Annotated in this window: 47 protein-coding genes and 1 riboswitch (1 of these 48 running past the window's edge); of the genes, 23 read left to right on the top strand and 24 right to left on the bottom strand. The window is 72.5% G+C overall.

The window, feature by feature from the left end; genetic code table 11:
- Positions 1–221 precede the first annotated feature (221 nt).
- The 3 genes from KUA19_RS31245 to KUA19_RS31255 form a co-directional block, all read right to left on the bottom strand.
- Positions 222–1,031: a metal-dependent hydrolase gene (locus tag KUA19_RS31245; RefSeq protein WP_217401783.1), complete on the bottom strand. Its 810-nt coding sequence runs from the start codon at positions 1,029–1,031 to the stop codon at positions 222–224.
- Positions 1,032–1,145: 114 nt separating this feature from the next.
- Positions 1,146–3,269, bottom strand: coding sequence for a M91 family zinc metallopeptidase (locus KUA19_RS31250; protein WP_217401785.1), 2,124 nt, complete (start codon positions 3,267–3,269; stop codon positions 1,146–1,148).
- Positions 3,266–3,610, bottom strand: coding sequence for a hypothetical protein (locus tag KUA19_RS31255; protein ID WP_217401787.1), 345 nt, complete (start codon positions 3,608–3,610; stop codon positions 3,266–3,268). Before KUA19_RS31255 ends, KUA19_RS31250 begins: the two co-directional genes overlap by 4 nt.
- Before the next feature lie 250 nt (positions 3,611–3,860).
- Between KUA19_RS31255 and KUA19_RS31260 the strand changes: the two genes are divergently transcribed.
- Positions 3,861–4,382 (top strand): hypothetical protein, encoded by a 522-nt coding sequence (locus KUA19_RS31260; RefSeq protein ID WP_217401789.1) that lies wholly within the window; start codon positions 3,861–3,863, stop codon positions 4,380–4,382.
- Positions 4,383–4,434: 52 nt separating this feature from the next.
- Here KUA19_RS31260 and KUA19_RS31265 read toward each other — a convergent pair whose 3' ends face one another.
- Positions 4,435–4,950, bottom strand: a complete 516-nt coding sequence (locus KUA19_RS31265) for a hypothetical protein (RefSeq protein ID WP_217401791.1) — start codon at positions 4,948–4,950, stop codon at positions 4,435–4,437.
- 143 nt (positions 4,951–5,093) lie between these two features.
- On the bottom strand, positions 5,094–7,010 hold the full coding sequence (locus KUA19_RS31270; RefSeq protein ID WP_217401793.1) for an anthranilate synthase family protein: 1,917 nt from the start codon (positions 7,008–7,010) through the stop codon (positions 5,094–5,096).
- Positions 7,011–7,335: 325 nt separating this feature from the next.
- On the opposite strand from KUA19_RS31270, the gene KUA19_RS31275 reads away from it, so the two are divergent.
- Both KUA19_RS31275 and KUA19_RS31280 read left to right on the top strand, forming a co-directional pair.
- The gene (locus KUA19_RS31275; protein ID WP_217401795.1) at positions 7,336–9,345 is read left to right on the top strand and encodes a sensor histidine kinase; all 2,010 of its coding nucleotides are present in this window, start codon (positions 7,336–7,338) and stop codon (positions 9,343–9,345) included.
- Complete coding sequence (locus tag KUA19_RS31280) at positions 9,342–9,776, top strand: roadblock/LC7 domain-containing protein (protein ID WP_254550399.1); 435 nt, start codon at positions 9,342–9,344, stop codon at positions 9,774–9,776. The genes KUA19_RS31275 and KUA19_RS31280 overlap by 4 nt, the downstream gene beginning before the upstream one ends.
- Before the next feature lie 16 nt (positions 9,777–9,792).
- Here KUA19_RS31280 and KUA19_RS31285 read toward each other — a convergent pair whose 3' ends face one another.
- The gene (locus KUA19_RS31285) at positions 9,793–11,235 is read right to left on the bottom strand and encodes a serine/threonine-protein kinase (RefSeq protein ID WP_217401797.1); all 1,443 of its coding nucleotides are present in this window, start codon (positions 11,233–11,235) and stop codon (positions 9,793–9,795) included.
- A 116-nt stretch (positions 11,236–11,351) separates the two neighbouring features.
- Between KUA19_RS31285 and KUA19_RS31290 the strand changes: the two genes are divergently transcribed.
- Positions 11,352–12,641 carry a mannosyltransferase family protein gene (locus KUA19_RS31290; RefSeq protein WP_217401799.1) on the top strand — a complete coding sequence of 430 codons (1,290 nt, stop codon included), beginning with the start codon at positions 11,352–11,354 and terminating at the stop codon, positions 12,639–12,641.
- A gap of 334 nt (positions 12,642–12,975) precedes the next feature.
- On the top strand, positions 12,976–15,378 hold the full coding sequence (locus KUA19_RS31295) for a transglycosylase domain-containing protein (protein ID WP_217401801.1): 2,403 nt from the start codon (positions 12,976–12,978) through the stop codon (positions 15,376–15,378).
- 148 nt (positions 15,379–15,526) lie between these two features.
- Here the strand turns inward: KUA19_RS31295 and KUA19_RS31300 are convergent, their stop codons facing one another.
- On the bottom strand, positions 15,527–16,390 hold the full coding sequence (locus tag KUA19_RS31300) for a slipin family protein (protein ID WP_217401803.1): 864 nt from the start codon (positions 16,388–16,390) through the stop codon (positions 15,527–15,529).
- A 138-nt stretch (positions 16,391–16,528) separates the two neighbouring features.
- Here KUA19_RS31300 and KUA19_RS31305 point away from each other — a divergent pair, with 138 nt between their 5' ends.
- A complete protein-coding gene (locus KUA19_RS31305; protein WP_217401805.1) occupies positions 16,529–16,918 on the top strand; it encodes an MmcQ/YjbR family DNA-binding protein in 390 nt (129 codons plus the stop codon).
- 3 nt (positions 16,919–16,921) lie between these two features.
- On the opposite strand, the gene corA is transcribed toward KUA19_RS31305, so the two are convergent.
- The 5 genes from corA to KUA19_RS31330 are packed head-to-tail and all read right to left on the bottom strand — an operon-like array spanning position 16,922 to position 21,455.
- Positions 16,922–18,043 carry a magnesium/cobalt transporter CorA gene (corA, locus tag KUA19_RS31310; protein ID WP_217401807.1) on the bottom strand — a complete coding sequence of 374 codons (1,122 nt, stop codon included), beginning with the start codon at positions 18,041–18,043 and terminating at the stop codon, positions 16,922–16,924.
- A gap of 42 nt (positions 18,044–18,085) precedes the next feature.
- Complete coding sequence (locus KUA19_RS31315; RefSeq protein ID WP_217401809.1) at positions 18,086–18,601, bottom strand: GNAT family N-acetyltransferase; 516 nt, start codon at positions 18,599–18,601, stop codon at positions 18,086–18,088.
- 20 nt (positions 18,602–18,621) lie between these two features.
- On the bottom strand, positions 18,622–19,485 hold the full coding sequence (locus tag KUA19_RS31320; RefSeq protein WP_217401811.1) for an NAD(+)/NADH kinase: 864 nt from the start codon (positions 19,483–19,485) through the stop codon (positions 18,622–18,624).
- Between the two features lie 15 nt (positions 19,486–19,500).
- Positions 19,501–21,111, bottom strand: a complete 1,611-nt coding sequence (locus tag KUA19_RS31325) for a hypothetical protein (protein WP_217401813.1) — start codon at positions 21,109–21,111, stop codon at positions 19,501–19,503.
- The gene (locus tag KUA19_RS31330; protein WP_217401815.1) at positions 21,108–21,455 is read right to left on the bottom strand and encodes a PadR family transcriptional regulator; all 348 of its coding nucleotides are present in this window, start codon (positions 21,453–21,455) and stop codon (positions 21,108–21,110) included. Before KUA19_RS31330 ends, KUA19_RS31325 begins: the two co-directional genes overlap by 4 nt.
- 183 nt (positions 21,456–21,638) lie before the next feature.
- Between KUA19_RS31330 and KUA19_RS44735 the strand changes: the two genes are divergently transcribed.
- On the top strand, positions 21,639–23,471 hold the full coding sequence (locus KUA19_RS44735) for a M1 family metallopeptidase (RefSeq protein WP_254550400.1): 1,833 nt from the start codon (positions 21,639–21,641) through the stop codon (positions 23,469–23,471).
- A 54-nt stretch (positions 23,472–23,525) separates the two neighbouring features.
- Here the strand turns inward: KUA19_RS44735 and KUA19_RS31340 are convergent, their stop codons facing one another.
- The 3 genes from KUA19_RS31340 to KUA19_RS31350 form a co-directional block, all read right to left on the bottom strand.
- The gene (locus tag KUA19_RS31340) at positions 23,526–24,101 is read right to left on the bottom strand and encodes a GNAT family N-acetyltransferase (RefSeq protein ID WP_217401817.1); all 576 of its coding nucleotides are present in this window, start codon (positions 24,099–24,101) and stop codon (positions 23,526–23,528) included.
- Between the two features lie 15 nt (positions 24,102–24,116).
- Entirely contained in the window at positions 24,117–26,756 is a 2,640-nt protein-coding gene (locus tag KUA19_RS31345; protein ID WP_217402039.1) for an ATP-dependent RNA helicase, read from the bottom strand.
- A 212-nt stretch (positions 26,757–26,968) separates the two neighbouring features.
- Positions 26,969–28,366: a glycosyltransferase family protein gene (locus KUA19_RS31350; protein ID WP_217401819.1), complete on the bottom strand. Its 1,398-nt coding sequence runs from the start codon at positions 28,364–28,366 to the stop codon at positions 26,969–26,971.
- A gap of 141 nt (positions 28,367–28,507) precedes the next feature.
- Between KUA19_RS31350 and KUA19_RS31355 the strand changes: the two genes are divergently transcribed.
- On the top strand, positions 28,508–29,146 hold the full coding sequence (locus KUA19_RS31355) for a maleylpyruvate isomerase N-terminal domain-containing protein (RefSeq protein WP_217401821.1): 639 nt from the start codon (positions 28,508–28,510) through the stop codon (positions 29,144–29,146).
- A gap of 15 nt (positions 29,147–29,161) precedes the next feature.
- Here the strand turns inward: KUA19_RS31355 and KUA19_RS31360 are convergent, their stop codons facing one another.
- Positions 29,162–29,845 (bottom strand): hypothetical protein, encoded by a 684-nt coding sequence (locus tag KUA19_RS31360; protein WP_217401823.1) that lies wholly within the window; start codon positions 29,843–29,845, stop codon positions 29,162–29,164.
- A 93-nt stretch (positions 29,846–29,938) separates the two neighbouring features.
- Between KUA19_RS31360 and KUA19_RS31365 the strand changes: the two genes are divergently transcribed.
- Together KUA19_RS31365 and KUA19_RS31370 are read left to right on the top strand one after the other, a co-directional pair.
- On the top strand, positions 29,939–30,754 hold the full coding sequence (locus tag KUA19_RS31365; protein ID WP_217401825.1) for a hypothetical protein: 816 nt from the start codon (positions 29,939–29,941) through the stop codon (positions 30,752–30,754).
- Positions 30,751–31,116 carry a GntR family transcriptional regulator gene (locus KUA19_RS31370; protein WP_217401827.1) on the top strand — a complete coding sequence of 122 codons (366 nt, stop codon included), beginning with the start codon at positions 30,751–30,753 and terminating at the stop codon, positions 31,114–31,116. The genes KUA19_RS31365 and KUA19_RS31370 overlap by 4 nt, the downstream gene beginning before the upstream one ends.
- Before the next feature lie 65 nt (positions 31,117–31,181).
- On the opposite strand, the gene KUA19_RS31375 is transcribed toward KUA19_RS31370, so the two are convergent.
- On the bottom strand, positions 31,182–31,730 hold the full coding sequence (locus KUA19_RS31375) for a DUF6886 family protein (protein WP_217401829.1): 549 nt from the start codon (positions 31,728–31,730) through the stop codon (positions 31,182–31,184).
- 58 nt (positions 31,731–31,788) lie between these two features.
- Here KUA19_RS31375 and KUA19_RS31380 point away from each other — a divergent pair, with 58 nt between their 5' ends.
- The 4 genes from KUA19_RS31380 (at position 31,789) to KUA19_RS31395 (ending at position 36,099) form a co-directional block, all read left to right on the top strand.
- A complete protein-coding gene (locus KUA19_RS31380; RefSeq protein WP_217401831.1) occupies positions 31,789–32,100 on the top strand; it encodes a DUF952 domain-containing protein in 312 nt (103 codons plus the stop codon).
- A gap of 34 nt (positions 32,101–32,134) precedes the next feature.
- On the top strand, positions 32,135–33,952 hold the full coding sequence (locus KUA19_RS31385; RefSeq protein WP_308167754.1) for a glycoside hydrolase family 15 protein: 1,818 nt from the start codon (positions 32,135–32,137) through the stop codon (positions 33,950–33,952).
- A 66-nt stretch (positions 33,953–34,018) separates the two neighbouring features.
- Positions 34,019–34,111: riboswitch (ZMP/ZTP riboswitch) on the top strand.
- 23 nt (positions 34,112–34,134) lie between these two features.
- Positions 34,135–35,577 carry a glycine hydroxymethyltransferase gene (locus KUA19_RS31390; RefSeq protein ID WP_217401833.1) on the top strand — a complete coding sequence of 481 codons (1,443 nt, stop codon included), beginning with the start codon at positions 34,135–34,137 and terminating at the stop codon, positions 35,575–35,577.
- A gap of 102 nt (positions 35,578–35,679) precedes the next feature.
- Complete coding sequence (locus KUA19_RS31395) at positions 35,680–36,099, top strand: hypothetical protein (protein ID WP_217401835.1); 420 nt, start codon at positions 35,680–35,682, stop codon at positions 36,097–36,099.
- A 56-nt stretch (positions 36,100–36,155) separates the two neighbouring features.
- Here KUA19_RS31395 and KUA19_RS31400 read toward each other — a convergent pair whose 3' ends face one another.
- The 3 genes from KUA19_RS31400 to KUA19_RS31410 form a co-directional block, all read right to left on the bottom strand.
- Positions 36,156–38,915, bottom strand: a complete 2,760-nt coding sequence (locus KUA19_RS31400) for a PQQ-dependent sugar dehydrogenase (protein ID WP_217401836.1) — start codon at positions 38,913–38,915, stop codon at positions 36,156–36,158.
- 182 nt (positions 38,916–39,097) lie between these two features.
- On the bottom strand, positions 39,098–39,808 hold the full coding sequence (locus KUA19_RS31405; RefSeq protein ID WP_217401837.1) for a hypothetical protein: 711 nt from the start codon (positions 39,806–39,808) through the stop codon (positions 39,098–39,100).
- A gap of 34 nt (positions 39,809–39,842) precedes the next feature.
- Positions 39,843–40,421 (bottom strand): RNA polymerase sigma factor, encoded by a 579-nt coding sequence (locus tag KUA19_RS31410; protein WP_308167755.1) that lies wholly within the window; start codon positions 40,419–40,421, stop codon positions 39,843–39,845.
- 220 nt (positions 40,422–40,641) lie between these two features.
- Between KUA19_RS31410 and KUA19_RS31415 the strand changes: the two genes are divergently transcribed.
- From KUA19_RS31415 to KUA19_RS31425, 3 genes are all read left to right on the top strand, one after another.
- Positions 40,642–41,028 carry a hypothetical protein gene (locus tag KUA19_RS31415; RefSeq protein ID WP_217401839.1) on the top strand — a complete coding sequence of 129 codons (387 nt, stop codon included), beginning with the start codon at positions 40,642–40,644 and terminating at the stop codon, positions 41,026–41,028.
- Positions 41,029–41,030: 2 nt separating this feature from the next.
- Complete coding sequence (locus KUA19_RS31420; RefSeq protein WP_217401840.1) at positions 41,031–43,160, top strand: bifunctional polysaccharide deacetylase/glycosyltransferase family 2 protein; 2,130 nt, start codon at positions 41,031–41,033, stop codon at positions 43,158–43,160.
- Positions 43,161–43,246: 86 nt separating this feature from the next.
- Positions 43,247–44,353 carry a glycoside hydrolase family 18 protein gene (locus tag KUA19_RS31425; protein ID WP_254550401.1) on the top strand — a complete coding sequence of 369 codons (1,107 nt, stop codon included), beginning with the start codon at positions 43,247–43,249 and terminating at the stop codon, positions 44,351–44,353.
- Between the two features lie 108 nt (positions 44,354–44,461).
- Here KUA19_RS31425 and KUA19_RS31430 read toward each other — a convergent pair whose 3' ends face one another.
- Positions 44,462–45,421: a zinc metalloprotease gene (locus tag KUA19_RS31430; RefSeq protein WP_217401841.1), complete on the bottom strand. Its 960-nt coding sequence runs from the start codon at positions 45,419–45,421 to the stop codon at positions 44,462–44,464.
- A 225-nt stretch (positions 45,422–45,646) separates the two neighbouring features.
- On the opposite strand from KUA19_RS31430, the gene ligD reads away from it, so the two are divergent.
- A complete protein-coding gene (gene ligD, locus KUA19_RS31435) occupies positions 45,647–47,083 on the top strand; it encodes a non-homologous end-joining DNA ligase (RefSeq protein ID WP_217401842.1) in 1,437 nt (478 codons plus the stop codon).
- A 186-nt stretch (positions 47,084–47,269) separates the two neighbouring features.
- Here ligD and KUA19_RS31440 read toward each other — a convergent pair whose 3' ends face one another.
- Positions 47,270–47,803 carry an EF-hand domain-containing protein gene (locus tag KUA19_RS31440; RefSeq protein WP_217401844.1) on the bottom strand — a complete coding sequence of 178 codons (534 nt, stop codon included), beginning with the start codon at positions 47,801–47,803 and terminating at the stop codon, positions 47,270–47,272.
- 125 nt (positions 47,804–47,928) lie between these two features.
- On the opposite strand from KUA19_RS31440, the gene KUA19_RS31445 reads away from it, so the two are divergent.
- Positions 47,929–49,272, top strand: a complete 1,344-nt coding sequence (locus KUA19_RS31445) for an NAD(P)/FAD-dependent oxidoreductase (protein ID WP_217401846.1) — start codon at positions 47,929–47,931, stop codon at positions 49,270–49,272.
- A gap of 52 nt (positions 49,273–49,324) precedes the next feature.
- On the opposite strand, the gene KUA19_RS31450 is transcribed toward KUA19_RS31445, so the two are convergent.
- Positions 49,325–49,978, bottom strand: coding sequence for an adenylate kinase family protein (locus KUA19_RS31450; RefSeq protein ID WP_217401847.1), 654 nt, complete (start codon positions 49,976–49,978; stop codon positions 49,325–49,327).
- Positions 49,979–50,124: 146 nt separating this feature from the next.
- Between KUA19_RS31450 and KUA19_RS31455 the strand changes: the two genes are divergently transcribed.
- Together KUA19_RS31455 and KUA19_RS31460 are read left to right on the top strand one after the other, a co-directional pair.
- Positions 50,125–51,510, top strand: a complete 1,386-nt coding sequence (locus KUA19_RS31455; protein WP_308167756.1) for an FAD-binding oxidoreductase — start codon at positions 50,125–50,127, stop codon at positions 51,508–51,510.
- 1 nt (position 51,511) lies between these two features.
- Positions 51,512–52,747, top strand: a complete 1,236-nt coding sequence (locus tag KUA19_RS31460) for an SAM-dependent methyltransferase (protein ID WP_217401849.1) — start codon at positions 51,512–51,514, stop codon at positions 52,745–52,747.
- Positions 52,748–53,157: 410 nt separating this feature from the next.
- Here the strand turns inward: KUA19_RS31460 and KUA19_RS31465 are convergent, their stop codons facing one another.
- On the bottom strand, positions 53,158–54,489 hold the full coding sequence (locus tag KUA19_RS31465; RefSeq protein ID WP_217401851.1) for a DUF1254 domain-containing protein: 1,332 nt from the start codon (positions 54,487–54,489) through the stop codon (positions 53,158–53,160).
- A gap of 141 nt (positions 54,490–54,630) precedes the next feature.
- Here KUA19_RS31465 and KUA19_RS31470 point away from each other — a divergent pair, with 141 nt between their 5' ends.
- Entirely contained in the window at positions 54,631–56,703 is a 2,073-nt protein-coding gene (locus tag KUA19_RS31470) for a PQQ-dependent sugar dehydrogenase (RefSeq protein WP_217401853.1), read from the top strand.
- Positions 56,704–56,738: 35 nt separating this feature from the next.
- Positions 56,739–57,671: the 5' portion of an alpha/beta hydrolase family protein gene (locus tag KUA19_RS31475; RefSeq protein WP_308167757.1), read on the top strand. It continues 60 nt past the right edge of the window; the window shows 933 of its 993 coding nt (coding positions 1–933); its start codon is at positions 56,739–56,741; its stop codon lies beyond the right edge, outside the window.

Consider the following 57,671-nt stretch of genomic DNA (forward strand, 5'->3'; position numbering starts at 1 on the left):
CGCGCCCGTGCCGGGCCCCGCGCCCCGCCCCGCCCACGCCCCGCGTCCAAGATCCGTGCAGTTTCGGGGAAAGTGCACGAATCTTGGGCGGAATTCCCGCAGTTTCCCCGAAACTGCACGGATCTCATGCCCGACGGGCGCGCCCGACGGCGGATGCGAAAACGGCGGCCGTGCGCTGGAAGCGCCGCGACCGCCGTTCGGGTTCTTCCCGCCGACGCGGGTCAGAGTTCGATGTTGAACTTCTTCAGTAGCGGGCTGGCCAGCACGCCCGCGCCCGCGACCAGGGCGATCGCGGTGAAGATGGTGCGCAGGACGGTGGTCTCCACCTTGCTGCCCGCCTCGATGGCGAACTTGTCGGGCAGGCCGACCATGCGCCACATCTTGCGGCCGGTCGGGATCGGCCAGAAGATCGGCACCCCGGCGCGGGTGATGATGTCACCGAGCAGGTGCACGATGCAGCCCGCGCCCACCGCGAGCCCGATCATCGGGAAGCCGCGACCCTCGGGCAGCTGCAGGTAGGCGCCGTACGCGGCGGCGCCGGAGGTGATCGTGACGATCACCCAGCCCGCGCGGTGGGCCCACTTGTCGAACAGGCCGCGCAGCGCGAAACCGAACATCACGAAGAGGATGCCGAGCACGGCCCACTTGCCGAAGCGGGTGCACAGCCACGTCGCGCCGAAGCCCATCAGCGCCGCGAACGGCAGCGTATGGGTCAGCGTGCGGTGGCCGTTGTGCCGGTCGGGGTCGTGGCTGAGCTTGGTCGCCGTGTACACCCCGACCGAGATCTTCTCGATGACCTCGGCGATGAACAGCGAGAAGACACCGAAGCTGCGCGAGACCGTCGAACCGCCCTCGTTGTGGGTGACCTTCCCGGACATGTCCAGGTCGGGCAGGAGTGCCCCACCGGCGCACACGGCGGTGCCGATGGCGATGGTGGTCATCGACTGCCCGTAGTCGAAGAAAGTCGAGGCCACCCAGGATCCGGTCAGCCAGGCGGCCGCTCCGGACAGTGCGTGCTGCGGACCCATCATGGTGTTTACTGCCTCCCCTAGTCACCGCTGTGACGGCATCTGACGATCAACGCGCGCACACTGTGTCAAACAAGGGCGGCTCTACGCAATCGGCTGGACCTCCATAGCAGACGGTCAGGGCGAGGTCACGGAAGCCGCCGCCGTGTCGCCGTAACTGACCCGAGGACGTTCACCCAGCTCAGCGCGGAGCGCGTTCTCCGTCAGGGCGTACGGATGGCGTGGATCGAGCCGGTCGGCCGTTGTCGGATCCCCGTCATCGTCGACCGGCAGGCCGACCGCGACCCGCTCGGCCGCCGGCACCGGCACCATCTGGGTCCCGTCCCACATCACGTCGTCGGCGTGGTGGCCGTACGGGTATCCGTAGCCGTGCGCGTGGTCCCAGACGTGGGCGAACTCGTGGTACAGCACCGCGACCGGGGTCGCGTCGCCGCCCGCGACGGTTCCGCCGAGGCCGTCGAAGGACGTGTCGTACCCGACGACGTGACGGCCGTCCTCCACCGAGGCGTACGCGTTGTCGGTGCCGGGCGGCAGCTCGTGGATGGTCAGCACGCCCGGCTCGGGCACGGGCGGGGCCAGACCCGGCCACCAGCCGGAGACATGCCGCCCGGTCGCCTGACCCGCCACGGCCCGGTCCAGTTCGGCGAGCATCTCCCGGCCCAGCGGTGAGCCGCGCAGCAGGTCGAGATCGGACTCCACCCGAGCCTGGAAGCGCGGTGACCCCTCGATCCGGATGCGCTCGCCCGGGTCGCCCTCGACGGGCTCGGTCCGGCGGTGGACCTTCTCCACGTCCGACGATCCGTCGAGACTCGGGCCGGATCCCGGCCCGGTCTGGGTACGGGGGCCGCCCGTCGTGTCGGTGCTGTCGAGGTAACCCAGGTCGGTGGCGCTGCCGCCGGAGGCCATGTCGGCGCCCTCGCCGGGGGCGAGCGTGTCGGGGTCGGCCTCGCCGCGCAGGTCGTCGGCGCCCCGGCCGCCGTCGAGGTGGTCGTGGCCGGTGCCGCCGCGCAGCGTGTCGCCGCCGTCGAGGCCGTACACGGTGTCGTCGCCGTCGCCGCCGTCGAGCAGGTCGTCGCCGGAGTCGCCCTGCAGGTAGTCGCGGGCGCCGCCGCCGAGCAGCAGCGAGTCGTGGCGTCCGGCGAGCAGGGTGTCGCGTCCGGCGCCGCCGACCAGGACGTCGCCGCCGTCGACCAGATCGGCACCGGCACCGGCCAGCACGGTGACGGGCAGCGGCACGGCCGGGTCGACGTTGACCCGGTCGTCGCCCGCGCCGGTGCGCAACACGATGCGGCCGTGGTCACGGGCGGGGTCGAGCACGGCGATGGCGCGGTCGTCGGCCCGTACCACCACCTGGCCGTTCTCGACCGTCACCGTGACGGTGTCGTCGGCCGTGCCGGTCCGTACCACCGTGAGTCCGGGCGCGTGCAACGCCCGTGGTTCGACCAGGTCCGCACCGACGACCCCGGTCGACGGCTCGGCCAGCCAGCGCAGGGCGTCGGTGGCCGCGTCCAGCGCCGTCACCGCGGTCCGAGCGGCGGCGTCGAGGTCGGCGCGCAGCGCCTCGGCCTCGGCGACCGCGGCGCGGACCAACCGTTCGGGAGCCCGTCCGGTCACCGCGAACATGATCCGCTCCGGTGCGACGTGATGCGGCACCACGGCCGTGACCCGGGCCAGCGACTCGTCCAGGTGACGCTCGGTGCTCGCGGTGTGCGCCGCGAGGTCTTCCAGCGCCGACGCCGTGCGCCGCACCGTCCGGGCGAACACGGTGAGCCGATCGGCGAGGTGGCGCGACCGCGCGGCGAACGCGGTGGCGTCCTGACCGCGCCACTCCTCGTCCGCCCCGCCCTCGCGCGGGCCGCCCGCCGCGCCAGGCGCTGGGATGCGGATAGCCGCTGGCGCTCCGGCCCGCTCCGGGCCGTCCTCGATCAACTCGTGGTGAACCGCCTCACCTGTGGCGTCTGCGCGCGGACTGCCCGCCGCGCCGCGGTGACCAGGCTCGCCCGTGCCGTCTGCGCGCGCGCCGTCCGCCGCGAGGTGACCTGGGCGGTCGGGGGCGGGTCCGCGCGTGGGGGTGGTCGGGCGGGCCCGGGGCGGGTCGGTGAGGTCGGCGGCGGCGCGGTCGGCGGCGGTGGCGCAGTCGCGCCAGGCCGTCGCGGCCGCCAGCAGCGGCGCGGAGCGTACGGCGAGAGCCCACAGCGGCGGCACCCGGACCAGCACCGGAGGCGCCGTCTCGGCCGTCACCGGGGCACTCCGAGGGCCCAGCCGTCGGAGGCGCCCGACTCCCGTCGGGTCGCGGGGTGGGCTCGGGCGGCCGAGCGGCCGACGGCGGCCGCGTCCGCGTCCGCGCGTGCCCGGGTGGCGGCGGCGAGCAGGCCGAGGTCGGCGTGGTCGAACAGGGCCTCGGCCAGCGTGCGCAGCAGCGCCTGCGCCTGCTCGGCCAGTCGCTCGTGCGTCGCCGCCACACGCGCGTCGGCCTCGCCGAGCCAGGGCGCGGTGACCCTGGTGAGCTGCTCCGCGACGGCTTCGACCCGGCCCGCGTGGGCGGTGATGGCGTCGGCGGCTCCGGTCAGGTCCGCAGTCATGCCGGTGAGCCTGGCAGCGCGCCGGGTACGGCACAACGGGGTGCCGATCGCCTGTGGATAACCTGCTGGGCATCTCGGCGTCATATTCATCACACCGGTGTGCCAGACCCGCGCTCGAATCGGTGACAGTGGATCGACTTGTGGCCGGGATCTGGCTAGCATGGCAACTTCCCGCTGCCTCGGCGGGTGCCGCGCCCCTCGCGGCCCCGACCGCTACGCCGCAGGCGGCCCGCCCCCGAATGAGGTAGTCGTGAACGCCGGCCTCGCCCCCGTCATCGCCGCTACGACGCACTGGCTCACCCGCACCTATCCGGCCGCGGGCGGCCCGGCCGAGGCGGCCCGGGTGCTGGCGCAGGCGCGCCAGGCGGTGACCGTCGCGGCGTGGCTGCGCTACCCGACCGTGATGGACGCGGGGCTGCTGGCGATGGTGGGACCCGGCGGTTCCGGCGGGCTGGACCGGGTGGTGCACCTCGACGAGCCGGACGACGACGCCGACCGGGTGTGGCGCGGCTGGGTGGACGAGGTGGTGGCGAGCTGGGCCGCGTGCCTGCTGGCCGACCCACGCCTGGCCGCCGACGCGGTCACCGCGACCGCCGACTGCGAGCACGCCCAGGTGGTGCCGCGCGACTTCACCCGCCTCACCAAGCCCGCTCCCGAGGACGTGCGCGCCGCCGCGCTGCTGCGCCACCCCGACCTGGTCGGCCCGATCGCCGACCTGCACCGCGACAACCTGATCGAGCGCCTGCGCCTGGACCCCGCCGAACTCGTCTGAGTCGAGACCGGGGCGCCGAGACCGACGCGGCGTGGGCGGCGGTCCGCCGTCGTCAGCTCGCGCTCCCCGGGTCTGGCTGCTCCGCCTCAGGTACGGGGCGCGGGGGTGCGGCGTGCGGCCTGGTCGCCTTGCGCCGGCGGTAGGCCGCCACCTCCTCGACCACGAAGGCGAGGAACCCGGGCGGCCAGCCTTCCCCGGCACGTCTGAACTCGTCGATCGCCCGCTCGGCTTTCGGCTGCGCCGCCCAGAACGCGAACTCGGTGCGCAGCCCGTCCCAGTCCGAGTCGGGGTACAGGCCCAGCCTGGCGGCTTTCCACGCCTGGGCGTAGGTGAGCAGGAAGCCGACGATGACCGCCCGCTCCCGCTCCGGGATGCCGTCCTCCGGCAACTCCAACACCGTGGCCAGGGTCGGCACCTGGTGCCAAACGCGATCGCTCAGGTCCACGTTGATGCTGTACTCGGTCAGTCTGCGGCTCTTGCGGTTCTCGCGATACTGCAGCCACGTCGAGCCGGCCAGGAGGAACAGGCCGATGCCGGCGAAGACCGTCGCCAGTGCCTGGCTGTCCAAGGGGCGCCTCCGATGATCTCGAGCCGCTGCGGCAGTGCGGCCTCCGATCAACGTAGATGGATGGGTCAAGGTCGGTCCGCAGTGTTGGGAAGGGCACCTTCTGCTACGGAAACCGATAAGAAGGCGCCCTTCCTTGCCGGAGTTCAGGGGTGGGGGATGGGGAGCAGGGTGGTGAGGAGTTCGCCGAGCAGGGCGGGGCCCTCCTCGGTGAGCACCGACTCCGGGTGGAACTGCAGGCCCGCGAAGCCGGGTCCACGCAGCGCGTGGACGTGGCCGTCGGCGTCGCGGGCGATCTCGACGGTGCCGTACGGCGTGACCAGTCGATCGGCCTCGGCCACGGCGGTGAACGTGGAGTAGAAGCCCACCCGCCGGGCCGTGCCGAACAGGTCGATGTCGCTGGGTAGGCCCTGGTACGGCATGTCGCGCCGGTGCATCGCCAGCCCCAGTGCCAGGCTGAGTACCTGGTGTCCGAGGCAGACGGCCAGCAGCGGGGCGCGCTGCGCCAGCCGTTCCCGGACCAGTTCGGCCAGGCGCACCATGCGCGGTTCGGTGCCGTCCTCGGGGTCGCCCGGCCCGGGGCCGAGCACCAGCAGGTCGGCGGCGGCGGCCTCGGCGTCGCCGGGGGCGACGTCGTGGCTGGGCCGGATGCGCACCTCCATGCCCAGCGAGCGCAGCACGTGTCCGAGCATGCCGGTGAAGGTGTCCTCAGCGTCGACGATCAGCACCCGGCGGCCCGCCAGCGGTCCGGGCGCCGTCGCGGCGGGCCGTTCGGCCAGCCAGAACGACGACAGCCGGTCGTTGCGGGCCGCCAGCACCGCCGCCACCCGCGGATCGTCGGCGTACGAGGTGACTTCGGCGTGGGCGCCCCCGGCCGGGGCCGGGCGCAGGCCCAGCGCGGTCAGGACCCCGCCGGCCTTGGCGTGGGTCTCGGCGACCTCGCTGTCGGCGGTCGAGTCGCGGACCAGGGTCGCCCCGGCCTTGACCTCGATCCCGCCGGACGGGTCGACGTCGGCGCAGCGGAACAGGATCGGGGCGTCCAGGGTCTGCCCGCCGTCGGCGTCGCGGCCGAGCAGGGCCAGCACGCCGCCGTAGTAGCGGCGCCCGGCGCGCTCGTAGCGGGCGATGACGCGCGCGGCGTTCTCGATCGGGCTGCCGGTGACCGTCGGCGCGAACATCGTCTCGCGCAGCACGTCGCGCACGTCGAGGCCGGTGCGTCCGGCCAGCAGGTATTCGGTGTGGGTGAGGTGGCTCATGTGCTTGAGGTACGGCCCGAGCACCTGCCCGCCGCGCTCGGCGACCACGGCCATCATCTTCAGTTCCTCGTCGAGGACCATCGACAGCTCGTTGATCTCCTTGGGGTCGGCCAGGAAGTCGAGGAACCGCCGGCGGCCCGCCTCGCCCGGCGGGAGGTCGCGGTGGCGCAGGGTGCCGGAGATCGGGTTCATCATGGCCAGTCCGGCGTCGACGCTGACGTGCCGCTCCGGGGACGCGCCGACCAGGGTGCGTCCGTCGGGTCCGGGCAGGTGCACCAGGAAGGTCCAGTACGCGCCGCGTTCGTCGGTGAGCAGGCGGCGCAGCGCGGCGGCGGCCAGTCGGCGCGGGTCGGCGGTGGTACGGGCCCGCGCGGTGCGGTGGATCACGAAGTTGGAGCCCTCGCCGTGCCCGATCTCGTCGCGCAGCACCGCCGCGACCAGCGCGCGGTAGGCGTCGTCGTCGATGTCGAAGCCCAGGTCCTCGGTGTCGGGCACGGTGTCGGGCAGTTGTGCGATGGCCTCGTCGAGGGACAGCCGGGCCGTCTCGGTGATCTCCAGGCAGGTCAGCGGGGTCCCGTCGTCGACGCAGGCGAAACCGCGCTCGGCCAGTTGCCGGTACGGCACCAGCGCCAGCGTGCGTGGTCCGGGCGTTTCGCCGGGGGCCAGTTCGGGCAGCGGCATGTCGGCGAGCCGGTCGACGGTGCGCGACGTGCCGCGCAGGATCTCCAGGCGGTCGGCGCCCTCGTAGCGGAGCAGCGCGAACGGTCCGGGGTCGGGGCTGTTCAGCAGGTCGTGGAGCAGGGTCATCGATAGTTCCGTTTCGATCGATGACCGCCCCGCGACAGGGGCCCTGCGAAAACGCGACGGCCGCCTCGAAGGGCGGCCGTGGACGGTGGGAGCTGTCGCTACCCGTGCGTGTGGAGGGCCGCCGGTTCGGCGCGCCACCACTGCGTACGGAGCAAGGACATGGCGGCAACCGTACCGGGGCGGGGCGGGGACTGTCCAGCAGGCCCACCGGCGGTCACCTCGAGCGATGTGCACCTATCCACTTTTCGGTGGGTGACGGGTAACATACCGCGAGTCACTGCGGTACGGGTGGTCGACCACGTCCGACGACGGAGGGATGCACGGAGTGCTACCGAGGGTGCGCGACTGGCGGGTGCGTACGCGCCTGACCGCCGTCGTCGTCATCCCCGCGCTGGCCTTCCTCGCCGTCGCCGGGCTGCAGGTGGCCCAGGCCGCCCGCGCCGCCGCCGCGGGCGAGGTCTTCGCCGACCAGGTCGCGGTCGCCCGCACCGCCGCCGAGCTGGTGCACCACCTACAGGCCGAACGCGACCTGGGCGCCTCGCCGGTGAACCCGTCCGATCACGACGCGGCGGTGGCCGCGACCGACGCCGCCGTCGACGACTGGCGCGCCACCCTGGCGGGGAGCGGGACGGCGGTCGCGCCGTCGCTGGCCCGACTGCCGAACCGGCTGCCGGCGTTGCGGGCGGCGTACCGCGCGTCCGGCTACGACACCCTCGTCGACGAGCTGATCACCGAGATCGACCTGACCGCGATCGGCGCGGCCGACCAGCGGCTGTCGCAGGCGGCCGCCGTGGCCGGTGCGCTGGCCCGGGTCAAGGAGACCGCCTCGCGGCTGCGGGGGTTCGGCTACTCGGTGCCCCCGCTGGACGGCACCAGCCTGCTCGCCCGGGTCACGCTGCTGCGTCAGGCTCGCACCGACGCGATCGCCCGGCTGGAGGCCACCATCAGCCGCGCCACGGCTTCGGGCCTGCCCCCGGTCGCGGCCCCGGACACCGCCGACGCCGACGCCTTGGCCGCCCGGCTGCCTGCCGGCACGGTCGACCCGACGTCCTGGTGGACCGCGGCCAGCGGCGAGGTGGACGGCTGGCACGCGGCCGAGCGGACCCTCGGCGACTGGCTGGCCGACCGGGCCGAGCACCAGGTCGACGCGGTATGGCGCTCGGTGCTGGTCACCGCGGTCGTGGTGCTGCTGGTGCTGCTGCTGGCGGTCGGGGTGCCGGTGGTGGTGGGCCGGGGCATGCTGGCCTCGCTGCGAGACCTGCGCCGCCGGGCGCTGGCCGTGGCCGAGCAGGAGCTGCCGCAGACGCTGACCCGGCTGCGCACGGCCGGGCCGCACGACTCGATCACCCAGGAGCTGCGCATCCTGCCCCGACCGACGGGCGCCGACGAGATCGGTGAGGTCGCCACCGCGTTCGAGGCGGTGCGGCTGAGCGCCGTCGAACTGGCGGTGCACCAGGCGCGCTCCCGCCGTACCCTCAATGCGATCTTCATCAATCTGGCCCGCCGCAGCCAGATCCTGGTCGAGCGGCAGCTGCGCCTGCTCGACGAGATGGAGCGCGACGAGCGCGACCCCGACCACCTGGCCGCGCTGTTCCGGCTGGACCACCTGGCCGCACGGCTGCGCCGCAACGACGAGAACCTGCTGGTGCTGGCCGGGGCCGAGCCCCGGCGGCGCTGGCGCGAGGGCGTGCCGCTGGCCGCGCTGGTGCTGGCCGCCCTCTCCGAGATCGAGCAGTACGAGCGCGTCCGTGCCGACGTCGACGACTCGCTGCACGTCGTGGGGCACGCCGCCGCCGACATCGGCCACCTGCTCGCCGAGCTGCTCGACAACGCCACCGCCTTCTCCGCCCCGCACACCGCCGTGCTCGTCAGCGTCCGCGCGGGCGCGGCGGACGCCGCCGCGGGTGCCGTGGTCGAGATCATCGACGAGGGGATCGGCATCGGCGCCGAGACGCTGGCCGAACTGAACGGGCTGTTGGCGCGGCCCGCCGAGGTAGACGTGGCGGCCAGCGAACGAATGGGCCTGGTCGTGGTGAGCCATCTCGCGGCCCGGCACGGCGTGCGGGTGCGGCTGGCCGCGACCGACTCCGGCGTGCGGGCCGTGGTGCGCCTGCCCGCCGCGTTGCTGGCCGAGATCGAACCGCCGGGGGACAGCGCTACATCGAACACTATGGAATCATCGATACCGAAGCCGCGAACGTCCCGGGGGCGCGAACCCGATCCGGAGACCACCGCGGCCACCCTGACCCGCCTGTACGAGGGAGTACGGCGCGGCCAGGCGCGAGACGACGCGGCGGCGCCGCCGGCGCCGAACGCCATCGAGGGGGAGTCATGACCACCGCCACCGCCACGCTGAGTAAACCCGCACAGGACCTGAACTGGCTGATCGCCGGTTTCGCCGACCGGGTGCCGGGAGCTCGGCACGCCGTCGTCGCGTCCTCGGACGGGCTGACCGTGGCCGTCTCGGCCCACCTGGACCGGCAGACCGCCGACCAGCTCGCCGCCGTCACCTCTGGCCTGATCGGCATGGCCGGGTGCGTGGCCCAGCTGATCGACGGCGACGAGGTGCGCCAGACGGTGGTGGAGATGGGTCGCGGCTACTTCCTCACCATGTCCGTCCGGGACGGCTCGGTGCTGGCGGTCGTCGCCGACCCCGACGCCGACCTGGGCGTGGTCGGCTTCGAGATGGCCCGGCTGGCCAAGCAGACCGGCGAGATCCTCACCCCGGCCCTGCGCGCCGAGCTGCAGCAGGCCCTGCCTCGCTGAGCCGCGCCCGGCGCGCTCAGCCCTTGAGCTCGTCGGCGAGATCGATCAGCTCGTCGAGCTTGCCGTCGAGCTCCTCGCCGGCGTCCTTGCTGACGTCGCCGTCATCGACCCAGCCGTCGAGCTGCTTCTGGAACTCCTTGGTGCGGTTGATCACGGACTTCCACTGGTGGGTGTTCCAGCGCAGGGTGAGCGCGGTCAGCGCCGAGGTGATGTCACCGGCGTGGCCGGGCGCGATGTCGCCGGTGACCACCAGCGTGGTCGCCCGCTGGCCGATGTCGAGCAGCAGGTCGTTGCCCGCGGCGATGCTCGTCGCCCGGGTGGGCTTCGGGCTGGGACTGGGGCTGCGTGACGGTTTGACCGCCGCCCGGGTGGTCGCGGGCGGCGGCGAGGCGTCGCCGTCGGTGGGCCGCATCGCCGAGAACAGCACGAACATGCCGCCGACGAGCAGCAGCACCATGAGCAGGGTGAACCCGAGCACCGGCGTACGCCGCCTGCGGCGGATCATCTGCGGTGGCGGCGGCACGTACTGGCGGGTCGCCGGGGCCGACGGCACGCGGGCCGCGCCGGAGATCGAGCCGCCGGTCGGGGCGAGCAGCGTCGGGGTGGGTCCGGCCGGGACGCCGACCGCGCCGTGGCCGGTGCCCGGGGCGCCGGTCAGGACCCGCTGCAGGTCGGCGGCGCGCGGGCGGCGGGCCGGGGACGGGTCGAGGGCCGCCGCGATCAGCGCGGCCGCCGTCGAGGGCACGCCCGGCAGGTGCGGCAGCGGCCGGGGACGCGCGTGCAGGGCGGCGACCTGCTCCCAGCTCTCGACCGGGTGCAGCCGTCGCCCGGTGACCATCTCCACCAGCAGCACGCCGAGGGAGTAGACGTCGGCGGCCGGGTTGGCGGCGGCCTGCTGGAGGCGCTCGGGTGCGGCGTACGCCGGGGTGCCGATCACCCAGCCGCCGTGGGCGTCGGGCAGTCCGGTCATCGCGGCGATGCCGAAGTCGAGCACCTTCGCCCCGGTCGCGGTCAGCATGATGTTGCCGGGCTTGACGTCGCGGTGCACCACGTCGCGGGCGTGCGCGGCGGCCAGCGCCGCGGCGATCTGTCCGCCGACCGTGGCGACCTGCGGCCACGGCATCGGCCCGGCGGCCATCCGGTCGGCCAGCGAGTCGCCGGTGAGCAGCTCCATCACCAGGTACGGCTCGGCGTGGCCGTCCGGGAACGAGGCCTCGCCGAAGTCGTGCACGGCGGTGATGTTCGGATGGGTCAGCTGCGCCGCCGAACGGGCCTCGCGCAGCGCGCCCGCGCGCAGGGCGGGGTCGGCGGCCATCGGGCCGGCGAGCACCTTCACCGCCACCGGGCGACCCAGCACGAGGTCGTGCGCGCGCCACACCTCGGCCATCCCGCCGCTGCCGATGCGGCGTTCCAGCAGGTAGCGGTCGTGCAGCTTCAGACCGGGGGTGAAGGCGGACATGGTGCCCAACGTACCGTGCGACGGCTCGTCCGGCACGGCTCGGCCGACTCTCCGGAGGGCGGGAAGGCGTCGGTCGTACCCACAGGCATGGACCTGGCGGCGTTATCCTCTCGCCTATGCCCGACACCGTCGATACCGTTATGCCCGCTTCGCCGGACACGGCGCAGGCGGCACCGACGTCAGCGCCCCCGGCCGAGCCGCGCCCGCCCTCGGCGTGGGCCCGGTGGCGGCCGTCGGTGCTGGCGGGCCTGGTGACCTGGGCCACCGGTATCACGATCTACTACGTCGTCACCGCGGTGTCGTGGCTGCCGCTGCAGGACCGCGACGCCAAGGCGGGCGCCCCGCCCGGCACCCTGCACGAGCTGCTCAACGCCTGGAACCGGTGGGACACCACCTGGTACCTGATGGTCGCCGACTCCGGCTACACCCTGGACAACCGGGCCACCGCCTTCTTCCCGCTCTACCCGATGGCGGTGCGCGCCGCGAACGCGGTGGTGCCCGGTGGGTCATACGAGGCTGGCCTGGCCGTGTCGGCCCTGGCCTGCCTGGCCGCGCTGATCCTGCTGCACCGGCTGGCCACCGAGCTGATGGGTGCCGATGACGCCCGCCGGGCCACGTTCTACCTGCTCGCCTTCCCGACCGGGTTCTACCTGGTCGCGGCGTACAACGAGTCGCTGTTCATCGCGCTGGCGCTGGCCTCGCTGTACTGCATGCGCAAGGGACGCTGGTGGTGGGCGGGCATGTTGGCCGGATACGCCAGCGCCACCCGGATGGCGGGCGTCATGCTCGGCGCCGCCTTCGTGGTCGAGTACCTGCGCCAGCGCGGCTTCGCGCTGCGCTGGTCCGGCACGCCGCGAGTCAGCCTGCCGAGGTTGAACTGGGGCGTGTTCGGCATCCTGCTGGTCCCCAGCGGCCTCCTGAGCTACATGTACTACCTGAAGCAGACCTTCGGCGACCCGACGCACTTCCTGGAGTCGCAGAAGAGCTGGTTCCACGACGGCTTCACCCCGCCGTGGCAGGTGGTGGGCGACGTCGTCGACCTGATCGACCGCAGCGAGCCGCTGTACGGTCCGGACACGATTCGCAACATCGCCAACCTGGTCACCGCGCTGGGGGTGCTGCTGCTGCTGGTGCTGGCCCTGGTCGGCCCGTGGCGGCTGGGCGCCAAGGCCGCCTACCTGGTGGTGTTCTCGGCGATCGTGATGCTGATGCCGCTGTCCAACCCGATCCACAGCTACTACCCGCTGAGCTCGGTGTGGCGGTTCGCGCTGGAGTGCGCCGTCGCCTTCATGGTGCTGGCGCGGATGGGGCGCCGACCCGGGTTCGACCGGGCGTACACGGGGATCGCGCTGGCGCTGCAGGGCGTCATGATCGTCACGTTCGTGCAGAACAACTTCGTCGGATAGGAAGCGCTGCTCGGCACTGGTGCTCGGCGCCTCGACGACCTTCGGGTCGGTTGACGGTGGCGCGCCGCTCGGTTGAGCGGCCACCGGTCCACCCGGCCGGATCTCGGCGGCACCTTCGGGTGGCGCACCGGGGTCCGGCCGCACTCGTCGCACCCGCGACACGCGGCGCGACCGGTGCTTTCATCGATCGAAGGTGTTCGCTGGCCACCGCGACAATTCGGTAAGCCGAAATAACTTTGAGTAGTCATACCCCCTGAGATTCGGTCGCTCTGTTTAGCCTGCGCGCAGGCGAGGGCTGGAAACACTGGTGTCTCGGGTTAGGACGGTGTGACAGATGACTACCTACAGCGATGGAACGCCCGATGAGCGGCGTCAGGAGCGGCCCCGTGGCCGGGCCTCGGTGCCGGGAGGGGTGGCGCCGGACGCGCCGCCGCCCGCAGCGATCGGCCGGGCCGCGGTGCCGGGCGAGCCGGAGCCGCAGCGGCGGCCACGCCGCCGCAAGGGGCGCGGTAGACGCAGGCGCGCCCGGCTGGCGCTGATCATCGCGGTGGTGCTGCTGCTGACCGGCGGCGGCCTCATCGGCGGGACCTGGTTCTACGACAGCGTGCCCCGGCCGGACCAGCTCAGCCTCAAGGAGAACACCGAGGTCTGGTCCAGCGACGGCAGGCAGCTGGCCAAGCTCGGCGCGGAGAACCGCACCCTGGTCGTGATGGAGACGCTGCCCAAGCCGGTGCGTGACGCCCTGATCGCGGGCGAGGACAAGAACTTCTACGACCACGACGGCATCGACCCGTGGGGCATCGCGCGCGCCGCCTGGAACAACCTCACCGGTGGCACCACCCAGGGCGCCTCGACCATCACCCAGCAGTATGCCCGCGCCGCCGCCGACGACATGGAGATCACGTTCGCGCGCAAGCTCCGTGAGGCGGTGATGGCCCGCAAGCTGGAGAAGGAGTACTCCAAGGAGCAGATCATGGGCTTCTACCTCAACACGGTCTACTTCGGCCGCAGCGCGTACGGAGTCGGCGCGGCGGCGCGGGCGTACTTCGGCGTGGAGGCGACCAAGCTGACCGTGGCCCAGGCGGCCGTGCTCGGCGCGGTGCTGCGCCAGCCCGAACCCAACCCCGTCCACCAGGGCTACGACCCGCAGAACAACCTGGTCGAGGCCAAGCGGCGCTGGGCGTACGTGTTGGACAACATGGTCGAGATGCACTGGCTCAGCGAGCAGGACCGGGTCGCGCAGGTGTACCCGGAGAAGGAGCTCAAGCCGTACCAGCCGGGCCAGTACGCGGGGGAGTGGGGTTACGTCGACAGCGGCACCGGGCACGTCATCCACCACGTCGGTGACGAGCTGCGCGCCTGGGGCATCAGCGACTGGCGCAGCGCCGGATACCGGATCACCACCACCATCGACTCGCGGGCCCAGACCGCGCTGCAGCAGCAGGTGTACCGCTCGCATGAGTGGCGCCGCGGCTGCAAGACCACCAATGGGAAGGAGACCTGCACCGAGGAGCTGGTGCGGGCGGTCGACGGCAAGGGCACCCTGCTGGCCGGGCAGCCGAAGAACCTGATGGCCGCGGCGGTCGCGATCGAGCCGAGCACCGGCCGGGTGCTGGCGTACTACGGCGGCAACGACGGCACCGGCACCGACTACGCCGGGGTCAACGCCGCGGCCACCGACTCGGAGTTCGGCGGCCACCCGCCCGCCTCCTCGTTCAAGATCTACACTCTCGCGGCGGCGCTGGAGCACGGGTACTCGATCAAGAGTAGATGGGACTCCACCGAGCTCAAGAAGAGCAGGGGCGACGAGTTCGACGTCTCCAACTCCGGCCGCGAGAACGCCAGCTGCGGTCGCGACTGCCCGCTGGACCTGATGACGATCAAGTCGTACAACGTGCCGTTCTTCAAGATCGCAAAGGCGATCGGGCCGGAAGAGGTCGTCGGCCTGGCCCACCGCGCGGGCATCGGCACCATGTGGTCCACCGGCGACGGCAAGGCCCGCCACCTCGACGACCCCGCCGCGAAGACCGGCCGGGACTCGTTCTACTACCAGGTCGGCTTCGGCCAGTACCCGATCACCGTGCTCGACCATGCCACCGGTGTGGCCACCTTCGCCGCGGGCGGTGTCTACCACAAGCCGCACTTCGTGGTGAAGGTCGAACGCAAGAACCGCAAGACGGGCGCCTGGGAGACCGTCCCCGGGACCGGCGAGCAGATCGTGGCCCGCCGCGCCTTCAGGCAGGAGATCGCCGACGAGGTGACCGGGGTGCTCAAGCAGATCGTCGGAGCACACGCCCTGTCCGGGCGGCAGGCCGCGGCCAAGACCGGCACCTGGGAGAACGGCCAGCGCGACGCCAAGGGCCGCAGGCTGCACCCGGGCCAGAACGCGCACGCCTGGTTCGTCGGCTACACGCCGCAGCTCGCGACCGCCGTCTGGGTCGGCAACGTACGGGACGAGCTGCCGATCAAGGACAGGAACGGGCAGCCCATCGGCGGGTCGAAACTGCCCGGCGACATCTGGGAGGGGTTCATGAACGCCGCCCACAAGGCGATGAAGCTGCCGCCGCAGCCACTGCCGGACGGCACCGGCGGCGGGATCGGGCGCGCGGACCTGGGTGACGGCGTACCGGAGCCGACCCCCACGCCGACCACCGTGCCGACCACCCCGCCCTGCGACCCGGCCACCTGCCCGTCACCCACCCCGAACCCGAGCGGGTCGGCGGCTCCGCGCCCCTGACGGGGTGGGCGCCGTCGACGGCAGGAGTTCGCGCAGTTTCGGGAAAAGTGCGCGCATTTTTGGGCCGAATCCGTGCAGTTTCCCCGAAACTGCACGGATTCGGGGGCGACGCCGCCCGGCGAGGGGCTGCCCTCGGCGCGAGGGTTGGTCACTCGGAGGGGGCGCGGTGGTGGGGGATCGGAGGAGTGGGGGGTTGCGGGTCGGTGGTCGGGCGCTCGGCGGTATCGCCGGAGGCGCGGTCGAAGAAGCGCAGCAGTTCGACCGGGAACGGCATCACCAGCGTCGAGTTCTTCTCGGCCGCCACCTCGACCACCGTCTGCAGCAGCCGCAGCTGCAGCGCCCCGGGCGTGCTCGCCATGATCGTCGAGGCGTCGGCGAGGCTCTGTGCGGCCCGGAACTCGCCGTCGGCCGTGATGACCCGGGCGCGGCGTTCCCGTTCCGCCTCGGCCTGCTTCGACATCGACCGCTTCATCGACTCGGGCAGCTGCACGTCCTTGATCTCGACGCGGTCGATGTGAATGCCCCATTCCGTCATCGGCCCGTCGAGCAGGGCTCGCAGCTCGCGGTGCAGCTCGTCCCGGTTGGACAGCAGATCGTCGAGCTCGCTCTTGCCGATGATCGACCGCAGCGAGGTCTGGGCCAGCAGCTCGACGGCGTACATGTAGTTCTGCACCTCGATCGCGGCCCGGTACGGGTCGCTGACCCGGAAGTAGACCACCGCGTCGACCTTCACCGAGACGTTGTCCCTGGTGATGCCCTCCTGGGACGGCACCGGCAGGGTCACGATCTGGATGTTGACCTTCCGGAGGCGGTCCACCATCGGGATGACCACCGCGAGTCCCGGCTGTCGGATCCGCTTGAGCGCCCGGCCGAACCGGAACACGATGCCCCGCTCCACCTGGTTGATCACCCGTACGCCGCCGAACATCACCCAGCAGAACAGCAGCACGACCAGCGCGCACGGGATTCCCGTGGCGAGGCTGGCCAGCGCCTTCGCTACCACCTCGGACATGCCGACCTCCGACTTCGCGCACCCGTCCCGGCGCGGGCCGTCCCGGCCGTGTCGCGGGTGCTCCGGATAGAGCATGGCTGATGCCGTCCAGTGCCGCCGATCCGCGTCCACGCGGCCCTCACCGCATAGGCTGGAGCCATGGCCACCTGGGACGACGTACGGCGGATCGCCATCGCGCTGCCGGAGACCGCTGAGCCTTCGCCGCAGGAGTGGCGTGTCGGCGACAAGCTCTACGCGTGGGCGCGACCGCTGCGCAAAACGGACCTGGAGGCGCTGGGCGCGACCGCCCCGGACGGGCCGATCCTGGCCGCGCGGGTGCCGGACCTGGGCGCCCGGGAGGCGCTGCTGGCCGAGGACCCTTCGGTCTACTTCACCACCCCGCACTTCAACGGGTATCCGGCGGTGCTGGTGCGGCTGGCGCACATCGGCGAGGAGGACCTCGTCGAGCTGCTGACCGAGGCCTGGCTCACCCGGGTGCCGAAGCGGCTGGCCAAGGCGTACCTGGCCGGGCGAGCCGAGCTGGACTGAGGGTCAGAGCCAGCCGGAGCGGCGGAAGGCGCGGTACATGGTGAACGCGACGACGACCATCAGGGCCCAGACCATCGCGTACCCGTAGCGCCAGTGCAGTTCGGGCATGAAGTCGAAGTTCATGCCGTAGACGCCGGCGATGGCGGTCTGCGCCGCCGCGATGGCCGCCCACGCCGCGATCTTGCGCATGTCGTTGTTCTGGTCGACGCTCAGCTGTGCCAGTCGCGCCTGCAGGATCGAGTTCAACAGGTCGTCGTAGCCGGTGATGCGCTCGACGGTGCGCAGCAGATGGTCGTTGACGTCGCGGAAGTAGCGGCGGATCTCCTTGGGCAGCAGCTCCTTGTCCTCGGTGAGCGCCGCCAGCGGGTGCTGCAGCGGGGCGACCGCCCGCTTGAACTCCATCAGCTCGCGCTTGAGCTGGTAGATCTGTGCGGCCCGGTTCTTCGACTGGGACGAGAAGACATGGTCCTCCAGCTCGTCGATGTCGTTCTCGAAGGCGACGGCCACCTCCAGGTACGAGTCGACCAGCCGGTCCGACACCGCGTGTGCCACCGCCCAGGGCCCCTGGGCCAGCAGGTCGGGGCGCTTCTCCAGATCGGCGCGGACCGGGGCGAGCTGCCCGGCCGACCCCTGCCGGACCGTGATCACGAACCCGTCGCCGATGAAGACCACGACCGAGCCGGTCTCCACCACCTCGGAGGTCTCGGTCAGCTCCGGGTGCTCGACGTACCGGGTGGTGCGCAGCACGAACACGCTGACGTCGCCGAACCGCTCGATCTTGGGGCGCTGCCGGGGCGTGACCGCGGCCTCGACCGCCAGCTCGTCCAGCCCGAACGTGGCCGCGATCGGGGTGAACTCCGCCTCGGTCGGCTGGTGCAGACCCAGCCACAGGAACGAGCCCGGGTTCTGCCGCACCTGCGCCAGCGCCTCGATGTAGCCGCAGCGACCGGGGCGGCGGTGGCCCGCGACGTACACGGCGCAGTCGACAACGCAGTCGGCGCCACCGTGCTCGTCGTGCTCGCCGGGGACGTCGTGGCCGCCGGGGCGGATTCGCGAGGCCGCCTTGCGCAGCGGCGCCGCCCACCCCCAGGGTGTCGCGCCCGTCGGGTGCTGCTGTCCGGACACGCGCTCACCTCCGCCGCAGGTCTCCCGAATGATCGTAGTCGGTCAGAGCCGAGCGAACGGCGCCGCGTACCGGAACGGGCCGACCAGCCCGCGGTGGTACGCGTGCAGCGGCCGCGCCTGGAAGTGCGGCGCCCACTGCGGGTCGGGCGGGACGATGCCCAGCCCGGCGGCCGGCCGGAAGCCGAAGCGGTGGTAGTAGCCGGGGTCGCCCAGCAGCACCACCACCGGCTCGTCGAGCGCGTCGGCGGCGCCGAGGACAGTGTGCACGAGCGCGCTGCCGACGCCCTCGCGCTGGTGGTCGGGGCGCACGCTGAGCGGCCCCAGCCCCAGCGCCGGTGCGTCGCCGACGTGGCCCCGGGTGCACGCGACGTGGCCGACGATGGCGCCGTCGTGTGATACCGCCACCAGCGACAGTGAGGCCAGCCAGCCGCCGTCGGCGCGCAGTTCGTCGATGAGCCCGGCCTCGACCGGCCGCGGCGTCTCGGCGGTGGCGAAGGCGGCGGTGGTGACGTCGCGGATGGCCACGACATCGGCGGGACGTTCCCTGCGGATCAGCACGTGATCATTGTCCGATCTGGTCAGTAGACTTCCAGGCTGCCACGCACCTGCAGCTTGCGTCGCGCCCGTTCGTAGAAGGTGCCGTGGCCCAGCCGCACCACCTGCGCCGCGTCCGCGTGCGCGGTGACCGTCAGTCGGTCCCCGGCGCAGACGTACCCGTCGACCCGCCCGTCCACCTCGACGGCGAGCCGTCCGCAGGTCGGCAGCAGCCGCAGGCACAGCCGCTCGTCGGCGGGCAGCATCAGCGCCCGGTTGAAGGTGGAGTGCGCCGCGGCGGCGGTGACCAGCATCGCCCGCACCGTCGGGGCGACGATCGGACCGCCCGCCGAGAAGCTGTACGCCGTGGAGCCGGTCGGCGTGGCCACGATGACGGCGTCGGCGGCGTACCGGACGAACGGCTGCTCCTGCATCTCGATCGCGACCGCGGCCAGCCCGTCGCCGGGGATACGCACCAGCGCGATGTCGTTGAACGCGGTGACCGACCTCCCGTCGGGCATCGCGGCGCGCACCGCCAGTCGCGGTTCCACCGAGTAGTGGTGGTTGTCGATCGCCGAGAGCGCGGCGGGCAGGGTGTCCACGTCGATCTCGGCCAGGAAGCCGAGCCTGCCCAGGTTGACGCCGAGCACCGGCGTGCTCCGGCCCGCGATCAGCCGCATCGAGCGCAGCATGGTGCCGTCGCCGCCCAGGCTGACCACCAGGTCGGCCCGGTCGGCCAGCTCGCTGGGGGCCACGGGCAATGCCTCGCAGGCGATGCGGTCAATCTCGTCGGGCAGCCCGAGGACGGTGACGTCGCGGCGCCCGGCCCAGTCCATGACGGTGGTGATCGCGGGCACCGAGTCCCGCTCCGGGTGCAGCACCAAGCCGACCGTGTGTACCAGGCCCACGCTGCTACTTTACGGTCATCGACGCCCGCTCCAGGCCGGTATGCGGCGCAGCCCCGCCAGCGCCGCCGCCCCCGCCAGCAGTACCAGCGGCACCGGTCCCCACGCGGGCAGGTCGGGCAGCGTGAGCCAGGCCAGCCAGGCGACGGCGCCACCCCCGCCGATCAGGGCGGCGGTCCGGGGCAGCGTGTCCCGGTGCGCCCAGACCGCGTGCGCGGCCGCGGCCAGCGGCACCACCGCCAGGGTGGCGGCCAGGCCGGTGGTGCGGCCGAGCTGCCAGCCGCTGCCACTCCAGTCGTTGCTGTAGACCCCCACCGCGTACGCCGCCAGCACCGTCACCGCCCCGGCCGTGCCCGCCACCGGCCACCACCGCCGCCCAGCGGCCGTGCCCGCCAGCACGGCACCCACGCCCGCGCAGGTCACCGCCGTGGCCAGCACGTGCCCGGTCACCGCGCCGAGCAGGCCCGCGAACGTGGCCAGCCCGACGGCGTACCCGATCAGCGCCGCCCCGGCGGCACCGGGCGGCAGCCACGGTCCGCCGCCGCGCCCGGCCCGCCGTCTGCGCAGCTCGGCCATGCACAACAGCACCACACAGCTACCCAGCAGCACCTCGGCGAGCCGTCCGAACCGGGGCAGCTCCCCGGCGGCCCGCCAGGTGCCGGTGTCGACCGGACCCAACCATGCCCCGGGCAGCCCGATGAGCAGCGTCGCCCAGAGTCGGCCCCGCGCCTGGGCACCGGTCCCGGCCACCGCCCGGCCTCGCGCCGCGCCGTCCGGCGCGCCGATGGGCGTTCCGGTAGCAGGTCGTGGCCGCAGCCGCCCGTCCTCGGGTCCGGGTGCGTGGGCATGAGCGTGCGGCTGCCGCCACGGCACGCGATGGCGCGGCAGCGAGAGCAGCGCGAGCACCGCGACCGTCGCGGCGACCACGACGCCCACCTGCGCGATGGTCGGCTGGTAGTAGGAGTGCGCGGCGGAGACCGGGCCGGGCCAGGCGCGCGCGACCGCGTCCGCGCCCGCCGCGACGGCCACGGCGCCCAGGGCGAGGCCGACGCGCAGCTCGCCGCCGCCGGGTCGGTCGAGGCGTCCGGCGATCGGCAGGGACAGCAGTCCGAAGCAGAGCAGCGCGCCGAGCACCCACAGCGGCGGCCGGTCCGGTGCAGTCAGCGTCGCGAGCGGCGGCAGGGCGAGGGTTGCCCCGATCGCGCCGCCGATCGCGGCGCGGGCCGTCCGCGCCGGAGCGAGGATCGTGACGCCGAGCGCGACCAGCCAGGCGAGGTACGCCAGGGGCCCGAGGGTGCCGTGGGCACCGGGAGTGCCGCCGCCGAGCGGGCTTGGTTCCACCCGCCACCACAGGAACGCGCTCAGGCCCGCGGCCAGGGCCAGGGCCACCGGTGCGGCGGCGCCCAGCCCCTCGTCGAGGCCGGCGTCGGTGGACAGGCCGAGGCGGCAGCGTACGCCGTTGCGCAGCAGGTCGGTGGTGTCGGCCAGACTTGGGCGGCGGGCGCCGGGCGGGGCGGTGTCGAGCAGGGTGGCCAGCAGTTCGGGGCCTCGGGCCGCACGCCACCAGCGCGGATAGGCGCGCAGCAGCAGCCGGTAGCGGCGCTCCAGCTGGTCGGCCGCCACGCTCATGCCGGGGCGGTGCCCTGGGCGCGGCGCCGCAGCCGGGCCGAGGCGGCTCGGGCGTTGCTGGTCATCCGCTGGATCTCGGTGTCGAGCAGCTGGGCGCCCGCGTCGGTGAGGCGGTAGTAGCGGCGCAGTCGTCCGTCGACGACCTCCTCCCCCGCGGCGGCGACGAACTGCTGCTCGACCAGCCGGTCCAGGGCGCCGTACAGGGTGCCGGGGCGCAGCACCACCCGGCCGTCGGACAGGGAGTCGACCTCCTGGATCACTCCGTATCCGTGCAGCGGGCCCTCGGCCAGCGCGGAGAGGATCAGGAAGGTCGGCTCCTGCAGTGTGGCGCTCACCCCGTTCATACTACGCCCGCCGACACATCCTCGCCCGCCCTGATGACGGCAAACCGCCATCTTCGGCGATCGGTCGGCGTGTCGCGGCGTCGCCTCATGGTGCCACCATCGGCGCACCCATAGATTGACGGCAATGTCCCTCGCGGCACAGCCGGCACACCCCGTCCGGCGACCCATACCTGGAGGACCTCCATGCTTCGAAGAGCAGTGCGCAGCATCGCCACAGGTGGTGCCCTCGCGCTGGTCGCCACCGCCGCCACCGCCGCGCTGGTCGCCGCACCCGCCCACGCGGCGTGCACCCCGGCCCAGGTCGTCGGCAACGCGGGCTTCGAGACCGGCACCACGCCCTGGGGCGGCAGCTCCGGCGTGATCGGCACGTTCGCCGCCCAGCCCGCCCGCACCGGCACCCGCAACGCCTTCCTCAACGGCGTCGGCTCGACGAACACCAAGACGCTGTCGCAGTCGGTCACCCTGCCCGCGGGCTGCAACTCGGCCACCCTGACGTTCTGGCTGCACATCGACACCGCCGAGACGACCACGAGCATCGCGTACGACACGCTGACCGTCCAGCTGGGCACCACCACGGTCGCGTCGTACTCGAACCTCAACAAGGCCACCGGCTACCAGCAGCGCACCGTGAACGTGTCGGCGTTCGCCGGGCAGACCGTGAACCTGGTGTTCACCGGGGTCGAGGACGCGAGCCTGCAGACCAGCTTCGCCATCGACGACGTGGCGCTGAACGTGGCCGAGGGCACCCCCTCCTCGCCCACCCGCACGCCCGCCAACGCCGGGTACACGCTGAACCTCACCAGCGACTCGACCGGCGCGAACTGGACCGGCCACGAGACGATCGGCTTCACCAACGTGTCCTCGGTCGCGCTGAGCGAGGTCTACCTGCGGCTGTGGGACAACTACCACGGCACCTGCCCGTCGGTGCAGCCGATCCAGGTCAGCAACGTCACCGGCGGCACCGCGGGCAGCCTGGAGGTCGCCTGCACCGCGTTGAAGATCACCCTGCCGGCGCCGCTGAGCCAGGGGCAGTCGGGCACGGTCGGCTTCGACGTGTCGATCGCGGTGCCCAACGGCAGTGACCGGTTCGGCCGCGACGGGTCGTACAACTTCATCGGCAACGCGATCCCCGTGCTCGCGGTGCGTGACGGCGCCGGCTGGCACCTCGACCCGTACACCAACAACGGGGAGAGCTTCTACCAGCTGGCCAGCAACTACACGGTGACGCTGGACCACCCGACGGCCGTGCTCACTCCGGCCAGCGGCACCTCCACCGAGGCGCCGGGCGGCACCGGGCGCACCATCACCACCGCGACCGCCAACAACGTGCGCGAGTTCGCCTGGGTGGCCGGGCCGTTCGTCAAGACGAGCACCACCTCGTCGGGCGGCGTGCTGGTGAACACGTACCGCACCTCGGGCATCAGCGCGAGCACCGCCTCCAGCATGCAGAGCACCGCTTCGTCGGCGATGGACGGGCACGGCTCGCGCTTCGGGGCGTACCCGTACGGCGAGGTCGACCTGGTGCTGCACAACAACTTCTGGTTCGGCGGCATGGAGTACCCGGGCATCGTGCTGTCGCAGGCCAGCGCCACTCCGGTCATCCACGAGCTGGGCCACCAGTGGTTCTACGGCATCGTCGGCGACGACGAGTACACCGTGCCGTGGCTGGACGAGGGCTTCACCGACTACGCCACCGACCTGCAGCGCGGGGTCACCGGCACCAACTGCTGGAACAGCGTGAGCTGGCAGAGCAGCGCCGAGAAGGTCACCAACTCGATGGCGTACTGGGACGCGCACTCCAGCCGGTACAGCACCGTCGTCTACACGTACGGCAAGTGCGTGCTGCACGACCTGCGCCGACTCATCGGCACCAGTGCCATGCAGACCCTGCTGCTCAACTACGCCCAGTCCCACTGGTACGGCATCAGCACGGTCGCCGACTTCAAGGCCGCCGCGCAGGCCGCGACCACGACCGACCTGACCTCGTTCTGGACCACCCACCGGGTCGAGGGCTGACCCGGGGGCCGACAGACCGGCCGGACCCGGGTCAACGCCGCCCCGGGTCCGGCTTCACACGTCGGTGCGCAGCCGGGCGTGCAGGTGCGAGTCGTGCCAGCCGTCGGCGTGCAGCAGCGCGCCGCGCAGCAGCCCCTCCACCGCGAACCCGCTCTTGGTGGCGACCCGGCACGAGCCGCTGTTGGCGGTGGAGTGCAGCAGGGTCAACCGGTGCAGGCCGAGGGTGTGAAAGGACCAGTCGGTGAGCGCCGCCAGCGCCCGCACGGCCACCCCGGTGCCGCGGGCGTCGGGCAGCGTCCAGTACGAGACCTCGGCGTACGCCTCGGCCAGCGACATCCCGCGCAGCCCCGCCTGCCCCAGCACCCGCCGCCCGTCGGTGACCGCCCAGCGGGCCCCGGACTCCTGACGCCACCGGCGGTGGCACTCCTCGATCCAGGCCAGGGCCTCGTCGTCGGCGTCCATCCGGCGCACGTGCCAACGCTGAATGCTCGGGCAGTCGAACGCCGCCCGCACCGTCGCCGCGTCGCCGTCGTGCCACGGCCGCAGCATCAGCCCGTCCCCGGCGAGCATCGGCTGCTCGGTCGCGCTCAGCGAGCCGGCGGGCAGCACGGGAGTGATCAGGTCTGGCATCGCACCATCATCGCCTCAGCCGCGCGGTTTCGCCCGCCGGGTCGGTTCGGCGGCGGCCGGATCCTCCGGCCACGGATGGCGCGGATAGCGTCCGCGCAGCTCGGCGCGCACCTGCGGATAACCGGTGCGCCAGAACGAGCCCAGGTCGGCGGTGACCGCGGCCGGGCGCCCGGCGGGGGAGAGCAGGTGCAGCACCACCGGCACCCGCCCGTCGGCGAGCTTCGGGGTGCCCGCCCAGCCGAACACCTCCTGCACCTTCACCGCCAGCACCGGCGCGGCCGGGTCGGTGTAGTCGACGCGGATCCGCGAGCCGGTCGGCACCTCGATGCGCTCCGGGGCGAGCTGGTCGAACCGGGCCGCCTGCGCCCACGGCAGCAGCCGCCGCAGCGCCGCGGCCACATTGGCGCGGCGCAGGTCGTCGCGGCGGCGCGCCTGCGTCAGCTCCGGGCCGAGCCAGTCCCCGATCCGGGCCAGCAGCGTCTCGTCGTCGACGGCGGGCCACGGCTCGCCCAGCGCATACGCGCAGAAGGCCAGTCGCTGCCGCACCGCCACCGCCTCGTCGTCCCAGCGCAGCAGTCGCAGCCCCTCCCGGCGCAGCCCCTCGGCCAGCGCCGCCGCGACCAGCTCCCGATCCGGTTTGAGCAGCGGCTTCTCCGCCAGCACGAGCGCGCCCAGCCGGGTCGCGGTGCGGGCCAGCACGTCCCCGTCGACCCAGGCCACCTCATCGCCGCTGACCAGCAGGTCCGGCGCCGCCGCACGGGCGGTGTCCTCGTCCGCGGCGGCGGCCAGCCGTACCCGGGCGTCCTTGCTGCCCGGCTGCCGGTCGGCCGAGGCCACCGCCAGCCACGTCACCCCGCCCAGGCCGGAGCCGGGCGCCAACTCCGCGGCCGTACCCCCGGTCATCAGGTAGGTCCGCCCTGGCTGGCCCGACCTCGCCGGGCGCAGCCGCGCCAACCGCTCCGGATATGCCAGCCCCACCACCAGCGCCGCCGCCAGGTCGTCGGTCAGCCCGCTCCGGTCCGGGGTCGACGTGCCCATGTCCCGCGACGCCGCCGCGCGGTCGGCTGTCATCGCGGTCCGGTCCAGGGCGGATGTGCCCGTGTCCCGTGGCGCCGCCGCGCGGTCGTCGGCATGCGTGGTTCCGTTCATCGCGGACCCGCTCGCCTCGCGCAGTGCCGTCGACAGGCGTCGCGTCTCGGTGCGCCAGGCCGCGCTCGCGGCCGGGTCGACGCCGTCGCGCAGCCGCCGCCAGGCCTTCGCCAGGTCGTCGGTGGGCGGCTGGCTGTCGGCTGACAGCAGCGCCACCACCTCGGCGGCCCGGTGCGCGCCGACCTGCGGGGCCGCGTCGAGCAGCGCCCGCGCCAGGCGTGGGTGCGCGCCCACCCGGGCGATGGCCCGGCCGCGCGCGGTCACCCGGCCGTCGGCGTCGACGGCCCCGAGCGCGGCCAGGGTGTCCCGGGCCACCCGCGCGGCCGCCGCCGGGGGCGGGTCCGGCAGGGCCAGGCCGGTCCCGTCCGGGCTGCCCCAGCAGGCCAGTTGCAGCATGAACGCGGTCAGGTCGGCGGTGGCGACCTCCGGCTCGGCGTACGCGGGCAGCCGGTCCTGCTCGGCCTGCGACCAGCACCGGTAGACCACCCCGGGCGCCTGCCGCCCCGCCCGACCGGCCCGCTGCTCCGACGACGCCCGCGACACCCGCACCGTGACCAGCGCGTCCAGCCCTCGGGCGAGGTCGGTGCGCGGCGCGCGGGCCAGCCCCGCGTCGACCACGATCCGCACTCCCGGCACGGTCAGGCTGCTCTCGGCCACCGAGGTGGCCAGCACGACCCGTCGCCGCGCGCCCTCGTGCAGGGCCGCGTCCTGGGTGCCCGCGCCCTGGCGGCCGTGCAGGATCAGCACGTCCACGTCGCGCAGGCCGAACAGCCGCGCCGCCACGGTCTCCAGCTCGCGGGCGCCGGGCAGGAACGCCAGCAGGTCGCCGGGGGACTCGTCCAGCGCCTGCCGGATCACGGCGGCGACGTGTTCGAGCAGGCGCGGGTCCACCCGCAGGCCGTACGGCGCGTCCACCGGCCCGGTCGGCGGGCACCAGCGCACCCGCACCGGATGCGGCGAGCCCGCCGCCGTCACCACCGCCGTACCCGCCCCGAGCAGCCGGGCCGTCGTCTGCCCCGCGACCGTCGCCGAGGCGGCGACCAGATGCAGGTCCGGCCGCAGCGCGCCGCGTACGTCCACTCCGAACGCCAGCGCCAGGTCGGCGTCGAGCTGCCGCTCGTGCACCTCGTCGAGCAGCAGTGCGCCGACGCCGGGCAGCTCGGGGTCGCGCTGTAGCCGCTGCACCAGCAGGCCGGTGGTGACCACCTCGATCCGGGTGTCCGCGCTGGTCCGGCTGTCCCCGCGCACGCTGTAGCCGACCGGGCCGCCCAACGCGGTGCCGGTGAGCTCGGCCATCCGGCGGGCGGCGGCGCGGGCGGCGACCCGGCGGGGCTGGGCGACCAGGATCCGGCCCGGCAGCGCGTCGGCCAGGGCCAGCGGGGCGAGGGTCGTCTTGCCCGAGCCGGGCGGGGCGACCAGGACGGCGGTGCCGGTGTCGCGCAGCGCCGCGACCAGGTCCGGGAGCACGGCACGGACGGGCAGGTCGGTGTCGGGCCGCGCGGCCAGCTCGGGAAGCACCCGCCCAGTCTGGCCCACACCCGTTGCGCCACCGCCACACGACCCGGCCACAGCGAGAGCGCCGCCGCCCGGCCCTCAAGATCGTGCAAGTTGCCGGGCACTTGTGCGTATCTTGGACCGTCATTCCCCCGATTGCCCGGCAACTTGAGCGATCTTGAACCGTCCCGCGATCTTGAACCGTCCGGGGGGGGTGCGGGGGGTTACGGGCGGACGAAGGCGATCAGGGCCATGCCCAGCGCGCCCTGGACCAGGGTCGCGCCGACCAGCAGCGCGAACGGCCACAGCCGGGCCGACCGCGCGCACAGCCATGCCACGCTGAGCTGGAAGAACACGGCAAGGAAGATCCACAGGCGGATCGTCTCGCCCCGGTTGACCCCGACCAGGTCGAGGAAGGCGAGCACCGCCAGGCCGCAGGCGGTCAGCGCCGCCACCGGGCGGGCCAGGCCCCGCCGGGCCGCGTCATAAGCCGTGGCTCCGACCAGCACCGTCGCGGCCAGCCCGGCGCACAGCGCGAAGTCACACAGGTTGCGCCACACCCACACCCCGTACGGTCGCGCGGCCCGGACGTTGAACTCGTTGGCGTCGGCCAGCACGTAGTCGAGGTTGACGAACAGGTCGTAGCCGAACACGACCCGCATGCCCAGGTACGCGGCGGCGAACGCGGCCAGGGTCAGCGACACCAGCCGCAGCAGGTCGTACCACGCGCAGGTGCGGCGGTGCAGGGCCAGCGCGATGGTGCCGAGGAAGGCCAGGCCGAGCACCAGCGGCAGCGGTTCGAACAGGAAGGTCAGGTACACCGCCAGGCCCAGCGCCACCGCCCACGGCCACTGCTTGCCGCGCAGGAAGCGCAGGTGCAGCCAGAACGCCAGCAGGATCGGCACCGGGGAGACGGTGTTGAGGATGGGCAGGAACCACAGCCGCCCCGGCATCAGCAGTACCAGGATCAGCGCGTACAGCGCGGTGCGGTGGTCGTCGAACAGTTCGCGGGCGACCGCGTACGCCAGCAGCCCGGTCAGGCTGGACACGGCCACGACCAGCACGCCCTGCGTGCCCGGGTCGGTGGTGACCGCGCCGAGCAGGTGGTAGAGCAGCGTCTTGCCGGGCATGTTGGTGCGCGCGTGCGCGGGCAGTTCGCCCACGATCCGCATGTACCGGGAGATGAAGTCGTACGCCGAGTAGGCCAGCGACGGGGTGTGGAACGAGTTGGCCCGGTCGCTGCCGACCAGCACGGACAGCGGCATGTCGTCATAGGTGCGCATGACCAGCTGCAACGGCACCGCCGCGACCAGCCACGCCCCGACCGCGACGCGTGGTCGCAGGCGCTGGGACAGCCACAGCAACCCCACGACCGCGAGCAGCGCCACCGCCGCGGGCCACAGCTGCCATGCCGAGAACGTCGCGACGTACCGGTAGATCCACCGTCCGGCCCGCGACCCCAGCGGCAGCACCCGCACCGCGAGCAGCACCGCCGCCACCAGGGTCAGCGCGCAGCCGCCGAACAGGGCTCCATGCAGCAGCCGCAGCTGCGGATCGTCGGCGCCGGGCTCCGGTGCGGCAGCGGCGGTGCGTTCGGCGGTGAGCACGGTGCGCTCGCTCAACGACGGTCCTTTCTCGACTCAGCACGAAGACCCTGCGGGCTGGTAGCCAGCAGGGAGTACGTCTCGTCAAACGGTGCGGACCGGCCGGGGATACGCGGTCGGGGTCGTCCGCGGGGGCGGGCGCGCCGGTAGGGTTGGCGCATGACCCCCATGCGTACGGCGTTCCTGTCGGCGGCCCGTTCCGCGGCCGCGCTGCTGGCCGACCCCGCGGTGGCCAAGTCGTGGTCCGGCCCGAGCGCGCTGGCCGGGTTCACCATCGGCGGCCTGGCCGAGCACCTGGGCAGCCAGGTGCTCTCGCTGCCGAAGCTGCTGGCCGACCAGGTCGGCGACGGTGCCGTGATCGGGGTGCTGGACCACTACGCCAAGGCCCGCTGGGTCGGCGCCGACCTCGACGCCACCGTCAACGTGGCCATCCGGCGCACCGGCGAGCAGGCCGCCGCCGAGGGCGCCGCCGGGCTGGTCGAGCGGGTCGACGAGCTGGTGCGGCAGCTGCCGGAGCTGCTCGCGAACGCCCCGGCCGACTGCCACGTCTCCCCGCCCGCCGGGCCGTGGCTGCTGAGCCTGGACGACTACCTGCTGACCCGGCTGATGGAGATCACCGTCCACTCCGACGACCTCGCGTGCGGCCTGGACATCCCGACCCCGGAGCTGCCCGCCGAGGTCACCGAGCCGGTGCTCGCCCTGCTGTCGGCGCTGGCCGTACGCCGCCACGGCACCACCGCCGTGGTCCGCGCCCTCAGCCGCTCGGAACGCTCCCCGGCCACCATCAGCGCCTTCTAGATCCGGGGGAGTCGGCTAGATCCGGGGGAGTCGGCCGCAGGCCGCGACGGCCAGGTAGCGCTGCCAGCCGATGGCCCGGGAATCGGGGAAGTCGGTGGCGTCCCAGCCGCCGTCCGGCAGGACGATGACGTTCGGTGGGTACACCTGGACCGTCTGCTCGCCGAAGAATCGGCGCACCCGCACGGGCACGCCCAGGCGCTCGTACGGGACCAGGTCACAGTCGACGATCTCGTAATCGATCTCGACGGTGATCCGCTCGTCCGGGTGCAACCGGTAGGTGTCCCCGGGACGCAGTTCGGCCCCGCCGGAACTCCACCGGTTGTCGGTGCGGTGCACGTCGCCCAGCGCCACCCGTACCAGGCGCAGGCCGGGCGCGTCGGCGCCGATCCCGGTCAGCTCGACCGTCTGGCTCCCGTCGTTGTGCAGGTACAGCATGTGCCGCAGCCGCGTGCTGGGCTGCGTGACCTGGTTGAACGGGAACTCGACCGTGCCGTCGGAGTAGACATACCGGGCGTCGAAGCCGGGGAAGGCGGCCAGCCGGGGCGTGATGGCGCCGCCTCGCCACAGCACGGCTCCGAGCGCGAGCGCGCCCAGCAGGGCGAACCCGGTGACGGCCAGGCGCAGGCGGGTGCGCCTGGGCAGCGCGCCGGAGGTGGGGTCGAGGCGGGTCCAGACGTCGTCAGGCAGTGTGGCGGTCACGGAATGCCCTCCTGCGGCGGCTTTAGTGGGCGAGGGACCATCAATGTATCAACTGTTTGATACATTGGTGACCCCCTCGGCTGGAGGTACGGCATGACTCAGCTCGGCTACGTCGTCGCGGCGCTGGCCGTCGCGCTCCTGGTCTACGCCGCCACCGACGGGCCCGTGTCCCGGGCCCGGCTGCGGCGCTTCGCCGACCGGCACGCCCTGCCCATGACCGTCGACAACGGACCGCGCGTCATCGCCTACCTCGCCGTCACCCGCCGCTGGCGGGCCGCGGGCGTAGCCTTCGGCTTCGTGCTCTATACCCTGCCGTGGCTGGCCGAGGACCGGTTCGGCATCAACTTCACGTACCTGCTCGCGGGCTGGTTCGTCGGGGCGCTGCTGGCCGAGGCCAGGCTGGCCCGGCCGGTGGCGGGACGGCGCGCGGCGAGCCTGCTGCCGCGTACGCCCGCGCGCTACCTGCCGCCGCTGCTGCGCGGGGCACTGCCCGTGGCGGCGCTGCTGTGCCTCGTCCTGGCCGGGCTCAACGCGCTGTGGCCGCAGCCGTTCAGCCTGACCGAGGGCGTCTCCTGGCCGGTACGGTTCGCGGTGTGGCTGGGCACCACCGCCGTGGTGCTGCTGCTGGTCCGGGTGGTGACCCGGGCGGTGCTGCACCGGCCGCAGCCGGTCGCCGCGCCGGACGTTCTCGCCGCCGACGACGCGGTGCGGTCCCGCTCGCTGCACGTGCTGGCCGCCGCCGGGACCGCACTGGTGCTGTACTGCGTGCTGGCCGAGCTGGCACTGCTGCTGGCGGGCGATCCGGTCACCACGGCGGTGCTGGTCATGGCCGGAACGGTGGCGGTGCCCCTGCTGGGGTGGCGGCTGGCCACCCGGCCCTGGACGGTCCCGGCGGGTGCCGTCTGGTGATCGTCGAGTACGACCCGAACTCGCCGGTCCCGCCGTACGAGCAGGTCCGGCGGCAGCTCGCCACGATGATCGGCAGCGGGGTGCTGCCGGAGGGTACGCAGCTCCCGTCGATCCGCCAGCTCGCCGCCGACCTGGGCGTGGCGACCGGGACCATCGCGCGCGTCTACCGCGAACTGGAGGTCGAGGGGCTGGTCGTGAGTCGGGTGCGGCACGGCACGACGGTCGCGGCCCGGCCGGTGCTGAGCCGGACCGAGGTCGCCGACCGCCTGGCCGAAGCGGCCCGCGCCTACCTGGCCACCGCGCGCCTGCTCGGCGCCGACCTCGACACCGCCGTCGCCGCCCTCCACACCGCCGCCCGCTGACCGCCCCCGCACCGCCCCGGCGCGGGCTGGGGCGGCGCGGGTTGGGGTGAGGGGGCGGTGGGTGGTCAGGCGGCGGGGGCTGGGGCGGGGCGGGCGCGGGACAGGCGGATTCCGCTGAACTGCATGGTCGAGGCGATGATCGCGTGCCACAGCGGCCACAGGTTGTTCAGCACCCGCAGCTGGATGCCCGCCTGGTCGTACAGCTCCAGCAGGTCGCCGACGAGTTCGGCGGGGCCGAGCGGGACCACCGGCTCGGTGGCGACGTGGGCGTGCCGGACGGGCTCGCCGAACGGGCGGAACCGGTCGGCGGGCAGGCGGTAGGCGTACAGCCGGACCGACCGCAGCGCGGGCAGCCAGCCGTACTCGATGGCGTGCAGACGGGTGCCGCCGCCGGGGCCGAGGATGGTCGCGGCGTCGGCGGCGGTGGTGTCGGGGCCGATCCAGGTCAGGGCGCGGGGGCAGCCGCGCGGGAACCAGTAGTCGGGGCAGCGGTCGTGGTCGACCGCCCAGACATACGCCTCCGGCTGGCGGGCCGTGGCGGCGATGTGCGGTTCGAAGCGGGTGATCGACGGGTCTTCGGAAAAGTGGAGTACCTCACCGGGTCCTGGTCGCATCCGGCCAGACTCGCATGCCCGACCTGGCCGCTCCACCGAATATCGATAGGCTGCACGGATGATCTACCAGATAGCACTGCCCGAAGACTGGGCGCAGGCGCAGTTCACCGGCAGCTACACGGTGTCGACGCGGGGCGTGAGCCTGGAGCAGGAGGGCTACCTGCATGCCAGCGACACCCTGGAGCAGATCGAACGGGTCCGGCAGCGGTACTACGCCGACCGCTCCGACCTGCTGCTCCTGGTGATCGACGAGGCGCGACTCGAGGTGCCGGTGGTGCGGGAGAGCCCGGCCGGTTCGACCGAGCTGTACCCGCACATCTACGGCCCGCTGAAGCTGACGGCGGTGGCCGAGGTGCGCCCGCTGACCTAGGTCTACGCCCCTCACCAGGGAATATGCTGAAGCGGTGGAGCCGCGGGACGAACGGGACGGGCGCTACCTGCCCATCTCGGAGCACGGCATGATCGGCGACATGCGCAGCGTGGCGCTGGTCGGCGTGGACGGCACCATCGACTGGTACTGCTGCCCGACCTTCGACGCACCCAGCGTCTTCGCCGCGATCCTCGACGCGGACCGGGGCGGGGCGTTCCGGCTGGCGGCCACGGTGCCGGCGCGTACCAAGCAGTTCTACTTCCCCGACACCAACGTGTTGATCACCCGCTTCTACGCCGCCGACGGCGTCGGGGAGATCCAGGACTTCATGCCGATCCTGGGCGACTCCACCGAGGCGGACCGGCACCGCCTGATCCGCCGGGTGCTGTGCGTACGCGGCACCATGCCGTTCTCGGCCGTGGTGGCGCCCCGGTTCGACTACGGCCGCTCACCGCACACGATCCGGCGGCAGGACGGCCTGCTGGTGTTCGAGTGCCCGCAGCTCAAGCTCGCGTTGACCGCCAGCGTCCCGGTCGTCGACGACGGCTGCGACGTGCGCGCCGAGTTCAGCCTGACCGAGGGCGAGGCGGCGGTCTTCGCCCTGGACCGCGTCGATGGCGCGGTCGCCCCGCGTGACTGCCCGGTGCACGAGGCGGCCGAGCAGTTCGAGCAGACGGTCTGCTACTGGCGCCGCTGGCTGAGCCAGTCCCGCTACCGGGGCCGTTGGCGGGAGATGGTGCACCGCAGCGCGCTCACGCTCAAGCTGCTGACGTACGCCCCGACCGGCGCGATCGTGGCCGGGCCGACCACCAGCCTGCCCGAGCAGATCGGCGGCGAGCGCAACTGGGACTACCGCTACGTCTGGATCCGCGACGCCGGGTTCTGCGTGTACGCGATGCTGCGGCTCGGCTTCACCGGCGAGGCGACCGCGTTCATGGACTTCCTGTCCCGGCACGTCAGCCTGCGCGACGGCGACCAGGCCCCGCTGCAGATCATGTACGGCATCGACGGCCGTACCGAGCTGCCCGAGCAGGAGCTGCCGAACCTGGAGGGCTACCGCGGCTCCGCCCCGGTCCGTATCGGCAACGCCGCCGTCGACCAGCTCCAGCTGGACATCTACGGTGCGCTCATCGACTCGATCTACCTGTACGACAAGTGGGTGCAGCCGATCTCCAGCGACCGCTGGGAGGAGGTGCACGACCTGGTGGACTGGGTCTGCGAGCACTGGGACACCCCCGACGAGGGCATCTGGGAGACGCGCGGCGGCCGCAAGAACTTCCTCTTCTCGCGGCTGATGTGCTGGGTCGCCATCGAGCGGGCCATGCGCATGGCCAACCGGCGCGGCCTGCCCGCCGACCTGCGCCGCTGGCGCGAGGCCCGGGACGCGGTCTACCACTGGATCATGAAGAAGGGCTGGTCGCCGGAGCGCGGCGCGTTCACCCAGCACGAGGGCGAGGACGTGCTGGACGCCTCGGTGCTGATGATGCCGATGATGAAGTTCATCGCGCCCACCGATCCGCGCTGGTTGTCCACGCTGGACGCGCTCACCGCCGACCTGGTCTCCGACTCGCTGGTCTACCGGTACGACCCGAAGGTCAGCCCGGACGGCCTGCGCGGCGACGAGGGCACCTTCTCGATCTGCTCGTTCTGGTACGTCGAGGCCCTCACCCGGGCCGGGCGCCTGGACGACGCGCAGCTGGCTTTCGGGAAAATGCTCACTTACGCCAACCACGTCGGCCTGTTCGCCGAGCAGATCGGCCAGACCGGCGAGCAGCTGGGCAACTTCCCGCAGGCCTTCACCCATCTGGCCCTCATCAGCGCCGCCTTCAACCTCGACCGCGCCCTGGGCTGACGGCATGTCGACGTCGTCCCGGACGGTGAGCCAAGACCCCGGGAGCCTCGATCGGTTGCTAGGCTCGTCGTGGGCCGTGACTGGCGCGCTGGGATGGGATCGACCATCGGGAAGCGGCCCCGTCATCGTGACGCTGTGCCGTGCGCCTGGGCCCCCTTCCGCATCGCCAAGGAGGTCCGGCCATGTCCGGTGAGCTGTCGAACGAGTCCCAGGCCTTCCGCTACGCGCTGGAGGCCGTGCGCGCGGTGGAGCCCGCCGTCGCCGCCGCGATCGGCCAGGAGCTGGCCGACCAGCGCGAGTCGCTCAAGCTGATCGCCAGTGAGAACTACGCGTCGCCGGCGGTGCTGCTGGCGATGGGCAACTGGTTCAGCGACAAGTACGCCGAGGGCACCGTGGGCCGCCGCTTCTACGCGGGCTGCCGCAACGTCGACACGGTCGAGGCGTTGGCGTCGCAGCACGCCAAGGAGCTGTTCGGGGCGCAGCACGCGTACGTGCAGCCGCACTCGGGCATCGACGCGAACCTGGTGGCGTTCTGGGCGATCCTGGCGTCGCGGGTGGAGAGCCCGGCGCTGGAGAAGGCGCAGGTGCGCCACGTCAACGACCTGACCGAGGCGGACTGGTTCAACCTGCGCCGCGAGCTGGGCGACCAGCGGATGCTGGGCATGTCGCTGGACGCGGGCGGCCACCTGACCCACGGCTTCCGCCCCAACATCTCCGGCAAGATGTTCGAGCAGCGCAGCTACGGCACCGACCCGGCCACCGGCCTGATCGACTACGCGGCGCTGCGGGAGACGGCCCGGGAGTTCCGGCCGCTGATCATCGTCGCGGGCTACTCGGCGTACCCCCGGCTGGTGAACTTCGCGACCATGCGCGAGATCGCCGACGAGGTCGGCGCGACCCTGATGGTCGACATGGCCCACTTCGCGGGCCTGGTCGCGGGCAAGGTGCTGACCGGCGACTTCGACCCGATCCCGCACGCGCAGATCGTCACCACCACCACCCACAAGTCGCTGCGCGGCCCGCGCGGCGGCATGGTCCTGTGCCAGTCGGAGCTGGCCGACCAGGTCGATCGGGGCTGCCCGATGGTGCTCGGCGGCCCGCTGCCACACGTGATGGCGGCCAAGGCGGTGGCGTTGGCCGAGGCCAAGCGGCCGGAGTTCCGCGACTACGCCCAGCGCATCGTGGACAACTCGAAGGCGCTGGCCGAGGGGCTGCTCAAGCGCGGCGCGACGCTGGTGACCGGCGGCACCGACAACCACCTGGTGCTGCTGGATGTCTCGTCGTACGGCCTGACCGGCCGCCAGGCCGAGTCGGCGCTGCTGGACTCGGGCATCGTCACCAACCGCAACGCGGTGCCGCAGGACCGCAACGGCGCCTGGTACACCTCCGGCATCCGGCTGGGCACCCCGGCGCTGACCACCCGCGGGCTCGGCACCGCCGAGATGGAGCAGGTCGCCGACCTGATCCACACCGTGCTGTCGCAGACGACGCAGGCCGCGGGCGCCGACGGCAAGGTCTCGCTGGCGCAGTACCGGCTGGCCGACGGCGTCGCCGACACGGTTTCCCGCCGCGCCGCCGACCTGCTGTCCGGCCACCCGCTCTACCCGACCGTCGACCTGGGCTGACCCGACCCGCACGACAGGACGGCCGCTGGGGCACCGCCCCGGCGGCCGTCTCACGTTCCGGACGGGACTGCGGCGGTCGATGTCTGGTGGCACACTGTGTCGATGCGAGAACTGTCGATGGGTCCGGATCGGACCGCCGCGCAGCCGCAGGAGCGGGCCGGGCGCGGTTGGCTGGTGCGCGGGCTGCTCGTCGCGCTGGGCTGGTACGTGTTGGCGCTGGGTTGGTACGCCTACGACGACATCACGGCCGGACACGATGACGGCTGCTTCTCCATCTGTTTCTTCCCCGACCGCCGCCTGATGTGGCAGCTGGTCTTCGGGGCCACCGTGCTGGTGCTGGCCGTCGCGGTGGTGCCGCTGCTGCTGGCCGCGCTGCGCCTGCTGCACCACTGGCTGCGCTCCAGTGTGGTGGCCGGGACCGTGGCGGCGCTGATGGGCTTCGCGCCGCTGCTGTTCGGCGTGATCACCGTCGTGATGGTGATCTACCTGCTGGACCGGGGCGGCGTCATCCACATGAGTTGAGCCGGTGGTCGACCCTTCGGTCGGCCACCGGCCCAGGTGTTGCGGTGCTTGGAACGTCAACCCTTGTTGGCCGCCTGCGGGCGCGGGCCCGCGGCCACCATCGAGATCTTGTCGTTCAGGTCGGCGCCGACGAACGGGTGGTCGCCCGGCCCGAAGTACCGGCACAGCCCCAGCTCGACCACGGTGTTCTTGCCGCTGGACTGCTCGCAGGCGACCGCGCGCCAGCCCGGGTTCACCCGCAGCGACGTGACCTTGTCGTTGCCGACCTTGCCGAGCTGATCCAGCGCCGCCTCGTAGAGGCCGTTGCCGTACGTGGTGCTGCTGCCCTTCAGGTCGCGGTCCTGGTAGGCGACGGTGCCGTCGCCGGTGCCGGGTCCGGCGTACACGGCCAGCAGCGACACCGCGTCGTCCAGGTCGGTTCCGGCGAGGTTGTGCTCACCGGCCGGGAACGAACGGCAGCGACCCAGGTTGGCCGTGCCCGCTCCGGTGGTGCCGTCGTTGGCGCAGGCCACCGCGTGGAAACCGGGCTCCACCCGCAGCGTGGTGAGCGCGTTGTCGCCGACGGCCTTGAGCTCGCCGCGGCTGCCCTCGTACACCCCGGGTTCGAAGCTCTGCTCGTCGCCCTTGGCCCCGGCCTGCCCGAACGCGGTCACCGGCGGGCCGACGATGCCGACCAGTGAGATCTTTCCGGCCAGGTCGCCCAGCTGCTTGTACGTGCCGCTGTCGAAGATGCGGCAGGTGCCCAGCCCGGCGGTACCGGTGCGGTCCTTGTCGCAGGCGAGGGCTCGGTAGCCGGGGTTGACCTTCAGCGAGTTGATCGGCGCGCTGTCGCCGCCGTCGAGCTCGCCCGCGACCGACTCGTACATGCCGGTGCCCAGGGTCTGCGCCGGGTCGCCGAGGTCGGTGTCGCGGTAGCCGACCACGCCGCGCCCCGCCTCCGGTCCGCTGAACACCGCGACCAGCGAGGCCTGGTCGTTGAGTTCCGCCAGCGCCGGGTGCTCGCCCGGCCCGAAGTAGCGGCAGGTGCCCAGGCCGGTCGGGGCGGCCGCGCCGCCGGTGCAGACCAGGGCCCGGTAGCCACCCGCGACCTTGAGCGAGCTGGCGCTGTCGTCCTCGACGTCGCCGAAGCCGGTGCCGGTACCGTCGAAGATGCCGGTGCCCAGCTTCTTCGAGTCGCCCCGGAACGAGCTGTCGGAGTAGAGGGTGACCGGCGAGGTCGAGGCCTTCTGTGCGTACCGGATGCGGTAGATCTTGGCGCCGCTGTCGGTGGCGGCGCCGCTCTTGGGGTACAGGCCGGTGAAGTAGAGCCCGTCCGGCCCCGGGGCCAGGCCCGCGACGCTGGTCTTGCCGCTGCCGGTGTACTGGACCAGGGTCTTGGGGTCGTCGACCTTGCCGTCCTTGTCGAACTCGAACTCCACGATCCGCTTGCCGCGGCTCTGCGGGCCCGAGGCCCAGGTCGGGCCGCTGAGGGTGACGAACGCGTGGCCGTACTTGCCCTGCGGGAAGCCCGCCGCGTGGAAGACGCTGGGCTCGGTGAACGCCACGTTGACCGGGCCCTGGGTGGTCTTCCAGTTGTAGAGGGCGTTCTTCGTCATGCCGCTGGCGCCGCCGCTCCAGTGGTAGTCGCCGCCCTTGGTGACCCGGGCGAACCGGTCGTTGGACGACGGTCCGTTCTCGACCTCGTAGTGCTGGCCGTCGGCGACCCGCCAGGCCCCGCCGAACGGGTTGCGCAGGCCGTACGCCCAAACGTAGCTGCGCGCCTCGTCGGGCTCCTTCGCGTCGTAGAACGGGTTGTCGGCGGGCGCGGTGCCGTCGAGGTTCATCCGCAGCACCTTGCCGCGGAACGAGTCGAGGTCCTTGGCGGTGCTCGAGTCCATGCCGTCGCCCAGGTGCACGTAGAGCTTGCCGTCGGGCCCGATGGTCAGGTTCGAGATCTGGTGCGAGGCCGACTGCTCCTCGTCGTCCATCTTGATGACCGTGGTCTTCGTGGCCGCGGTGAGACCGCCGTCGGTGCTGTGGAAGCGCACGATCTTCGGCAGCAGGTCGCCGTGGTCCTTGGAGATCATCGAGGCGAACACGTCGCCGCTCTTCGGGTCGACCACGATGCCGGTCAGGCCCATCTCGCCGCTGCCCGGGAACTGGGCGCTGGGGTCGAAGTCCAGCAGGTCGTCGGCGTACGTGCTCTTCTTGAAGCCGCCGGTGAAGACACGGATGCGGCCGTACAGTTCGGTGACGTAGAACAGCGGCTTGTTCGGGTCGCCGTTCCAGTCGGGCACCATCGCGATGTTGACCGGCAGCTTCATGTCGTCGCCCACCTCCTCGACGACGTACCCCGGCTCGGACACCTTCCAGTCGGACGCGCCGGGCAGCGGCTTCTTCTCCACGTCGGTGCGGAACCGGCGGCTGGAGTACGGGCCCCAGCCGCCGGTGGTGTCGCGGTGGCGCACCCGCAGCGTGTACGTCCGGTCCGGCGCGAGGTCGTGCCGGTCGGCGAAGGAGTGCTCGAACACGCCGTCGCCCAGGTGCACGTGCACCCGCCCGGTGCCGCTGACGCAGCCGGCGAACCAGACCCGCTCGCCGCTGGTCGGATTCTCGGTCCAGATCTCCCAGTCGGTGCACAGGTGCGCGTCGCCGGCGTCGTTGTTCTGCATCGGCCGCGTTTCCATGTGCACGTCCGCACCGCTGACCAGCTTGCCTTCGGCGTCCGGCTCGGTGATGACGGGCGCGGCGGGCGCGACCGCCGCCTGCGCGGGCGCGGCGCCCGCGGCGCCAAGCAGCAGTACGGCTGACGCCAGCGCGGCGCCCACCACACCCATCCGTAGTCCATATCTCATGCGGAAAAAGCCCCCCGTGTGTCAACAAATGCGACAAACGAGGTCAGGCTACCCATATCAGACTCGACGGCAGAGCGTACGCGCCGCGCCTCGAGCTGATCCGGAGGAAGAAGAGGGGGGACCAGCATGGGTGCGCCAAGCTGGTCCCACCGATACAGCGTGCGTCAGCGCGCCGGTGTCACACCCTTACCGGAGTCACCTGACCGGTGCGCCGACGGCACCGGCGACGGCGCCGGATGTGGTGATTTCTCCGGCTTCTTCGACGGCTCCGGAGTTGGCCGCTGGCCCCCGCCTGGACCGGACTGGGCCGCCAGCAGCTCGGTGCAGAACCCGGCCGGGTCGCGCCCGGCGGCGGCGAGCAGCTCCGCGTACGCCGGGTTCGTGGTCGCCTTGGCCTTGTTCGGGTCGGACAGGTAGGACCGGCACTGCCCGTGCACCTTCGCCGCGGCGGACGGCAGCGCCACCGGGGACGAACTCGGCGACGCCGACGGCGAACCGCCCGCTCCCGGTGCGGAGGGACCCCCCGCCGAGGCCGAGGCGACCGTCGGTGGGCTGGGCGGTGACGGTCGGAAGAACGGGCCGGGCAGCACTCCCGTGCTCGCGGCGAACGCGACGCCGCCGACCGCGGTCACCGCGAAGATCGCCGAGATCTTGAGCAGCATCGCCCGCCGCAGCGTGCCGCGTCGCCGACCCCGGGTGGCGGCGGCCGACTGCCGATACGCCGACATGGCCATGGCCAGCCCGGCCAGCTCGGACGCCTCGCCGGGCGCGGCAGCCTGGGACAGCACCCGGTGCAGCCGCGGGTGGGCAGCCGACGGCTCGCCGCCGAGCAGCCGCTCGGTGTCGTCGGGGTTCAGGGGAGGTCGCGCGCTCATCTCATCTCCTTGAGCGTCCAACTCGCCGCAGCTGTCACGGCCGTGCCTGTGGGTCGGCCTCGCCCAGCAGTTCCGCCAGTCGGCGCAGGCCTCGGTGGGCGGCCATTCGCACGGCGCCCGAGCGCTTCCCGAGCACCTGCGCGGCGGCCTGCGCGTCCAGCCCGATGACCGCGCGCAGCAGCACCGCCTCTGCCTGGTCCGGCGGCAGCGAGGCGATCATCGCGAGCGCCCTGCCGGTGGTGATGATCTGCTCGGCGGAGGCGGCGGTGTCCTCCCGGCCGGCCAACTCGACCAGATCCTCCACCGGCACCGGCTGAGCGGGGCGGCGCTGGTGGTGGCGCAGGTGGTCCATGGCCCGGTGCCGGGCGATGGTCGCAGCCCACCGGCGGAACCCGGCCTCGTCGCCCCGGAACGTGTGCAGGTCGCGCACGATGTGCAGCCAGGTCTCCGAGGCCACGTCCTCCGCGTCCCCGCCCACCAGCAGTCGCAGGTAGCGCAGCAGGCCGGGCTGCAGTTCGGCGTACAGCCGGGCGAAGGCGGACTCGTCACCCCGGGCCGCGGCCTGCACAGCCGCCGAGAGGTCGGTCGCGGGACGCGGCTGCACCTCGGTCACCGACCGCTCCTCTCCACCGAACTCGGAGCAATGATTGTGCACCGCGCCGGCGGCCGCGCGCGCACCCGTGCCGTCCGGCGAGGGATCCATCTCACGTCACAGTGACACTGCGTGGTCTCGCGACGCTTTACCTGCGGGGTGCGGGTGAGCGCGCCCGGTGGCCGCGGCGGGTCCCACGCGCAGCGGTCGTCACGAGGCGACGGCGAGGTCGAGCAGCAGCATGAGCAGGCGTACGGGTCGCAACCGACCGGTGTTCGTCGACCGCACAGGGCGGCGGCGTCGGTTGTTCACCATCGCGGCGGCGACCGGTGGGGTGCTCCTCACCACCACACTGGGTGTCGTCGTGGCGGGCTTCTTCGGCGCTGCCAGCAGCCTGCCCGGCCTGCCGCAGCTCGGACCCGACCATCCGCCGGCCGCGGAGACGGTCAGCCCGGAGCCGGTGCCCTCCACACCGGCACCCGAACCGACGCGTCAGACGGTGCCCTCACCCGCCCCCACCGCCTCGGCCGCGCCGACCACCGGACCCGCGCGGCCGACGCCATCCGCGTCCACGGTCACGCACGGCAACCGGCCGTCCGCGCGACCCACCCCCTCGAAGAAGAAGTAGCGATGTCCCGTCACGTCAAGCGGCGCGAAGCGCGTGCCCACTGGGTCCTGCTGACCATGGTGCTCGCCGTGGCTCTCGGCGGACTGTGCCTCAACGGCTACGTCGAGCACGTCGGGGCCGAGGGCGCCGGTCCGGTCGCGCCGGGCGACGACACGCCCGCCCCCGACGAGGTCCTGGCCGGCGGACCGGTGGTGCGGCCGAACCCGGACGGGACGGTGACCAGCCGCTCCCTGCCCGCTCGGACCATCGCGCTCACCTTCGACGACGGCCCGGACCCGGTCTGGACGCCGAAGGTACTGGACGTGCTGGCCCGCCACCAGGTGCCGGGCACCTTCTTCGTCGTCGGCGCGCAGGTGAACAAGCACCCCGACATCGCCAGGCGCATCGCCGACAGCGGCAGCGAACTCGCCGCGCACACGTTCACCCACGCGAACCTGACCGCGACCGGGCCGTGGCTGCGCGACGCCGAGCTCACCCTGACCGACAACGCCATCGCGGGGGCGACCGGCCGCCGGCCGACGCTGCTGCGACCGCCGTACTCCTCGACCCCCGACGCCGTCACCGCCGGGCTGTACGCCGTCATACGCGAGGCGGGCGCCGCCGGCTACCTGACCATCCTGGCCGACCTGGACACCAAGGACTGGAGTCGTCCGGGAGTCGACGCGATCGTGTCCGCCGCGACCCCCCAGGCCGGGGCCGGAGCGGTGGTGATGATGCACGACGCGGGCGGCGACCGGTCGCAGACCGTGGCCGCGCTGGACGTGCTCATCCCGCGACTGCAGGAGGAGGGTTATCAGTTCACCACCGTGTCGCAGGCGTTGCGACTGCCCGATCCGCCGCCCGCGGCGTCGGCACAGCGGCTGCGGGGCCAGGCGCTGCGCTGGGCGCAGCTCGGCTCGGGTGGGCTGGCCACGGTGATGACGTGGCTCATGTCCGCCGCGCTGATCCTCGGCGGCCTGCGCCTGGTGGTGCAGGTCTGGTGCACCCGGGTGCACGTGCGGCGGGTGCGCCGGTCGGCCCGGCGGCGCAAGCGCTATCTCGGGCCGGTGTCGGTGATCGTGCCGGCCTTCAACGAGTCCGCCAACATCCAGGCCACGGTGCGTTCGCTGGTCGACAGCGATTACCCCGAGGTCGAGGTGATCGTGGTCGACGACGGTTCCAGTGACGGGACCGCCGAGCTGGTCCGCCGGATGCGGCTGCCCAACGTACAGGTCGTCGAGCAGGAGAACGCGGGCAAGCCGACCGCCCTCAACACCGGCGTCATGTTCGCCCGCGGCGACATCCTGGTCATGGTCGACGGCGACACCGTGTTCGAGCCTGACTCGATCGGCGAACTGGTGCAGCCGCTGGCCGACCTGGAGGTGGGCGCGGTCTCCGGCAACACCAAGGTGGCCAACCGCGGCGGGCTGCTCGGCCGCTGGCAGCACCTCGAGTACGTGATGGGCTTCAACCTCGACCGCCGGATGTTCGACATCGCCCGGTGCATGCCCACAGTGCCGGGGGCGATCGGCGCGTTCCGCCGCGAGGCGGTCGTCGACGTGGGCGGGGTGTCCACCCAGACGCTGGCCGAGGACACCGACTTCACCATGGCCATCATCCGGGCAGGCTGGCGGGTGGTGTACGCCCCGGACGCGATCGCCTGGACGGAGGCGCCGGCCAGCCTGAGCCAGCTGTGGCGGCAGCGCTACCGCTGGTGCTACGGCACCATGCAGGCGATGTGGAAGCACCGCCGGGCCCTGTTCGAGGGCGGCGCCTCCGGGGTGCTGGGCCGCCGCGGCCTGGCGTACCTGCTGCTGTTCCAGGTGATCCTGCCGCTGTCGGCCCCGATGGTGGACGTCTACGGCCTCTACGGCGCCTTCTTCCTGCCCCCGGCGCAGGTCGCCGCCGTGTGGCTGGGCTTCACCGCGCTGCAGATGCTCACCGCCGCGTACGCGCTGCGCCTGGACGGCGAACGGCTCGGGCCGGTCTGGAGCCTGCCGTTGCAACAGATCGTGTACCGGCAGCTCATGTACCTCGTAGTGATCCAGTCGACGGTGATGGCGCTGATCGGCGACCGGCTGCGCTGGCACCGCATGGTCCGCACCGGCGCCGTGGCCGAGCACGCGCGAACGGGGGTGGGCGCGGGCCGGTAGCAGTCGAGTGACACATCCGCATCTGTCGGCGCCTTAAACAGGGAACCTTGTTTCCTGTTTCGGTCCCTCACGCCAACGGAGGCAACATGAGACGACTGGCACCACTGCTCGCCCTGCTCCTGGCGGCGCTACCCGCCGGTCCGGCCACCGCCGCGGCCCCGGCCGCCCCGGCCGGGGTGCAGGCGCTGGCCGCCGCCCCCATCTCCATCTACGGGGCGTGGCACTGCTCCAACGACGCCTGCACCTGGTCGGCGGTGCGCACCGTGGCCGAGTTCGACAGCCAGAACCACTGGTTGATCGACCGCGGCGACGGCCGTCCCTCGGTCAACCTGGTCGTGCTGAGCTTCGTCAACCCGTTGCGGCTGCTCAACCAGACCACTGACGCGGGCAACCTCAACGGGCTGCCGCGCGGCATGACCCAGGACATCGTGAACTACTTCAAGTCGCGCGGGATCGCGGTGATGCTGTCCATCGGCGGCATCACGTACACCGGCGACTGGGACGCGGCGCTGGCGGCCAACGGCACGCTGCTCGGGCAGCGGGCGGCGGCGGTGGCCACCCAGCTCGGGGTCGGCATCGAGATCGACTACGAGCAGAACTCCAGCCCCAACACGGCCGCGCTGCAGAACTTCATCAACGCGTACCGGGCGGTGCACCCGTACAACGCGGCGGGCACCGACCCGACAGCGCGGCTGACCATCGACGTCGCGGCGGGTGACCGCTGGCTGATCGACCTCAACCAGAAGGCGACCGCCGACTGGCTGCGCACCGACACCCCGGTGCTGGACTGGGCCAACGCGATGGTCCCGGCCCGGCAGCCGTCCGCGTCGACCGCGCAGGCCAACTGGCAGGAGCACATCGACGGCAAGCCGCAGTACAGCCCGCCGGTGCCGCCACTGGCCCCGGCGAAGTTCACCGGCGCCTTCTACGTCGCCGAGGGCAGCAAGGTCCGGCCCGAGTGCACCAGCTTCGCCAACTCGCTGCAGAAGGCGACGGCGCCGTACCTGCAGTCGGTCGCGCCCAACGGCGCGGGGACGACGTCGGGCATGCTCGGGTTCATGTTCTGGGCCGCGGAGAAGCCGTCGACCCGGGGTGTGGGCACCGCACCGCCGAACACCTGCGAGAACGGGATGGGTGGCGGCGCGACCGCCTTCAACATCCCGATCCCCCTGCCGGCCCTGCGCCAGAGCTGACGGCCTGCCCGAAACGAGGGGCCCGGCACCGCGCACCGGTGCCGGGCCCCTACGGGGTGGGTCCGGCGCTGGAACGCGCCGGACCCGGACGTGCTCAGTGGCCTTCGATCAGGCCCGGTACGCCGTCCACGCCGCGCTCATGCGGGCGACCTGGCCGGCGGTGAACTCGTACATGCACGAGTCGTCGGTGTAGTCCATGTAGTTGTGGATCGGGTCCAGACCGGCCTTGCTCGGGCAGGTGTCGCGGTTGGCCGGGCAGCCGAACGCGGCCGACTTCTCCGCCGGGGTGTCGGCGACCTGGTCTCCGCCGCCGTTGCAGCCGCCCTGGAAGGTGTGGTACAGGTTCAGCCAGTGGCCGATCTCGTGGGTGGCGGTGTCGCCCAGGTTGTACGGGCTCGCGGTGCCGCCGGGCAGCGACTCGGCCAGGATGACCACGCCGTCGTAGGTGTCCAGCGTCGTCTTCGGGAAAGTGGCCCAGCCGAGCAGGTTGTTGCTCAGCAGACCGGTGTAGATGTTCAGCGTGGCCTTGGTGCCGGTGCGCAGCGCCGCCTTCATCTGCTTCTCGGCGGTCGAGCCGTCGACGATCGGGTACCACGCGGGGGCGATCTGTCGGTCGATGGACTGCAGGTGGAACTGGAACCCGGTGTTGGCGCCGCCGAAGCCGCCCGCGTACGACGTGTTCAGGATGCTGATCTGGTTCGTGATCATCGAGTCCGGGATGCTGCCGTTGGCCCGGGTGCCGTCCTCGGAGATCACGTGCACGACGACCTCGATGGTGACCGTGGCGGCCAGCGCCGAGGGGGCACCGCTGAGCTTGTTGTTGAGGCGCGTGCGGTCGGCCAGGTCCTTCTCTCGCTTGGCGACCTCGGTGGCGGTGAGTTCGTTCGGGTCGTGCTTGGCGGTGGCACCGGGGCGGGCCTTCGCGGCGCCGAGCGCGGCCGGGTCGACGCAGGCGACGGCGTCGCCGCCCGTGCCGACGGCGAAGCTCGCGGCGGCCGGGGAGCCGACCAGAGCGGCGCCGAGCAGCGCGGCCACGCCTACGGTGCTGAGGGTGCGCCTCAGGGTCATGGATTCACCTCTCCTGTGGACGGCGCGACGGGGTCGATCGCGCCGTGTCCATACGTGTGGACGACACATTAGAGACGATCTATGGTCATGGGCATCATCCTTTTGGATGAATCACTGCATGTCACCGTGGGTCTGTTGTGGACGTTCGCCCCGCAATGCCGGGTGGTGTCACCGGATCGTCACGTTCGGCCGCGCGGGTCGGCACGACGGGGGTAGAACGGGGGTATGGCCGATCGGCTGTCGCCCTACCGGGCCAAACGCAGCGCCTCCCGGACCCCGGAGCCGGTGCCCGCGCGGGGTCCGCTGCCGCGCGGCGCCGACGACACGTTCGTGATCCAGGAGCACCATGCCCGTGCCCTGCACTGGGACTTCCGGCTCGAACGCGGCGGGGTGCTGGTCTCCTGGGCCGTGCCCAAGGGTCTGCCCACCGACCCGCGCCGCAACCGCCTCGCCGTCCACACCGAGGATCACCCGCTGGACTACGCCGACTTCGCCGGGACCATCCCCGCCGGGGAGTACGGCGGCGGCACCGTGACCATCTGGGATCGGGGCACCTACGACTGCGAGACCTGGACCGACGACGAGGTCAAGGTGGTGCTGCACGGGCAGCGGGCACACGGCCGCTACGCCCTGATCCGCACCCGGGGCGACCAGTGGCTGATGCACCTGATGGACGCGCCCGCCCCCGACCGGCAGGCCATGCCCGCCCTGGTACGCCCGATGCTGGCCACCGCCGGCGAGCTGCCCCCGCCGGAGCGCGACGCCGACTACGGCTACGAGTTCAAGTGGGACGGGGTGCGCGCGATCGCCGGTGTCGAGGGCGGGCGCACGCGGCTGACCAGCCGCAACGACCTCGATGTGACGGCGGCGTATCCGGAGCTGCGGGGGCTTGGGGAGGCGCTGGGGTCGGTGGCGGCGGTGCTGGACGGCGAGATCGTGGCGTTCGACCCGGCCGGGCGGGTGTCGTTCGGGGCGCTGCAGCCCCGGATGCACCTGCGCGACGCGGCCGCGGTGCGCGCGGCGGCGGCCCGCAACCCGGTCACCTACGTGCTGTTCGACCTGCTGTTCCTGGACGGACAGGACACCACGGGGCTGCCGTACCGGCGTCGGCGCGAGCTGCTGGAGTCGCTGGGGTTGCGGGGGCCGCACTGGGACACCCCGCCGCACACCGAGGGCGGCGGGACGGACCTGCTGGCCGTGGCCCGCGAGCAGCGGCTGGAAGGGGTGGTCGCCAAGCTGCTGGACTCGACGTACCTGCCGGGGCGGCGGTCCCGTGACTGGATCAAGGTCAAGAACGTGCGTACCCAGGAGGTGGTGATCGGCGGCTGGCGCCCTGGCAAGGGCAACCGGGCCGACACCATCGGCTCACTCATGCTGGGCATCCCCGACGGCCGCAAGCTGCGCTACGTCGGCCAGGTCGGCACCGGCTTCACCCGCGCGGCACTGGACGACCTGCTCCGGCGACTGCGCCGCCGGTCCCGGGTCGGCAGCCCGTTCGACCCGCCGCCGCCCGCCCGTGAGGCTGCCGACGCGCACTGGACCACGCCGAACCTGGTCGGCGAGGTCATGTTCACCGAATGGACCCGCGACGACCGCCTGCGCCACCCCTCCTGGCGCGGCCTGCGCCCCGACAAGTCCCCGCACGAGGTCGTCCGCGAGTAAACCCACCCCCGCCCAGCCCTCCCCACCCCGCCCCCGCACCCCGCACCCGCGTCCCGCACGCGGGCCAAGATCGTGGCGCAGTTTCGGGGAAAGTGCAGGAATCTTGGCCCCCTGTCGTGCACTTTCCCCGAAACTGCAGTGATCATGGCCCGCGCGGCGCGGCGCACGCGGTGGCGCGGTGGCAGGTCAGCGGCCCAGGAGGGGGACGTCGAGCAGGCCCGCGTGGTAGTCGCGGACGGCCTGGGCGAGCTCGTCGATGCTGAGTTGCCCGTCGTGGTCGGCGTCGATCTGGTCGAACGCCTCCTCCGCGTGCGGTTTGGTCACCCCGATCGCCTCCACCCAGCGCTTGAACTCGCTCGGGTTGACCTGCCCGTCGCCGTCCACGTCGCACAGGTCGAGGGTGGCGCTGATGGTCGGGCGCAGCACGGTGGAGAAGCCGGTGTTGCCCATCAGGATGATCTCGGTCTGCGCGATCCGGTCGAACTGCTTGGCGTTGAGCGAGCCCTCCGGGGGCACTCCGGCCTTGGCGGCCAGGTAGTCCCACATCGTCAGGTACGCGTCGAGCACGGCTCTGCCGCGCGGGGAGCGGTCGTCCTCGCCGAAGGCGGCGATGATGCGGCGCCCCTCGGCCTCGAAGTCGGAGCGGTCCACGTGCCCGTTGCCGTCGGTGTCCCAGAGCCGGAACCGCCGGGCGAGCCGCTCGCTGCGCACATCCAACATGGCCGCGTCCCCCCTGCCTGCCCCGTTCCGACCGGGACGATTCAATGTGAATGCCTGTCAGGACCTTACCAAGCGTGGTGTGCTCGTTGCTGAGCGTTGTGATTCTGTGACATCCGGAGGTGGGTATGGGCCGCCCGCGCGTCGTCATCGTCGGAGCGGGATTCGCCGGGTTCCACACCGCCCGCAAGTTGCACCGGCTGGCCCGGGGCCGGGCCGAGATCATCGTGGTGAACCCGGACGACTACCTGCTCTACCTGCCGCTGTTACCGCAGGTCATGGCCGGGATGCTCGAACCGCGCCGGATCACCGTGTCGCTGGCCGCGACCCTGCCGGGGGTACGGGTCCTGCCCGGCACCGTCGACGACGTCGACCTCGGCGGCGGCATCGTCAGCTATACCGAACCGCACGGCCGGGCCGCCCGCCTCGACTACGACCGGCTGGTGCTCACCCCGGGCAGCGTCAACCGGCTGCTGCCCATCCCCGGCGTAGCCCAGCACGCGCACGGGCTGCGCGGCCTGGCCGAAGCCCTCTACCTGCGCGACCACATCACGCTGCAGATCGAACTGGCCGCCGCCACCACCGACGCGCACGAGCGCCGGGCGCGGGCCACGTTCGTGGTGGTGGGCGCCGGATACACCGGCACCGAGGCGGTCGCGTACGGGCAGCTGCTCACCGACGCGCTCGCCCGCACCCAGCCCGCCCTGCGCGAACGTCCCCGCTGGCTGCTGCTCGACACCGCCGAGCGGGTGCTGCCGGACCTGGCCCCGAAGCTGTCGCGGACCGCCGCCCGGGTGCTGGCCCAACGCGGCGTCGAGGTGCTCACCGGCACCTCGGTCGCCGAGGCCACCGCCGACGGGGTACGCCTCACCGACGGTGCCTTCGTGGCCACCCGCTCGCTGATCTGGTGCGTCGGCGTACGCCCCGATCCGCTGGTCGAGGGGCTGGGCCTGGGCACCACCGACGGACGGCTGGTGGTGGACGAGTACCTGCGGGTGCCGGGCCACCCGGAGGTGCTGGCCTGCGGCGACGCCGCCGCCGTGCCCGACGCGACCCGGCCGGGCCGACTGTGCCCGATGACCGCCCAGCACGCGGTGCGCCAGGGCAGGCTCGCCGCGCACAACGTCGCCGCGTCGTACGGCAGCGGGCGGCTCAAGCCGTACCGGCACAAGGATCTTGGTTTCCTGGTCGATCTCGGGATGACCGACGCCGCGGCCGACCCGCTCGGCGTCCCGCTGTCGGGCCTGCCCGCGGCGGCGGTGACCCGCGGCTACCACCTGCTCTCGCTGCCCGGCAACCGCGTCCGGGTGGCCGCGGACTGGCTGCTCGGCGCGTTCCTGCGGCCGCAGCTGACCCGGCTCGGCCTGGTGGACGCGGCGACCGCCGAGCTGGAGTGCACCTCAGTCGGCCAGCGCCCCCGTGCCGGAGCCCGCGCCAGCGCCCGCGCCGTCGCCGACCCCGGCCCCTGGTGACCGCCCCGCGCGCCGGGTCAGCAGGCGCGGCGGGTCGCGGAGGGGCGGCGGGTCAGGAGGCGCGGCGCCGCTGCGGCAGGCCAAGCTGGTCGCGGACGGCGCGCTGGACGGCGGCCTTGCCGGGCCGCGCGTCGACGGTGACCACCTGCTCCTTGGCCCGGAACAGCTCCAGCACCGGATCGGTCAGCCGGTGGTAGTCGGCCAGCCGCACCGCCAGCGCCTCCTCCGTGTCGTCCTCGCGGGTCACCAGCTCGCCGCCGCACGCGTCGCAGCGGCCCTCCTTGGCCGGACGGTGCTCGATCAGGTTGTAGTCCAGCCCGCAGTTGGCGCACAGCCTGCGGGCCAGCACCCGCCGCCGCACCTCGCTGTCGGGCAGGTCCAGGTGGATCACCGCGTCGACGTCGTACCGCTCCAGGAAGAACTGGGCCTGGCGGCGGTTGCGGGGGAACCCGTCGAGGATGAAGCCGAACGTCCAGTCGTGCAGGGCCAGGCGGTCGTGCACCACCGACTCGGTCAGCGCGTCGTCGACCAGCTCACCGGCGTTCATGGCCCGGCGCACCTGCGCGCCGATCTTGGTGTGGTACTGCACGTGCCAGCGGTAGATGTCACCGACGGCGATGTGCACGAGGTCGAGATCGGAGGCGAGCATCTTGGCCTGGGTGCCCTTGCCGCTGCCCTGGACGCCCATGATGACGTACTTCCGCACCCACCCACCCTCCCACGCCCAAGAAGGAAGGGCACCTTCTTATCGCTTTCGATAGTAGAAGGGCACCTTGTTAACGGGAGCGCACATCGATCGAAACGAGCAAATTTGAAGGTTTCGTGGCGGTTGCTCGATGGTACGTTGCCAACGTGGAGGGTGACCCAGGCCGGGCGACCCGGCACTACGGCGTCCACGACCGCGCTGTGGCCGCACTGCGGGCGCGCTACGACGCGCTACCCGAGGGCAGCCCGGTCAAACTGGCAAAACGAACCTCGAACCTGTTCCGCTTCGGCGACCGCGCCGCCGGGCCCGGACTGGACGTGTCCGCCTTCGATCAGGTGCTGGAGGTGGACACGGCGCGGCGCACCGCCCAGGTCCAGGGCATGGTCACGTACGAGCGGCTGGTGGAGGCGACGCTGCGCCACGGCATGATGCCGCTGGTCGTGCCGCAGCTCAAGACGATCACGCTGGGTGGGGCGGTGGCGGGCTTGGGCATCGAGTCCACCTCGTACCGCAACGGGCTGCCGCACGAGTCGGTGCGCGAGCTCGAGGTGCTGACCGGCGACGGGCAGGTGATCGTGGCGCGGGCCGACAACGAGCACGCGGCGCTGCTGCGCGCCTTCCCGAACTCGTACGGCACCCTCGGCTACACGCTGCGTCTGGAGATCGAGCTGGAGCCGGTACGCCCGTACGTGCGGCTGCGCCACCGGCGCTTCCACGACATCGCCGCGGCCGCCGCCGCGCTGGACGAGCTGTGCGCCACCGGCCGCGACGGCGACCAGCCGGTCGACTTCCTCGACGGCGTCGTCTTCGACCGCCGCGACATCGTGCTGACCCTGGCCAGTTTCGTCGACGAGGCCCCACAGACCAGCGACTACACCGGCCAGAAGATCTACTACCGGTCGCTGCGCGAACGGGCGATGGACCATCTCACCATCCACGACTACCTGTGGCGCTGGGACACCGACTGGTTCTGGTGCTCGCGGGCGTTCGGCGCCCAGCACCCGGTGCTCCGGCGGCTGTGGCCCCGCCGCTACCGGCGCTCCGACGTGTACCACCACCTGGTCGCCTTCGACCGCAGGCACCGCGTCACCGAGCGGCTCGACCGCCGCCGCGGCCGCCCGCCGCAGGAGGCGGTGGTGCAGGACATCGAGGTGCCGGTCGGGCGGCTGCCGGAGTTCCTGGACTTCTTCCACCGCGAGGTCGGCATCAGCCCGATCTGGCTGTGCCCGCTGCGGCTGCGCAGCGACAGCCCGTGGCCGCTGTACCCGCTCAAGCCGGGGGAGACGTACGTCAACGTCGGCTTCTGGTCGGCCGTGCCGCTCCGGCCCGGACAGGCGCCGGGCCACCACAACCGGCTCATCGAGCGCGAAGTGGCCGCGCTCGGTGGCCACAAGTCCCTCTACTCCACCGTTCACTACCCGCCCGAGGAGTTCTGGCGCCAGTACGACGGCGCCGCGTACACCGCCGCCAAGCGCGCGTACGACCCCGACGGGCGACTGCCCGACCTGTACGACAAGTGCGTGAGGACCTGACATGGCGATTGCACCGGTGATCAAGCACCTGCTGGGAGACTCGGCCCCGATCCGGATCCGGGCGTACGACGGCAGCCGGTCCGGCCCGCTCGACGCGCCCGTCCTGCTCGACGTACGCAGCGAGCGCGCCCTGTCCTACCTGGCCACCGGCGGCGGCGAGATGGGCCTGGCCCGCGCCTACACCATGGGCGACCTCGACGTCGAGGGCGACCTGTACACCGCCATGGCGGGCCTGGCCGAGCTCGGGTTCACCGCGTCGTGGCCCGAGCGGCTGCGCGCCCTGCGCCGGCTCGGCGGCGTACGGCTGCTGCGCCCGCCGCCGCGCCCCGCCCAGGAGGTGCGCCTACGCGGCCGCCGCCACTCGCGCGAACGCGACCAGGCCGCCATCTCGCACCACTACGACGTCTCCAACCGTTTCTACGAGTGGCTGCTCGGCCCGTCCATGGCCTACACCTGCGCCGTCTACCCCGACGCGGGGGCGAGCCTGGAGCAGGCTCAGTGGCACAAGCACGACCTGGTCGCCCGCAAGCTCGGCCTCGAACCCGGGATGCGGCTGCTCGACGTCGGCTGCGGCTGGGGCGGCATGGTCATGCACGCCGCCCGCGAGTACGGCGTACGCGCCGTCGGCGTCACCCTGTCCCGCCGCCAGGCCGAGTGGGCGGCCAAGGCCATCGCCGAGGCGGGGCTGTCGGACCTGGCCGAGGTGCGGCACATGGACTACCGGGACGTCCCGGCCGGACAGTTCGACGCGATCAGCTCGATCGGGCTCACCGAGCACATCGGGCGGGCCCAGCTGCCCGGGTACTTCCGGTTCCTGCTCGACCGGCTGCGCCCCGGCGGGCGGCTGCTCAACCACTGCATCACCCGGCCGCACAACCACGATCCGGCCAGCCGCAAGCGGCGCTTCATCAACCGGTACATCTTCCCCGACGGGGAACTGGAGGCGGTGGGCCACCTGGTGTCGGTCATGCACGACACCGGCTTCGAGGTGCGCCACGAGGAGAACTTCCGCGAGCACTACGCGCGGACGCTGACGGCGTGGTCGCAGAACCTGGAGGCGCACTGGGACGAGGCGGTGCGGGAGATCGGCCTGCAGAAGGCCCGTGTGTGGCGCCTCTACCTCGCGGGCTGCCGCCTCGGCTTCGACCGCAACGCCGTCCAGCTCCACCAGGTCCTCGGCGTACGCCTCGACTCCCACGCCAACGCCCACGTCCCACTGCGCCCGCACTGGGAGTGACCGGTCACCACCCGCTGCCGCTGCCGCTCCCGCGCCGCCTGCCTGCGGCCCGAAGCGCCGCGCCGCGGGTGGTCCCGGCATGATCGAGGATCGTGGACGCTGGGTGCTGCCATAGCGACATCCAGCGTCCACGATTTCGGATCACGCCGCGGTAGAGGGCGTCGGCACGGAGAGACCGGCGGCCACCGCTCGGCGACGAAGACCCCGACACCGGACAAACCCGCACCGAGGCCGAGACTCAGCCTGATCCACCGCGCCCCACCCCGCCCCGCGACGGTGGGTGCAGTTTCGGGGAAAGTGCAGGAAAGCGAGCCAAGATTCGTGCACTTTCCCCGAAACTGCAGCCGATCTTGGCGCGGCGCGGCGCGGCGATGACGCAGGCGCGGGCGCAGGGCGGGCCAGGGCGGGTGTCAGGGGGTGGGGGTGATCGGGGGGATGGTGTAGGTGCCGGACAGGATCTCGGGGCGGGGTTGGTACAGGCGGAGGACGGGTCGGAACGGGCCGGGCGGGGTGGGCAGCCAGTTGGCGGCCAGGTCGCCGGTGGGTCGGTCGGCCTGTAGCGCGATCGTCAGCGAGTCGTCGTCGCCCCAGGCCAGGCCCGGCGTGCGGTCGCCGATCGAGTAGCGGTCGATGGGGTTGGCGACCAGGTGGTAGTCGGGCAGGTCGTACATGGTCAGGGACCAGAAGGCGTCGACGGGCGGCGGGGTGTCGAAGTGCAGGCGATACGACCGGGTGCCGTCGAGTGGTTCGCCCGCCTCATCGGTGAAGGTCATCGCGTAGACGGCCTCGTAGCCGTGGTTGCCCCACAGGCCACCGCGGGCGGTGGCGGCGCGCCGGTCGTACGCCCGCTCGGGGTCGGTGATCTTCCAGTCCGGGCTGTCGAGCGTGCCGATGCCGAAGAAGTCGCGGTTGTAGTCGAACATGTGCGGGTCGTTGATCCAGCCGTTGACCGGCGGCCGGACCGGGGTGCGGGCGAGAGTGTCGACGCGCTGCTTTCCGGCGGCCAGCCCGGCGGTCAGGGCCGCGGCGAGACGCTCGTCGGGGTCGGCGTAGGGCGACGGACCGGCTGAGAGCAGGCCGAGCGGCTTGAAGCGGCGCTGGTCGGCGGCGTCCTCGGGGGCGGGCGGGTTGGCGGCCAGCCGGATCCGCAGCTTCTCCCAGAACAGCAGGTCGGCGGGGACGTCGGGGTCGGGTGCGGGCATCGCGGCGAGCCGGTGGCCGGGTTCGGCCGGGGTGAGGGTCAGCCGTCGCTGGATCGCGTGGACGCGGGGCAGGTCCCCGGCGCCGGCGCAGGCGTTGCGGCCGACGACGACGCCGTACGGCGTGGGCATGGTGACCACGGGGACGCCCTCCGGTGCCGGTCCGCTCCAGTCCGGCCCCACCACCAGGTACGTGCCCTCCGCGGTGCCGGTGGCGCGGCGGCCGACGTAGGCCACGTTGTTCGTCCAGGCGTCGATGAACTGGAGCACGTAGTAGGCGCCCGCGGTGTCGGGGACGTGCAGCAGCAGCGGGCCGCCCGACAGGTCGAGCGGCGCCACGGAGCACAGCGTGTCGTTGTTGATCGACACGAACCGCATCGCCGGGTCGGCCAGTGCCGTGGCGTGACCGAAGGTGTTGTACGCCATCGGCGGCACCGAGCCCAGCCCCCTGGCCGACCGCGACTCGATCTCGTCCAGGTTGTAGACCAGCGGGTACCCGTACACGTAGGCGTCGGTGGCGAGTGCGGTGAGGTCCTCGGGCATGGCGCGTCCTCCGCCGGTCGTACCAGTTGTGAATAGTACAAAAGGATATCAATTGCCAGTTTCTGGGCGTGTTACACCTCGAATTCAGAGCTGATCTTTGTAACCTCGCCGAGTTGCGAGCGGACTGTCGGGGGGCACGTCATGGACGCGCGAAAGATCGCGATCGCGGGCGAATCAGTGCTGGCGGTGCTCCTGCTGACGTTCGCGGGAGTCTTCGTCGCCTGCCAGAACCAGGCCGGACAGGCCGGTCCGGCCTTCGTCGCGCCACTACCACCGGTGATCACCGAGCCCGCCGCCGACGGCCAGCTGGTCAGCGCCGCCGACGTGCACATGGAGACCCGGCCGATGCAGGACGCCGACGCCGGCAGCGAGCACGTCTGCACCGACTGGGAGATCTGGACCGCGCAGCCGCACGAGCGGGTGTGGTTCGGCGACTGCATCGGCGGCGTGCAGAAGACCCACGCCCACCTGGGCGACGGCGACTTCGTCAACGCCTTTGTCGACCGGCACGACCTGCTGCCCGACCGCGACTACGAGCTGCGCGTGCGGCACAAGGACTCCAGCGGCGACCCGGCCACCGAGTGGAGCGAGTACACGGTGCGGCCGTTCCGCACCGACAAGGAGCGCAAGCCGCTGCCCGGGGCCAAGCAGTGGCTGGTCAAGCAGCCCGGGTACAAGGTCGAGGAGGTCGCGACCGGGCTGTCGCTGCCGGTGAACCTCGCGATGGTGCCCGAGCACAACGTCAGCCCCGGCAAGCCGATGTTCTACGTGACCGAGCTGTACGGCACGATCAAGGTCGTCCGCGGCGACTTCACGGTCAGCACGTACGCCAAGGACCTGCTGAACTTCGACCCGCGCGGCAACTTCCCCGGCGCGGGCGAGATCGGGCTGACCGGGATCGTGGTGGAGCCCAAGACCGGCGACGTCTTCGCCAGCATGCTGTACAAGAGCGGCGCGCAGACATACCCGAAGGTCGTGCGTTTCCACAGCACCGACGGCGGCTTCACCGCCGCGACCGCGACCACGGTCATCGAGATGAAGGGCGAGTCGCAGGAGGCCTCGCACCAGATCTCGAACCTGACCATCGGGCCGGACGGCAAGCTGTACGTGCACATGGGCGACGGCTTCACGCCCAGCTCGGCCCGCAAGCTCGACTCGATGCGCGGCAAGATCCTGCGGATGAACCTGGACGGCACCGCGCCGGAGGACAACCCGTTCTACAACGCCGCCGACAACAAGAAGGCCCGCGACTTCATCTGGGCGTCGGGCTTCCGCAATCCGTTCGGTGGGGCGTGGCGGGCCGCCGACGGCCAGCACTACTCGGTGGAGAACGGGCCGTCGAGCAACGACCGGTTCGCCCGGGTGGTCAAGGGCGCCGACTACGGCTGGGACGTGACCGGGGAGAGCCTGCGCAAACGTGCCCTGTACAACTGGCCGATCACGCACGCCCCGGTCAACATCGCGTTCGTGCAGTCGGAGAACTACCAGAGCGCGGGCTTCCCGAAGGAGAAGTTCGGCCACGCGTACGTCTCCGAGAGCGGCCCGACCTTCGCCTCGGGGCCGCAGGAGCGGGGCAAGCGGATCGTGGAGTTCACCTTCAACGGCAACGGCACGGTCGGGGCGCCCAAGACCCTGGTCGAGTACAACGGCTTCGGCAAGACCAGCGTCGCCGGACTGGTCGCGGGCCCGGACGCGCTCTACTTCACCGGCCTGTACGCCGAGGACAGCTTCGACCCGGCCGCGCCGCTGGCCAAGATCTACCGGGTGCGCTACGTCGGCGGTGACACCGGCAACCACCCGGCCGGGTCGAAGGCCGAGTGCACCGACGGCGACCTGCTCGTCACGGCACGGGCCGGTAAGACCGAGCTGGCCAAGGGCGTGGGCACGAGCCTGACCCTGGTCATCAAGAACAGCTCCAAGCAGGCGTGCAGCCGCGACGTCGGCGCCGACATGCAGGAACTGTTCATCACCCACGGCACCGACAAGGTCTGGTCCTCCGACGACTGCGGCGCCCCGCGCGGGCACCAGGTGATGAACCTGGCCGCGGGCCGGGAGCTGGTGGTGACCGTCGGCTGGAACGGCAAGTCGAGCTCGGCCTGCGTCAAGGGCGCGCTGCGGGTGGCCGCCGGTCCGGTGTTCAAGCCGGGGGAGTACACCCTCTACGGCCGAGTCGGTTCCGACCGCAGCATGCCCGTCAAGATCAAGGTCAAGTAGGACGCGGGGCGGGTGAGGGTACTAGGCTCTGCGGCGTGCCGGTCCGACCCCTCACCCGCCTCGCACTGTGCCTGACGCTGGCCCTGGCCGGCTGCACCGCCACCGATCCGCAGTGGCACGCCGACTCGGCGACCCCCGCCCCCAGCGGCACGGACGCCGTCACCACGCTCGCCTCGGCGACGCCGTCACCGTCGGCCAGCCCGTCGCCGTCGGCGCCCGCCGGGGCGCCCAAGGCGGCGCTGGCGGTGGGCGTACGCACGCTGAAGCTGTCGCGCAACGGCCGTAGCCTGCCCACCACCGTCTGGTATCCGGCCACCGGCAAGGCCGGTGGCTCGCCGAAGACGAACGCGCCGGTCGCGCCCGGCCGGTTCCCGCTGGTCGTGTTCAGCCATGGCCTGCACGGGCTGCCCGCCTACTACGAGCAGATCACCCGGCGGCTGGCCGCGGCCGGGTTCGTCGTCGCCGCCCCGGCCTACCCGTTCACCAACCGCGACGCCAACCCGTTCAACGCCGGGGACATGGGCAACCAGCCCGCCGACGCCAGCGAGGTGATCACGCGGGTGCTGAAGCTGGACACCACCTCGAGCGATCCGCTGCGCGGCCACCTCGACCCCGCGCACGTCGCCGTCGGCGGCCACTCCGCGGGCGGCTACACCTCGGCCGGGATCCTGGCCAACAAGCGTGACACCAGGGTCAAGGCGGCGATCGTGATCGCCGGGGGCTCGATGGGCGCGTTCAAGGGCGCCCGCACGCCGGTGCTGTTCGTGCACGGCGACAAGGACCCGACCGTCCCGTACCAGACCGGCCGCAACGCCTACACCGGCACGAGCTGGCCCAAGGGCTTCGTGACCCTGCTCGGCCAGGGCCACGGCGAGTACCTCGGCCCCAGCGCCAAGGGCTTCGACCAGGTCATGAAGACGATGACCGACTTCCTGCGCTGGACCATGTACGCCGACGCCGCGGCCAAG

The organism is Catellatospora tritici, assembly GCF_019083965.1.
In the GTDB taxonomy this organism is placed as follows: domain Bacteria; phylum Actinomycetota; class Actinomycetes; order Mycobacteriales; family Micromonosporaceae; genus Catellatospora; species Catellatospora tritici.

Bases quoted from the DNA above. Each gene is read 5' to 3' on its own strand.
- KUA19_RS31245 (WP_217401783.1), bottom strand. From the start codon at position 1,031: ATGATGGGTCCGCAGCACGCACTGTCCGGAGCGGCCGCCTGGCTGACC.
- KUA19_RS31255 (WP_217401787.1), bottom strand. From the start codon at position 3,610: ATGACTGCGGACCTGACCGGAGCCGCCGACGCCATCACCGCCCACGCG.
- KUA19_RS31270 (WP_217401793.1), bottom strand. From the start codon at position 7,010: ATGACCCTGCTCCACGACCTGCTGAACAGCCCCGACCCCGGACCGTTC.
- KUA19_RS31280 (WP_254550399.1), top strand. From the start codon at position 9,342: ATGACCACCGCCACCGCCACGCTGAGTAAACCCGCACAGGACCTGAAC.
- KUA19_RS31285 (WP_217401797.1), bottom strand. From the start codon at position 11,235: ATGTCCGCCTTCACCCCCGGTCTGAAGCTGCACGACCGCTACCTGCTG.
- KUA19_RS31290 (WP_217401799.1), top strand. From the start codon at position 11,352: ATGCCCGACACCGTCGATACCGTTATGCCCGCTTCGCCGGACACGGCG.
- KUA19_RS31295 (WP_217401801.1), top strand. From the start codon at position 12,976: ATGACTACCTACAGCGATGGAACGCCCGATGAGCGGCGTCAGGAGCGG.
- KUA19_RS31300 (WP_217401803.1), bottom strand. From the start codon at position 16,390: ATGTCCGAGGTGGTAGCGAAGGCGCTGGCCAGCCTCGCCACGGGAATC.
- KUA19_RS31305 (WP_217401805.1), top strand. From the start codon at position 16,529: ATGGCCACCTGGGACGACGTACGGCGGATCGCCATCGCGCTGCCGGAG.
- KUA19_RS31325 (WP_217401813.1), bottom strand. From the start codon at position 21,111: ATGAGCGTGGCGGCCGACCAGCTGGAGCGCCGCTACCGGCTGCTGCTG.
- KUA19_RS31330 (WP_217401815.1), bottom strand. From the start codon at position 21,455: ATGAACGGGGTGAGCGCCACACTGCAGGAGCCGACCTTCCTGATCCTC.
- KUA19_RS44735 (WP_254550400.1), top strand. From the start codon at position 21,639: ATGCTTCGAAGAGCAGTGCGCAGCATCGCCACAGGTGGTGCCCTCGCG.
- KUA19_RS31340 (WP_217401817.1), bottom strand. From the start codon at position 24,101: ATGCCAGACCTGATCACTCCCGTGCTGCCCGCCGGCTCGCTGAGCGCG.
- KUA19_RS31355 (WP_217401821.1), top strand. From the start codon at position 28,508: ATGACCCCCATGCGTACGGCGTTCCTGTCGGCGGCCCGTTCCGCGGCC.
- KUA19_RS31365 (WP_217401825.1), top strand. From the start codon at position 29,939: ATGACTCAGCTCGGCTACGTCGTCGCGGCGCTGGCCGTCGCGCTCCTG.
- KUA19_RS31375 (WP_217401829.1), bottom strand. From the start codon at position 31,730: ATGCGACCAGGACCCGGTGAGGTACTCCACTTTTCCGAAGACCCGTCG.
- KUA19_RS31380 (WP_217401831.1), top strand. From the start codon at position 31,789: ATGATCTACCAGATAGCACTGCCCGAAGACTGGGCGCAGGCGCAGTTC.
- KUA19_RS31390 (WP_217401833.1), top strand. From the start codon at position 34,135: ATGTCCGGTGAGCTGTCGAACGAGTCCCAGGCCTTCCGCTACGCGCTG.
- KUA19_RS31395 (WP_217401835.1), top strand. From the start codon at position 35,680: ATGCGAGAACTGTCGATGGGTCCGGATCGGACCGCCGCGCAGCCGCAG.
- KUA19_RS31400 (WP_217401836.1), bottom strand. From the start codon at position 38,915: ATGGGTGTGGTGGGCGCCGCGCTGGCGTCAGCCGTACTGCTGCTTGGC.
- KUA19_RS31405 (WP_217401837.1), bottom strand. From the start codon at position 39,808: ATGAGCGCGCGACCTCCCCTGAACCCCGACGACACCGAGCGGCTGCTC.
- KUA19_RS31415 (WP_217401839.1), top strand. From the start codon at position 40,642: ATGAGCAGGCGTACGGGTCGCAACCGACCGGTGTTCGTCGACCGCACA.
- KUA19_RS31420 (WP_217401840.1), top strand. From the start codon at position 41,031: ATGTCCCGTCACGTCAAGCGGCGCGAAGCGCGTGCCCACTGGGTCCTG.
- KUA19_RS31425 (WP_254550401.1), top strand. From the start codon at position 43,247: ATGAGACGACTGGCACCACTGCTCGCCCTGCTCCTGGCGGCGCTACCC.
- KUA19_RS31430 (WP_217401841.1), bottom strand. From the start codon at position 45,421: ATGACCCTGAGGCGCACCCTCAGCACCGTAGGCGTGGCCGCGCTGCTC.
- ligD (WP_217401842.1), top strand. From the start codon at position 45,647: ATGGCCGATCGGCTGTCGCCCTACCGGGCCAAACGCAGCGCCTCCCGG.
- KUA19_RS31440 (WP_217401844.1), bottom strand. From the start codon at position 47,803: ATGTTGGATGTGCGCAGCGAGCGGCTCGCCCGGCGGTTCCGGCTCTGG.
- KUA19_RS31445 (WP_217401846.1), top strand. From the start codon at position 47,929: ATGGGCCGCCCGCGCGTCGTCATCGTCGGAGCGGGATTCGCCGGGTTC.
- KUA19_RS31460 (WP_217401849.1), top strand. From the start codon at position 51,512: ATGGCGATTGCACCGGTGATCAAGCACCTGCTGGGAGACTCGGCCCCG.
- KUA19_RS31465 (WP_217401851.1), bottom strand. From the start codon at position 54,489: ATGCCCGAGGACCTCACCGCACTCGCCACCGACGCCTACGTGTACGGG.
- KUA19_RS31470 (WP_217401853.1), top strand. From the start codon at position 54,631: ATGGACGCGCGAAAGATCGCGATCGCGGGCGAATCAGTGCTGGCGGTG.